The sequence below is a fragment of the Bradyrhizobium ivorense genome, from assembly GCF_900696085.1.
GTDB classification, from domain to species: domain Bacteria; phylum Pseudomonadota; class Alphaproteobacteria; order Rhizobiales; family Xanthobacteraceae; genus Bradyrhizobium; species Bradyrhizobium ivorense.
Map to the genome: position 1 here is coordinate 55,211 of NZ_CAADFC020000024.1, position 52,116 is coordinate 107,326.

General features: G+C 65.5%; 44 protein-coding genes and 1 pseudogene (1 of these 45 running past the window's edge). 26 read left to right on the forward strand and 19 right to left on the reverse strand.

Going from position 1 to position 52,116, the window contains the following annotated elements; translation table 11 throughout:
- A protein-coding gene (gene rnr, locus CI41S_RS29990) for a ribonuclease R (protein ID WP_139862809.1) crosses the window boundary here: on the reverse strand, window positions 1-1,896 show its 5' portion. Its footprint begins 435 nt before the window's first position; 1,896 of the gene's 2,331 nt are visible here — the first part of the coding sequence; the start codon lies at window positions 1,894-1,896; its stop codon lies off the left edge, out of view.
- The gene (topA, locus tag CI41S_RS29995; protein ID WP_139862810.1) at window positions 1,897-4,665 is read right to left on the reverse strand and encodes a type I DNA topoisomerase; all 2,769 of its coding nucleotides are present in this window, start codon (window positions 4,663-4,665) and stop codon (window positions 1,897-1,899) included.
- Window positions 4,666-5,009: 344 nt separating this feature from the next.
- On the opposite strand from topA, the gene CI41S_RS45065 reads away from it, so the two are divergent.
- On the forward strand, window positions 5,010-5,132 hold the full coding sequence (locus tag CI41S_RS45065; RefSeq protein ID WP_283813143.1) for a hypothetical protein: 123 nt from the start codon (window positions 5,010-5,012) through the stop codon (window positions 5,130-5,132).
- Window positions 5,133-5,403: 271 nt separating this feature from the next.
- On the opposite strand, the gene CI41S_RS30005 is transcribed toward CI41S_RS45065, so the two are convergent.
- Entirely contained in the window at window positions 5,404-5,880 is a 477-nt protein-coding gene (locus CI41S_RS30005) for a winged helix-turn-helix transcriptional regulator (RefSeq protein WP_139862812.1), read from the reverse strand.
- A 188-nt stretch (window positions 5,881-6,068) separates the two neighbouring features.
- On the opposite strand from CI41S_RS30005, the gene CI41S_RS30010 reads away from it, so the two are divergent.
- The gene (locus CI41S_RS30010; RefSeq protein ID WP_139862813.1) at window positions 6,069-6,842 is read left to right on the forward strand and encodes an SDR family NAD(P)-dependent oxidoreductase; all 774 of its coding nucleotides are present in this window, start codon (window positions 6,069-6,071) and stop codon (window positions 6,840-6,842) included.
- A gap of 220 nt (window positions 6,843-7,062) precedes the next feature.
- Window positions 7,063-7,221 carry a hypothetical protein gene (locus tag CI41S_RS43770; protein ID WP_172626968.1) on the forward strand — a complete coding sequence of 53 codons (159 nt, stop codon included), beginning with the start codon at window positions 7,063-7,065 and terminating at the stop codon, window positions 7,219-7,221.
- Between the two features lie 59 nt (window positions 7,222-7,280).
- Here the strand turns inward: CI41S_RS43770 and CI41S_RS30015 are convergent, their stop codons facing one another.
- Window positions 7,281-7,889, reverse strand: coding sequence for an FMN-dependent NADH-azoreductase (locus CI41S_RS30015; RefSeq protein ID WP_139484217.1), 609 nt, complete (start codon window positions 7,887-7,889; stop codon window positions 7,281-7,283).
- Between the two features lie 100 nt (window positions 7,890-7,989).
- On the opposite strand from CI41S_RS30015, the gene CI41S_RS30020 reads away from it, so the two are divergent.
- A complete protein-coding gene (locus CI41S_RS30020; protein WP_139862814.1) occupies window positions 7,990-8,391 on the forward strand; it encodes a winged helix-turn-helix transcriptional regulator in 402 nt (133 codons plus the stop codon).
- Window positions 8,392-8,751: 360 nt separating this feature from the next.
- On the opposite strand, the gene dprA is transcribed toward CI41S_RS30020, so the two are convergent.
- The gene (dprA, locus tag CI41S_RS30025; protein WP_139862815.1) at window positions 8,752-9,867 is read right to left on the reverse strand and encodes a DNA-processing protein DprA; all 1,116 of its coding nucleotides are present in this window, start codon (window positions 9,865-9,867) and stop codon (window positions 8,752-8,754) included.
- Window positions 9,868-9,968: 101 nt separating this feature from the next.
- Between dprA and CI41S_RS30030 the strand changes: the two genes are divergently transcribed.
- Window positions 9,969-11,210: an amidase gene (locus CI41S_RS30030; RefSeq protein WP_139862816.1), complete on the forward strand. Its 1,242-nt coding sequence runs from the start codon at window positions 9,969-9,971 to the stop codon at window positions 11,208-11,210.
- Window positions 11,211-11,217: 7 nt separating this feature from the next.
- On the opposite strand, the gene plsY is transcribed toward CI41S_RS30030, so the two are convergent.
- From plsY to CI41S_RS30045, 3 genes are all read right to left on the reverse strand, one after another.
- The gene (gene plsY, locus CI41S_RS30035; RefSeq protein ID WP_139862817.1) at window positions 11,218-11,814 is read right to left on the reverse strand and encodes a glycerol-3-phosphate 1-O-acyltransferase PlsY; all 597 of its coding nucleotides are present in this window, start codon (window positions 11,812-11,814) and stop codon (window positions 11,218-11,220) included.
- A gap of 247 nt (window positions 11,815-12,061) precedes the next feature.
- Window positions 12,062-13,363 (reverse strand): dihydroorotase, encoded by a 1,302-nt coding sequence (locus CI41S_RS30040; protein WP_139862818.1) that lies wholly within the window; start codon window positions 13,361-13,363, stop codon window positions 12,062-12,064.
- A gap of 5 nt (window positions 13,364-13,368) precedes the next feature.
- On the reverse strand, window positions 13,369-14,322 hold the full coding sequence (locus CI41S_RS30045) for an aspartate carbamoyltransferase catalytic subunit (RefSeq protein ID WP_139484223.1): 954 nt from the start codon (window positions 14,320-14,322) through the stop codon (window positions 13,369-13,371).
- A gap of 153 nt (window positions 14,323-14,475) precedes the next feature.
- On the opposite strand from CI41S_RS30045, the gene CI41S_RS30050 reads away from it, so the two are divergent.
- The 5 genes from CI41S_RS30050 (at window position 14,476) to CI41S_RS30070 (ending at window position 18,773) form a co-directional block, all read left to right on the forward strand.
- Entirely contained in the window at window positions 14,476-15,222 is a 747-nt protein-coding gene (locus CI41S_RS30050; RefSeq protein ID WP_244626733.1) for a M15 family metallopeptidase, read from the forward strand.
- 130 nt (window positions 15,223-15,352) lie between these two features.
- Window positions 15,353-15,766: a hypothetical protein gene (locus CI41S_RS30055; RefSeq protein ID WP_139862820.1), complete on the forward strand. Its 414-nt coding sequence runs from the start codon at window positions 15,353-15,355 to the stop codon at window positions 15,764-15,766.
- A 3-nt stretch (window positions 15,767-15,769) separates the two neighbouring features.
- Window positions 15,770-16,222: a hypothetical protein gene (locus CI41S_RS30060; protein WP_139862821.1), complete on the forward strand. Its 453-nt coding sequence runs from the start codon at window positions 15,770-15,772 to the stop codon at window positions 16,220-16,222.
- Window positions 16,223-16,348: 126 nt separating this feature from the next.
- Window positions 16,349-17,992, forward strand: coding sequence for an acyl-CoA dehydrogenase family protein (locus CI41S_RS30065; protein WP_139862840.1), 1,644 nt, complete (start codon window positions 16,349-16,351; stop codon window positions 17,990-17,992).
- Window positions 17,993-18,002: 10 nt separating this feature from the next.
- Entirely contained in the window at window positions 18,003-18,773 is a 771-nt protein-coding gene (locus CI41S_RS30070; protein ID WP_139862841.1) for a CPBP family intramembrane glutamic endopeptidase, read from the forward strand.
- A gap of 4 nt (window positions 18,774-18,777) precedes the next feature.
- On the opposite strand, the gene CI41S_RS30075 is transcribed toward CI41S_RS30070, so the two are convergent.
- Together CI41S_RS30075 and CI41S_RS30080 are read right to left on the reverse strand one after the other, a co-directional pair.
- Window positions 18,778-19,539 (reverse strand): hypothetical protein, encoded by a 762-nt coding sequence (locus tag CI41S_RS30075; protein WP_139862822.1) that lies wholly within the window; start codon window positions 19,537-19,539, stop codon window positions 18,778-18,780.
- 252 nt (window positions 19,540-19,791) lie between these two features.
- A complete protein-coding gene (locus CI41S_RS30080; RefSeq protein WP_139862823.1) occupies window positions 19,792-23,040 on the reverse strand; it encodes a cadherin-like domain-containing protein in 3,249 nt (1,082 codons plus the stop codon).
- 109 nt (window positions 23,041-23,149) lie between these two features.
- Here CI41S_RS30080 and CI41S_RS30085 point away from each other — a divergent pair, with 109 nt between their 5' ends.
- Window positions 23,150-24,097, forward strand: a complete 948-nt coding sequence (locus tag CI41S_RS30085; RefSeq protein WP_210242722.1) for a LysR substrate-binding domain-containing protein — start codon at window positions 23,150-23,152, stop codon at window positions 24,095-24,097.
- Between the two features lie 263 nt (window positions 24,098-24,360).
- Here CI41S_RS30085 and CI41S_RS30090 read toward each other — a convergent pair whose 3' ends face one another.
- The 4 genes from CI41S_RS30090 to CI41S_RS30105 form a co-directional block, all read right to left on the reverse strand.
- A complete protein-coding gene (locus CI41S_RS30090) occupies window positions 24,361-25,287 on the reverse strand; it encodes an AEC family transporter (protein ID WP_139862824.1) in 927 nt (308 codons plus the stop codon).
- Between the two features lie 2 nt (window positions 25,288-25,289).
- Entirely contained in the window at window positions 25,290-25,772 is a 483-nt protein-coding gene (gene ruvX, locus CI41S_RS30095) for a Holliday junction resolvase RuvX (RefSeq protein ID WP_139862825.1), read from the reverse strand.
- Between the two features lie 193 nt (window positions 25,773-25,965).
- Complete coding sequence (locus CI41S_RS30100) at window positions 25,966-26,901, reverse strand: cyclase family protein (protein ID WP_139862826.1); 936 nt, start codon at window positions 26,899-26,901, stop codon at window positions 25,966-25,968.
- 176 nt (window positions 26,902-27,077) lie between these two features.
- Window positions 27,078-27,968, reverse strand: coding sequence for a LysR family transcriptional regulator (locus tag CI41S_RS30105; RefSeq protein WP_139862827.1), 891 nt, complete (start codon window positions 27,966-27,968; stop codon window positions 27,078-27,080).
- Window positions 27,969-28,063: 95 nt separating this feature from the next.
- Between CI41S_RS30105 and CI41S_RS30110 the strand changes: the two are divergent.
- From CI41S_RS30110 to CI41S_RS30150, 9 genes and pseudogenes are all read left to right on the forward strand, one after another.
- Window positions 28,064-29,077 (forward strand): annotated as a pseudogene (locus CI41S_RS30110) (NAD(P)H-dependent flavin oxidoreductase); the annotation flags it as partial.
- 128 nt (window positions 29,078-29,205) lie between these two features.
- Window positions 29,206-30,282, forward strand: coding sequence for an NAD(P)H-dependent flavin oxidoreductase (locus CI41S_RS30115; protein WP_139862829.1), 1,077 nt, complete (start codon window positions 29,206-29,208; stop codon window positions 30,280-30,282).
- A gap of 84 nt (window positions 30,283-30,366) precedes the next feature.
- Window positions 30,367-30,654 (forward strand): Asp-tRNA(Asn)/Glu-tRNA(Gln) amidotransferase subunit GatC, encoded by a 288-nt coding sequence (gatC, locus tag CI41S_RS30120; protein WP_139484236.1) that lies wholly within the window; start codon window positions 30,367-30,369, stop codon window positions 30,652-30,654.
- A 24-nt stretch (window positions 30,655-30,678) separates the two neighbouring features.
- Window positions 30,679-30,906 (forward strand): hypothetical protein, encoded by a 228-nt coding sequence (locus CI41S_RS30125; protein ID WP_139862830.1) that lies wholly within the window; start codon window positions 30,679-30,681, stop codon window positions 30,904-30,906.
- Window positions 30,903-32,375, forward strand: coding sequence for an Asp-tRNA(Asn)/Glu-tRNA(Gln) amidotransferase subunit GatA (gene gatA / locus CI41S_RS30130; RefSeq protein WP_139862831.1), 1,473 nt, complete (start codon window positions 30,903-30,905; stop codon window positions 32,373-32,375). The genes CI41S_RS30125 and gatA overlap by 4 nt, the downstream gene beginning before the upstream one ends.
- A 3-nt stretch (window positions 32,376-32,378) precedes the next feature.
- A complete protein-coding gene (locus CI41S_RS30135) occupies window positions 32,379-32,660 on the forward strand; it encodes a hypothetical protein (protein ID WP_139862832.1) in 282 nt (93 codons plus the stop codon).
- Between the two features lie 144 nt (window positions 32,661-32,804).
- On the forward strand, window positions 32,805-34,151 hold the full coding sequence (locus tag CI41S_RS30140) for a patatin-like phospholipase family protein (protein ID WP_139862843.1): 1,347 nt from the start codon (window positions 32,805-32,807) through the stop codon (window positions 34,149-34,151).
- A 76-nt stretch (window positions 34,152-34,227) separates the two neighbouring features.
- Window positions 34,228-35,712 (forward strand): Asp-tRNA(Asn)/Glu-tRNA(Gln) amidotransferase subunit GatB, encoded by a 1,485-nt coding sequence (gene gatB, locus CI41S_RS30145; RefSeq protein WP_139862833.1) that lies wholly within the window; start codon window positions 34,228-34,230, stop codon window positions 35,710-35,712.
- Between the two features lie 1,544 nt (window positions 35,713-37,256).
- Complete coding sequence (locus CI41S_RS30150; RefSeq protein ID WP_139484241.1) at window positions 37,257-37,523, forward strand: hypothetical protein; 267 nt, start codon at window positions 37,257-37,259, stop codon at window positions 37,521-37,523.
- 40 nt (window positions 37,524-37,563) lie between these two features.
- Here CI41S_RS30150 and CI41S_RS30155 read toward each other — a convergent pair whose 3' ends face one another.
- The 3 genes from CI41S_RS30155 to CI41S_RS30165 form a co-directional block, all read right to left on the reverse strand.
- The gene (locus tag CI41S_RS30155) at window positions 37,564-37,881 is read right to left on the reverse strand and encodes a putative quinol monooxygenase (protein ID WP_139862844.1); all 318 of its coding nucleotides are present in this window, start codon (window positions 37,879-37,881) and stop codon (window positions 37,564-37,566) included.
- A 63-nt stretch (window positions 37,882-37,944) separates the two neighbouring features.
- Window positions 37,945-39,225, reverse strand: coding sequence for an MFS transporter (locus CI41S_RS30160; RefSeq protein ID WP_139862834.1), 1,281 nt, complete (start codon window positions 39,223-39,225; stop codon window positions 37,945-37,947).
- Window positions 39,222-39,674 carry a PaaI family thioesterase gene (locus CI41S_RS30165; protein ID WP_139484244.1) on the reverse strand — a complete coding sequence of 151 codons (453 nt, stop codon included), beginning with the start codon at window positions 39,672-39,674 and terminating at the stop codon, window positions 39,222-39,224. The genes CI41S_RS30160 and CI41S_RS30165 overlap by 4 nt, the downstream gene beginning before the upstream one ends.
- 152 nt (window positions 39,675-39,826) lie before the next feature.
- Between CI41S_RS30165 and gcvA the strand changes: the two genes are divergently transcribed.
- The 3 genes from gcvA to CI41S_RS30180 all read left to right on the forward strand — a co-directional run bounded on the left by gcvA (window position 39,827) and on the right by CI41S_RS30180 (window position 41,499).
- A complete protein-coding gene (gcvA, locus tag CI41S_RS30170; protein WP_139862835.1) occupies window positions 39,827-40,729 on the forward strand; it encodes a transcriptional regulator GcvA in 903 nt (300 codons plus the stop codon).
- Between the two features lie 168 nt (window positions 40,730-40,897).
- Window positions 40,898-41,110 carry a hypothetical protein gene (locus CI41S_RS30175; protein ID WP_139862836.1) on the forward strand — a complete coding sequence of 71 codons (213 nt, stop codon included), beginning with the start codon at window positions 40,898-40,900 and terminating at the stop codon, window positions 41,108-41,110.
- 125 nt (window positions 41,111-41,235) lie between these two features.
- Entirely contained in the window at window positions 41,236-41,499 is a 264-nt protein-coding gene (locus tag CI41S_RS30180) for a hypothetical protein (RefSeq protein WP_139484247.1), read from the forward strand.
- A gap of 123 nt (window positions 41,500-41,622) precedes the next feature.
- Here CI41S_RS30180 and CI41S_RS30185 read toward each other — a convergent pair whose 3' ends face one another.
- A complete protein-coding gene (locus CI41S_RS30185) occupies window positions 41,623-41,997 on the reverse strand; it encodes a hypothetical protein (RefSeq protein ID WP_139862837.1) in 375 nt (124 codons plus the stop codon).
- Between the two features lie 400 nt (window positions 41,998-42,397).
- On the opposite strand from CI41S_RS30185, the gene CI41S_RS30190 reads away from it, so the two are divergent.
- Both CI41S_RS30190 and CI41S_RS30195 read left to right on the forward strand, forming a co-directional pair.
- Window positions 42,398-42,949 carry a hypothetical protein gene (locus CI41S_RS30190; RefSeq protein WP_139484257.1) on the forward strand — a complete coding sequence of 184 codons (552 nt, stop codon included), beginning with the start codon at window positions 42,398-42,400 and terminating at the stop codon, window positions 42,947-42,949.
- 234 nt (window positions 42,950-43,183) lie between these two features.
- A complete protein-coding gene (locus tag CI41S_RS30195; protein WP_244626734.1) occupies window positions 43,184-43,696 on the forward strand; it encodes a DUF3617 domain-containing protein in 513 nt (170 codons plus the stop codon).
- Between the two features lie 42 nt (window positions 43,697-43,738).
- Here CI41S_RS30195 and CI41S_RS30200 read toward each other — a convergent pair whose 3' ends face one another.
- Window positions 43,739-44,176 carry a hypothetical protein gene (locus tag CI41S_RS30200; protein ID WP_229179342.1) on the reverse strand — a complete coding sequence of 146 codons (438 nt, stop codon included), beginning with the start codon at window positions 44,174-44,176 and terminating at the stop codon, window positions 43,739-43,741.
- A gap of 323 nt (window positions 44,177-44,499) precedes the next feature.
- Between CI41S_RS30200 and CI41S_RS30205 the strand changes: the two genes are divergently transcribed.
- Window positions 44,500-52,116: DUF5801 repeats-in-toxin domain-containing protein (locus CI41S_RS30205; protein ID WP_244626735.1), on the forward strand; the 7,617-nt coding region annotated here is incomplete at its 3' end.

Below are 52,116 nucleotides of genomic sequence, written 5' to 3' on the forward strand. Positions count from 1 at the left end.
GATCAGCCGGTCCGCAGTCTCGCGCTCGGCCTTCATGGCGCGGCGCTCGGTGACCGAAATCTGTGCCGCGATCTCGGCGAGCGTCTCCACCGTTTCGTCGGTCGGCAGCGCACCGTCGCCGAGGCCGAGCGCGCGGATCAGCGCGCGGTGCACGATCAGATCGGCGTAGCGGCGGATCGGCGAGGTGAAGTGGGCGTAGCGGCGCAGGTTCAAGCCGAAATGGCCGTAATTCTCGGCGGAGTATTCAGCCTGCGCCTGCGAGCGCAGCACCACCTCGTTGACTAGCGGCTCGTAATCCTCGCCGGAAACCTGCGCCAGCACGCGGTTGAACTGCGAGGGCCGCAGCGCGCCCTGCTTGGTGAAGGGCAGGTCGAGCGTCTTGAGAAATTCCTGGAGGTTGTAGATCTTCTCCTGGGTCGGCTCGTCATGCACGCGATAGATCAGCGGGAGGTTCTTCTTCTCCAGCATTTCCGCCGCCGCGACGTTGGCGAGGATCATGAACTCCTCGATCAGCCGGTGCGCATCGAGCCGCTGCGGCACGATCACGCGGTCGACGGTGCCGTCAGGCTTCAGCAGGATCTTGCGCTCGGGCAGATCGAGATCGAGCGGGTCGCGCTCATTGCGCGCGAGCTTGACCAGCTCATAGGCCGACCACAGCGGTTTTAGGATCGGATCGAGCAGGGGGCCGGTGGTGTCGTCGGGGCGGCCGTCGATCGCGGCCTGCGCCTGCGCATAATTGAGCTTTGCCGCCGAGCGCATCAGCACGCGATGAAATGTGTGCGAACGCTTGCGGCCGTCGGCGCCGATCACCATGCGCACCGCGAGCGCGCCGCGCGGCTCGCCTGGCACCAGCGAGCAGAGATTGTTGGAGATGCGCTCCGGTAGCATCGGCACCACCCGATCGGGGAAATACACCGAGTTGCCGCGCTGCAGTGCGTCGCGGTCGAGCGCCGAGCCTGATCGTACATAGTAGGCGACGTCGGCGATCGCGACATGGACGATGTAGCCGCCCTTGTTGTTCGGATCAGGATCGACCTCCGCATGCACGGCGTCGTCGTGATCCTTGGCATCCGGCGGATCGATGGTGACGAGCGGCACGTCGCGCCAGTCCTCGCGGCCCTGCAGCGCCGCGGGTTTTGCCTCTTCGGACTCGCGGATCGCGGCAGGCGAAAACACCTGCGGAATGTCGTGGGCGTTGATCGCGATCAGGCTGATCGCCTTTTCGCTCGCGATCGAGCCGAGCCGTTCCTTGACCCGGCCGGAGTTGAGGCCGTAGCCGCGGGTGCGCACGAGATCGACGCTGATCAGGTCGCCGTCCTCGGCGCCGCCGGTGTCGGCCTTGGCGATGTTGAGCTCGCGGCCGGCTTGCTTCTTGTCGACCGGGATCAGCCGCCCGCCGCCGTCGGGATTTTTGCGGAAGATGCCGAGGATGCGGCTCCGCGCATGGTCGATGATCTTGATGACGCGGCCGCGATACGGCGTGCCGTCGCGCTCGTCGGTCACCTCGACCCGCAGCAGGGCGCGGTCGCCGACGCCGGCGGTGGTGCCGGGTTTTGGCCGCCGCGGCGTGTCGATACGGATCTTCGGGGCGGTGCCGTTCTCTTCGGCATCCCACTCGGCGGGGGTGGCGATCAATTCGCCGTCGCTGTCGCGGCCGGTGATGTCGGCGAGCACGGTCGGCGGCAGCGCCGCCGGCTCGTGCATCTTGCGTCCGCGCTTTGCAATCGTGCCGTCATCGGCGAGCTCGCGCAGCATGCGCTTCAGCTCGACGCGGTCGGCGTTCTTCAGGCCGAAGGCACGAGCGATCTCGCGGGTGCCGACCTTGCCTGGATTGGCGCGAATGAAGGCGACGATGGCGTCCCGGGCCGGAAAGCCATGGTCGGGTTTTTGTTTCACTTATCCTCTTGCCTTGCCGGCGCTCTTCTTCGCCGGCGATTTCGATCCCGCCGCCGGCTTTGCGGCCGAGGTCTTGGCGCCTGACGAGACCGGAGCGCGCGCCTTGCTGGCGGCCTCCGATTTTGGTTTCGCTGCGGCCTTCTTCGCCGCGGATTTCTTGGCGGGCTTGGCCTCAGCGTCATCCTTCTCGTCGGACTTCGCTTCGGATTTGGCCTTGGCCGGCTTCGCCGCCTTGGCTTTCTTGCCCTTGGCCTTGCCGCCGCCCTTGGCCGCGCGCTCGTCGATCAGCGCGATCGCTTCCGCCAGCGTGACCTCGTCGGGCGTGCGGTCGCTCGGGATCGTCGCGTTGACGCCGCCCGCGGTGACGTAGGCGCCGTAGCGGCCGTTCTTCAGCGCGACCGCGCCGAGCGAGGGATGATCGCCGAGCGGCTTGCCGGGATCGGCGCCGAAGCGGCGGCCGCTCGGGCCTTTTGCAATTTTCTCGGCAATCAGCGTGACGGCGCGGTTCAGCCCGATATTGAAGACCTCGTCGCCGGCCTCGAGGCTGGCATAGGTCTTCTCATGCTTCACGAACGGCCCGAAGCGGCCGAGGCCCGCGGTGATCGGCTGTCCGGTCTCCGGATGCTTGCCGATTTCGCGCGGCAGCGACAACAGCTTGAGCGCCAGCTCGAGGTCGACATCCGCGGGCGAGGTGCCCTTCGGAATGCCGGCGCGCTTCGGCTTCTCGCCTTCCTCATAATCCTTCTGCTCGCCGAGCTGGATATAGGGGCCGAACCGGCCGGCCTTCACGGTGACATCGAACCCGGTGTCGGGATCGGTGCCGAGCACGCGGTCGGCGCTCTCCGCGCTGTCGGCGGCGAGCGGGCGGGTGTAGCGGCATTCCGGATAGTTCGAGCAGCCGACGAAGGCGCCGAACTTGCCGGCCTTCAGGTTCAGCTTGCCGGTGCCGCAGGTCGGGCACTGCCTGACATCGCCGCCATCGGCGCGCGGCGGGTAGATGTGCGGGCCCAGCATCTCGTCGAGCGCATCGAGCACCTCGGCGACGCGCAGATCCTTGATGTCGTTGACCGCGCCGATGAAGTCGCGCCAAAAGTCCTGCAACACCTGCTGCCAGGCGATCTCGTTGTTGGAGATGCGGTCGAGCTGCTCCTCGAGATCGGCGGTGAAGTCGTATTCGACGTAGCGCTGGAAGAAGTTTTCCAGGAACGCGACCACGACGCGGCCCTTGTCCTCGCCGTGCAGGCGCTTCTTCTCGAGCTTGACGTAGCCGCGGTCCTTCAACACCTGCAGGATCGAGGCGTAGGTCGAGGGCCGGCCGATGCCGAGTTCTTCCATCCGCTTCACCAGCGACGCTTCGGAGAAGCGCGGCGGCGGCTCGGTGAAATGCTGGGTGACGGCAAGGCTCTGGCGCTTCACCGCTTCGCCGGTGTTCATCGCGGGCAGGCGGCGCGAATCCTCGTCCTCCTCGTCGTCGTGACCTTCCTGATAGAGCGCGAGGAAGCCGTCGAACTTGATCACCTGGCCGGAAGCGCGCAGCTCCAGCACACGGGAGCCGGCCTTGCCCTCGATGTCGACCGTGGTGCGTTCGAGCTCCGCGGATTCCATCTGGCTCGCGATGGTGCGCTTCCAGATCAGCTCATAAAGCTTGGCCTGGTCGGGATCGAGCCTGCGGCCGATCGAGGCCGGGCGGCGCGACAGGTCGGTCGGGCGGATCGCCTCGTGGGCCTCCTGCGCGTTCTTGGCCTTGGCCTGGTACTGGCGCGGGGCATCCGGCACATAGGCGTTGCCGTAATCCTCGCCGATCACCTTGCGCGCCTGGGTGATCGCTTCGGGCGCGATCTGCACGCCATCGGTTCGCATATAGGTGATGAGGCCGGTGGTCTCGCCGCCAATGTCGATGCCCTCATAGAGCCGCTGCGCGATGCGCATGGTGTGCGCCGGGGCGAAGCCGAGCTTGCGGCTGGCTTCCTGCTGCAGGGTCGAGGTGGTGAAGGGGGCCTGCGGATTGCGCCGCGCCGGTTTTGCCTCGACGCTCGCGACGCGGAAGGTCGCGGCCTCGATCGCCTTCTTGAAGTCCTCGGCTTCCGCGCCGGAGCCAATGTCGAGGCGGGCGATCTTCTTGCCGTCGGCGCCGACGAGGCGCGCCTCAAAGGTTTCGCCGCGGGTCGTGACCAGCGTCGCGACCAGCGACCAGTATTCCTTCGGCACGAACTTCTCGATCTCGAGCTCGCGGTCGCAGACCAGCCGCAGCGCGACCGACTGCACGCGGCCGGCCGAGCGGGCGCCGGGCAGCTTGCGCCACAGCACCGGGGAGAGCGTGAAGCCGACCAGATAGTCCAGCGCGCGGCGCGCCATATAGGCGTCGACCAGCGCGCCATCGATCTGGCGCGGCGCCTTCATCGCCTCGGACACGGCCTGCTTGGTGATGGCGTTGAACACCACGCGCTCGACCTTCTGGTCCTTCAGCGCGCGCTTCTCCTTCATCACCTCCAGCACGTGCCAGGAGATCGCCTCGCCCTCGCGATCAGGGTCGGTTGCGAGAATCAGGCGGTCAGCACCCTTCAGCGCCTTGGCGATGTCGTTCAGACGGCTGGCGGCCTTGGCGTCAACCTCCCAGATCATCTGGAAATTGGCGTCCGGATCGACCGATCCGTTCTTGGCCGGGAGGTCGCGGACATGGCCGAACGACGCCAGGACCTCGTAGGAGGACCCCAGATATTTGTTGATCGTCTTGGCCTTGGCCGGCGACTCCACAATGACGATATTCATGTCATTCCAATAGCTTACGGGAAAACTTGAAGACGGATTCCGCTAGACTCGCGACCCGCCATGTCGGGGCGAACATGGGTGCTGGGGCCGTCGGTGTCAAATCGCCAGATATTGAGGGGGTGGTTCCAGATGGGGAAATCCTATCCCCAGGGTTGAAAAATGCGTCCTAGAGTTGCGCCCGCAAAAGGCGTACCTCTCTTTATATAGGGCGGGAATCGGAAAGCGGACGTTTGACCAGGACAGGGGGCGGCCGGAAGCACAAGGCGTCCGGCCGGCGGCGATCGGCGGGCGAGGAGACAGGAGAGGGCAGCCCGGATGACGCCCTGGTCCTGATCCGGGCAGCCGTGACCGAACTGGCCAAGCTCGCCCAGCGCCACAATTTCGCGGTGCTCGACCACCTGTTAGCCATGGCCCGGCTGGAAGCCGACGAGCAACTGCGCGCCCGCAGCCGGCGGAAGCTGTCGTGAGGGCAATGGCGCCACATAGTTAGTCCCGTCATCCCCGCGCAAAGGTTTCGCCTTTGCCCATGTCGCGAGAATGCGAAGCTGCGTCACCACCCGCAACTGTCATCGCCCGGCTCGACCGGGCGATCCAGTACGCCGCGGCCTCTCGGCCTAACAATGATTGCCTCTGGAATACTGGATCACCCGCATGCGCGGGTGATGACACCGAGTTAGCTGTTCGACACTTGAATCCGCGTCTATTGGCTCTCGCTGCGCGAGCCCCGGAATGACGGAGCTACGCCGGCACCCGCCGCGCGCGCTTCGCTGCGGCCCGCGGCTTCAGCGTGGTGTCGGCTGCGCTCAGGAGCCGGCCGTCCTGGGAATACAGCGCGAGCTTCTGCACCGGCTTGCCGTTCTCGCGGTCGACCAGAAACGTGTCGATCTCGTTCGGATGCTCGTCGAACTCCTCGCTCCATTGCCGCAGCGCGACCAGGATCGGAAAGATGCCGCGGCCCTTCGGCGACAGCACATATTCCTGATAGGCGCTGCCGTCGGAGGCCGGGATCATCTTCAGTATGCCGCGCTCGACCAGCGTGCGCAGCCGCGTCGCGAGGATGTTCTTGGCGAGCCCGAGGCTGGTCTGGAATTCGCCGAAGCGGCGGCAGCCGAGGCTGGCGTCGCGGATGATCAAAAGCGACCACCAGTCGCCGAACACATCGAGCGCGCGCGCGATCGGGCAGCTGTCGCCGGCAAGACTGGTTCTCTTCACCACGCGGTCTCCCAAGGATTCCTTGTTTGAGCATGATCTCCGCGCAAACGCTTCGCGTTTGTCGCGAGGGAAAACCGCTTCGCACTTTTCCGGATCATGCTGCAATCACGGTCTTGTGTGGTTGCAATATTAAACTGGATACCCTAGTTAGGCAATCAGGTTTAATAATGCAACCAGACTGGAGGCGGACAATGAGACTTGCAAACAAAGTGGCGTTGATCACCGGCGGCAACAGCGGCATCGGGCTTGCGACGGCAAGGCTGTTCGTGGCCGAGGGCGCCAAGGTCGTGATTACCGGGCGCAACAAGGAGCGGCTGGCGGCGGCGGCCAAGGAACTCGGGCCGAACGCGCTGGCGGTGGAGGCCGACGCCACCGACGTCGCGGCGCTGGAAGCGGCCGTGAAGCAGGGCGCGGAGAAATTCGGCAAGTACGACGTGCTGTTCGCCAATGCCGGCATTCCCGGCCAGACGCCGGTCGGCGGCACCACGCTCGCGGCATTCGAGAGCGTGATCCGCACCAATCTCACCGGCGTGTTCTTCACCGTCCAGGCGGTCGCGCCCTATCTCAACGACGGCGCCTCCGTGATCCTCAACGGCTCGGTGATCTCGGTGCTCGGCAATCCTGGCTACTCGGCCTATGCCGCGAGCAAGGCCGGCGTGCGCGCGATGGCGCGGGTGATGGCCTCAGAGCTGTCGCCGCGCAACATCCGCGTCAACGTGGTGGCGCCGGGCGCAGTGCGCACCCCGATCTGGGGCGCCGCAACGGCAACGCCGGAGGCCGAGAAAATATTCGAGGCGCGGATCGGCAAGACCACGCCGCTCGGTCGCATCGGGGAGCCCGATCATATCTCGAAGACGGTGCTGTTCCTGGCGTCCGACGATGCTGCGCATGTGCAGGGGCAGGAGCTGTTCATCGACGGCGGCGCTACCGCTTCGCCCGCCGGCGCGCCGATCTATCGCGGCTAAAGCTCGACTCGTTTTCTGCACGCGAACCAGAGTCCGCTTCGCTGGAAAACGCTGCAAATTGTTTCTCATTGTAAAGAACGGCCGGTGTGAACGGGATCACACCGGCCGATGTCGTTCGTGACGTATCATCGTGTCACGAGACATTGAACCTTTGTCGCAGTCAAAGGACTTCTGAAAAGGGCGAGGAATTTTTCACCACGGAATCATTTGGAGTGCAGTCATGCCGAAAGCAGCACGCATCCCGTCATCGATTACCGTATCCTCCGCATCCGAAAATTCGGATACGTCGCAATTCGTCACCGTCGCATTGTTCTCCGGCATCGGTTTATTGATTTCGCTCCTGGTCGTCATTCTCGGCATTCAGGGCGTCTGGCTCTGAGCTGATTGACCTGAACGCACGCCTGCCGCCGCCTGCGCCGCGGCAGGCGCTTCATCGCATCAGGCTGCGTTCAGGCTGCCGGCGGCCTGTAGCGCGCCTGCGACCGCCTTTTCGCGATGCTCGGGGCCGACCTGGATGCCGTCGGCAGGGATGAATTCAAGGTTCGTGACGCCGATGAAGCCAAACACCCCGCGCAGATAGGTTTCGAGATGCTCGAGCGCGGCCATCGGCGTGCCGGCGCCGTAATAGCCGCCGCGCGAGATCGCGATGATGACGCGCTTGCTGCCGGCCAGTCCCTCGACTCCGGCGGGACCGTATTTGAAGGTCTTGCCCGCCACCAGGATGCGATCGATCCAGACCTTGAGCTGGCTCGGAATCGTGAAATTGTACATCGGCGCGCCGATCACGACGGTGTCGGCGGCCAAGAACTCCTCCAGCACAAGCTGACCGGCGGCGACGTCATCGCGGACCGACGGGTCGGGCGCCGCGCCCTGGCCGGCAGCGAGGTGCAGGCCGGTGAGGTGGCCGAGCGGGGTCTGGGTCAGGTCGCGGTAGGTCACGACCAGGCCGGGATTGGCTTGGCGCAGCCGCTCCACGGCGGCGGCCGAGACCTGGCGGCTGACCGAGTGCGGGCCGAGAACGGAGGAGTCGATGTGCAGAAGTTTCATGGCAGGGGATCCCCTTGGGTATAGGTTTGTAACTGGCGCTATATGAGTGACCACCCTAAATCCCCGCAAGAACGCACATTTTTGAAACCCGAGCACAGCCATGAGACCCGAGCACATCCGTGTGCCTGACCCGCCGCCCCATCCGAGCCCCGATCATTCCGACTGTCGCGCGGTCGCCTCGGTGCTGGCGCGGGTCGGCGACAAATGGAGCGTGTTCGTGATCATGAACCTGATCGACGGTCCGCGCCGCTTCAACGAGTTGAAGCGCATCATCAACGGCATCTCGCAGCGGATGCTGACGCTGACGTTGCGCGGGCTGGAGCGCGACGGCCTCGTGACGCGCACGATCTATCCGACCATCCCGCCGCGGGTCGACTACGAGCTGACCGATCTCGGCCGCGGTCTCGCCGAGCCGGTGAAGGCGCTCGGCCAATGGGCGTTCGCGCATCTGCCCGAGATCGAAGGCGCGCGGAGCAAGTTCGACGCGCGGAATGAGGAGTGAGCTTCGACTCGTCCGCCTCGCGATAGCAGGTCCGTAGCAGATCCGTCACCCTGAGGTGGCCGCTTCTTCAGCGGCCCTCGAAGGGTCGACGGCCCGGCTGGTGGCCGATTCATCCTTCGAGGCTCGCAAGGGCTCGCACCTCCAGCGACAAAGGCGAAGCCTTTGCGCGGGGATGACGGGAAACGGCGGCCTTTGCGGTAATCCGTCACCCTGAGGAGCGCGCACTTGCGCGCGTCTCGAAGGGTTGACGGCCACCGGCCGGGCCGATTCATCCTTCGAGACGCGGCCAAGAGGCCGCTCCTCCAGCGACAAAGGCGAAGCCTTTGCGCGGGGATGACGGGAAATGAATTGCGCAACCCGCTAAATCATCGACACCAGGCCGCCGCCGTGGCGCTCGAGCTTGCCGGCGAGTTCGAGTTCGAGCAGCACGGCGCGGACGACCGCGGGCGATGCATCGGACATCCGGATCAGGTCGTCGAGACTGATCGGGCTCGGGCCCAAGAGGCTGACGATGCGCTCGCGCTCGGGCGCATCGGTGGCGAAATCCAGTGGTTCGTCGTCCTCACGTGCCGACAACATGATCGGCCGCTCCATGATCGGCGCCACCGCGGTGATGATATCGGCGGCCTCGGTCACCAGCGTCGCGCCCTGCTTGATCAAATCGTTGGTGCCGGCGGCGCGCGGGTCGATCGGCGAGCCCGGCACCGCAAACACCTCGCGGCCCTGTTCGGCGGCCATCCGTGCCGTGATCAGCGAACCCGAGCGATGCGCGGCCTCGACGATGACGACGCCGAGCGCGGCGCCCGAGATCAGCCGGTTGCGGCGGGGAAAATCCCGCGCCCGCGGCACATGGCCGAGCGGCATCTCGGAGATCGCAGCGCCTTGCGCGAGCAGCGCGGCCAGCAGATCCTCGTGCTCCGGCGGATAGATCTTGTCGTGGCCGCCGGCCAGCACGGCGACCGTGCCGCTCGCGACCGTGGCGCGATGCGCGGCCTGATCGATGCCGCGGGCGAGGCCGGAGATCACGACAAAGCCGGCGTCGCCGAGGTCGCGCGCAAGGGTGCCAGCAAATTTCAGCCCGGCGCCGGAAGCGTTGCGCGAGCCGACGATCGCGATCATCGGCCGCGTCAGGGCGTCAAGCGCGCCGCGCACGCCGAGCAGCGGCGGGGCATCGTCGATGGTGGCAAGCCGCGGTGGGTAATGGGCCTCATCCGGCGCGACCAGGCTGACACCGGCTTTCCGGCACGCCGCGAGCTCCGCGGATGCGTCCTCCGCGCTGCAGATCCGGCCCGGCCCGGATGCGCCACCGCGGCGCGCCAGCTCGGGCAGCCGCTCCAGCGCGCTCGCCGCATTGCCGAAATGGCGGAGCAGCGATGCAAAGGTGCGCGGACCGACATTGTCGGAGCGGATCAGCCGCAGGCGGTTGAGCCGTTCCGTGTCGGTGAGTTTTGCCGTGCTGGGCGTCCGGTCGTGCATGCGCGCGCAGCTTCGCCCAACCGCAGATTGCAATCAACCGTGACATTGGCTTGCCCCTGCGCAACGCGCTACAAGCGGCCGACAGGAACAGGAATGCCGCCATGATCTCACTGACCGAGCTTCGAGAGCGCATCGAACAGGGGGCGGTTTCGCCCGACGCAGCCATCGCGCAGTCGCTCGCGGCGATCCGCGCGCAGGACAAGGCGATCGGCGCCTTCGTCCATCACGACGAGGGCGCCCGCGCGCAAACTGCGGGGCCGCTGCGCGGTATCGCGGTCGGCATCAAGGACAACATCGACACCGCCGATTTCCCGACCGAGATGGGCTCGCAGATCTACCGCGGCCATCGGCCGCGCGGCGATGCGCCGGTGGTGATGGCGCTGAAGCGGGCGGGGGCGACCATCGTCGGCAAGACCACGACCACCGCGTTCGCGGCCAACGATCCGACCGCGACGCTCAATCCGCACAATCAGGCGCACACGCCGGGCGGATCGTCGTCGGGCTCGGCGGCGGCGGTCGGCGGTGGCATGATCCCGCTGGCGCTGGGCACGCAGACCGGCGGCTCGGTGATCCGGCCGGCCTCGTTCTGCGGCACGGCTGCAATCAAGCCGAGCTACCGGCTGCTGCCGACCGTCGGCGTGAAATGCTTTTCCTGGTCGCTGGATACGGTCGGGCTGTTCGCGGCGAGCGTGCGCGACGTCGCCGCCGGGCTCGCGGCGATGACCAACCGGCCGGAACTGCTGGTGCCGTCGTCGGTCGCGGCGCCGCGCATCGGCGTGGTGACACAGGCGTTTGCCGGCGCGCCGGAGGCGGCGGGTGCCGAGGCGCTGCAAAGGGCGGCGCGCGCGGCTGCGCAAGCCGGCGCAACGGTGCGCGAGTTGGCGATGCCCGAGATCGTCGCCGAGGCCTGGCGCATCCATCCCGTGATCCAGGACTTTGAGGCGCATCAGTCGTTCGCCTGGGAGTACGGGCAGAATTACGACGCGATGCCGCCGCTGCTGCGCGGGCGGCTCGACGAGACCAAGGGCGCCACGCCGAAAGACTATGACGCGGCGGTCGACGTCGCGGCGCGGGCACGGGCGGCGCTGGCTGCGGTGTTCGACGAGGTCGACGCGCTGGTCACGCTGTCGGCGCCGGGTGCCGCGCCGAAAGGTTTATCGTCGACCGGCGATCCCCGCTACAACCGGCTGTGGACGCTGATGGGCGTGCCCTGCGTCAACGTGCCGACGCTGGTCGCGGACGGCGGGCTGCCGGTCGGCGTGACGGTGGTCGCACCGTTCGGCGCCGATGCGCGGGCGCTGGCGGCGGCGGCGTTCGTGGAGGCGGCGCTGAAGCGCGTCTAGTACGCCGTCACTTCTTCTCGCCGATCTTGCCTTCGGTGCCGGCCTGCAGGCGCTTGATGTTCTCGCGGTGCATGTAGAACAGCAGGATCGTCAGCACGGCGAACAGTGAGGCCAGCGCGTTATGGCCGAACCACCACAGGAACAGCGGCGTCACGAACGCCGCGATCAGCGCCGACAGCGAGGAGTAGCGGGTGGTGTAGGCGGTGCCGAGCCAGATCACCGCGAAGATCAGCGCCGCCGGCCAGAACAGGCCGAGCAGCACGCCGATATAGGTCGCAACCCCCTTGCCGCCGCGAAACTTCAGCCAGACCGGGAACAGGTGGCCGAGGAAGGCGCCGAGCGCGGCCACCATCGCCGCGTTGGGCCCGTCGATCGATCCGGCGATGACGACGGCAATCGTGCCCTTGAGCATATCGCCGAGCAGCGTCGCCGCGGCGAGGCCCTTGCGTCCGGTGCGCAGCACGTTGGTGGCGCCGATATTACCGGAGCCGATCGAGCGCAGATCCTGCGTGCCGGCGAGCCTGGTCAGGACCATGCCGAACGGGATCGAGCCGAAGAGGTAGCCGATCAGGAAGGCGACGGGCAGCAACGCGTCAGCAGACATCGCGGTAGGTCCCTTGGCAGCACGCCGCGGCCGCAGCGGACGGGCCGATCAACCGAATATTAACCATAAATCCCCATCATGGCCTACATATCGAGGGAGCTTACCATGGCTTCTGCACGCAAGCGGCTGGAGCAGATTCTGTTTGGTCTTTACATCGTGGCCGGCGCCGTCGGCATGATGATGGAAGCGATTGCGCAGGTGGTGGGGCGCTAAAGCGCCGCGCCACGCTTTAAAGTTCCATTGCACCTCAGACGTGCTCGTACACGGTGCGTCCGCCGACAATCGTCCGCACCACGCGCCCGGAGAACCGGGCATCGTCGAACGGCGTGTTCTTGCACAGCGATTTCAGCTCGTCGCGGTCCAGCACCCAGGGGGTGTCGGCATCGATCACGATCACGTCGGCCGGGGCGCCGGCGCGCAGCGTGCCGCCGGGCAGGCCGAGCAGCTCCGCCGGCCGCGTCGACATCGCGCGGATCAGCGTCTTGAACTCCATCTCGCCATTGTGGATCAGCCGCAGCGCCGCCGGCAGCATGGTCTGCAGCCCGACCGCGCCGCTGGCGGCTTCCGCGAACGGCAGCCGCTTGACCTCGACGTCCTGCGGATTGTGGTCGCTCATCACGACGTCGACCAGCCCGGAGGCCAGTGCTGCCACCAGCGCCTTGCGGTCGTCCTCGGTGCGCAGCGGCGGCGCCAGCTTCAGGAAGGTGCGGTAGGGGCCGATGTCGTTCTCGTTCAGCGTGACATGGTTGATCGACACCGAGGCCGAGACGTCGAGGCCGCTGTCGCGGGCGCGCTTGAGGATTTCCAGCGACTCCATCGAGCTCAGCGACGCCGCGTGGTAACGGCCCCCGGTCAGCGCCGCGAGCCGCATGTCGCGCTCGAGCATGATCGATTCGGCGGCGGTTGGAATTCCCATCAGCCCGAGCCTTGTGCCGAACTCGCCCTCGTTCATCACGCCTTCGCCGACCAGATGCGGGTCCTCGGTGTGATGCACGATCAGCGCGTCGAAATCGCGGGCGTAGGTCAGGGCGCGCCGCATCACCTGCGCATTGGTGACGCTCTTGTCGCCGTCGGTGAAGGCGACGGCGCCTGCGGCCTTCAAGAGGCCGATCTCGGTCATCTCCTGGCCTTGCAGGCCTTTGGTCAGCGCCGCCATCGGATGGATGTTGACGATCGCGGTGTCGCGGGCGCGGCGCAGCACGAAGTCGACCGTCGCCGAGTTGTCGATGACCGGCGAGGTGTCGGGCTGGCAGATGATGGTGGTGATGCCGCCGGCGGCCGCGGCCTGGCTCGCCGAGGCAAAGGTCTCGCGGTGGCTGGCGCCTGGCTCGCCGACGAAGGCGCGCATGTCGATCAGGCCGGGCGCCACGATCTTGCCGGCGCAGTTGACGATGTCGGTGCCTTCGGGAACGCCGGCGGCGCCGATGCCGCGCCTGGCGTCGCGGATCACGCCGTCGGCGATGAGAACATCACCAGGGCCGTCGAAATCCCGCGCCGGATCGATGACGCGGGCGTTGGCGAGCAGGATGGGGCGGCGATCGGTCAGCATCGGTCTCACGCGTTCGGCAGGTTGCGGGCGAGTGCTTCGAGCACCGCCATGCGCACCGCCACTCCCATTTCCACTTGTTCACGGATCAGCGACTGCGCGCCGTCGGCCACGAAGGTGTCGATCTCGACGCCGCGGTTCATCGGGCCCGGATGCATCACCAGTGCGTCGGGTTTTGCATAAGCGAGCTTCTTCTGGTCGAGGCCGAAATAATGAAAGTATTCGCCCGAGGACGGCACGAAGGAACCGTTCATGCGCTCGCGCTGCAGGCGCAGCATCATGACGATGTCGGCGCCGTTCAGCCCCTCGCGCATGTCGCGCGCGACCTCGACGCCCATCCGCTCGATGCCGGGTGGCAAGAGGGTGGAGGGCCCGACCACGCGGACGCGGGCGCCCATCGTGTTGAGCAAGAGGATGTTGGAGCGCGCGACGCGCGAATGCAGCACGTCGCCGCAGATCGCGATCACCAGCCCCTCGATCCGGCCCTTGTTGCGGCGGATGGTCAGGGCGTCGAGCAGGGCCTGGGTCGGGTGCTCGTGGCTGCCGTCGCCGGCATTGATCACGGAACCGTCAACCTTGCGCGCCAAGAGCTCGACCGCGCCGGAGGCGTGGTGGCGCACCACCAGGATGTCCGGATGCATCGCGTTCAGGGTCACCGCAGTGTCCATCAACGTCTCACCCTTGCGGGTCGACATCGAGGACACCGACATGTTCATGACGTCGGCGCCCAGCCGTTTTCCGGCGATCTCGAACGAGGACTGGGTCCGCGTCGAGGCCTCGAAGAACAGATTGACCTGGGTGCGGCCGCGCAGGGAGGCGCGTTTCTTGTCGACCTGGCGGTTGAGCTCGACATATTCCTCGGAGAGGTCGAGCAGGCCCGTGATGTCGTCGGCGGAAAGGCCCTCGATGCCCAGCAAATGCCGGTGGCCAAGGACAAAAGTCGATTTTAATGATGGGGTCATTAAAGCCAGAGCTATAGGCGCGGATCGCCGGTGGGGCAAGTGCGAAGAGGGGGTGGCGGAGTTTTCCCCCGGTCAGTGTCTGGCGCCGTCATGGCCGGGCTTCTCCCGGCGGCTTTTCCAGTAAGGTTCGCGGGACAACACAGGGCAGGTGTCGTGAAAACGGTTGCAGGTGCATTTCTGCTGGCAGTCCTGATTGCGCCCGTGCAGGCGCAGACCTTGCCCGGCGGCTTCGTGTTCCTCCGCGACATCGACCCCACCATCATCCAGGACATCCGCTACGCCAGTTCGAACAATTTCACGGGCCGGCCGCTCGCGGGCTATGGCGGTGCGGAATGCGTGGTGAAGCGGGAGGTCGGGCTGCGGCTGAAGGCCGTGCAGCAGGAACTCGCGCAGAAGAATCTGTCGCTGAAGATGTACGATTGCTACCGGCCGGCGCGGGCGGTAGCCGACATGGTGGCGTGGTCGCGGAACGGCAAGGAAACCGCGGCCGAGCGGCGCTACAACCCGGCGTTCGCCAAGGCGGATTTGTTCCGCCTCGGCTACATCGCCACCCATTCGCTGCATTCGACCGGGGCCGCGGTCGACCTGACGCTGGTCGACCTCACCGCCGACAATTCCGGCAAGTTCGATCCAGCGAAGGACTATGCCGACTGCACCGCGCCGGCGGCCGCGCGCGCCCCGGAGGGCAGCGTCGACATGGGCACCGGCTACGACTGCTCCGACGTGAAGGGCCATACCGCCACCGATAGGATCACGCCGGCGCAGCGGCGCTGGCGCACCATGCTGGTCGCGGCGATGGCCCGGCAGGGTTTTGTCAATTACGCCAAGGAATGGTGGCATTTTTCGCTGCCAGGGGCGGGCGGGCCGGCCTACGATTTTCCGATCACCCGAGCGCGCTAGCCCGCGAATTCCCTCAAATGCAAAGCATCTTCGCAATGTTGCGGTTGCCATCGCCGATATAGCCGCCCGCGCGTTCAACACTCCTTAATTGCCGCCCGCAATATCTGCGAGCATTGCGGGAGTACCTATGATGCGTTTGGCAGCCGTTGCAATCGTCGTCGTCGGCATCGTCGGGATCGTGGCCTACGACCATTACGACAAGAAAACCAATTTCCTGCGCGTCGATGCCCGCATCGCCGCGATCAACGAGCAGTGCTATCTGGAAAAGGTCGAGCGCGGCGTCATGACCAAGACCACGTCGACATCAGACATGGTGCGCTGCGAGGTCGCCGAGATGCTGAAGCGCGAGCATCCGAAGTGGCAGGGTTACGACGTGAAGCACAAGATCGAGGTGCGCGTCGTCTACGTCTCGCCGGTCGATAACGCCACGCACACGTCCAGCCTGCAGATGTCGGCGTTTCCCAACGGCAAGGCGCTGCGCCCGGGCGAGGTCTTTCCGGTGCTTGCGTCCAAATCCAAGCCGGACAAGACGCGGATGATTTGAGCCATGCGCCTCGGCTTCTACGGCATCATCTGCATCGCGCTGGCGGGCTATTACGTCTACAGCGAGTTCGACAAGCGGGTGAATTTCCAGCCGGTCCATGCGCGCGTCCGCAGCGTCCAGGAACAGTGCTACATGGACAAGACCGAGGGGCAGCGCAGCTCGAGCTCGGATCTGATGCCGTGCGAGCTTGCCGTGCTGCTGACCCGTTCGCATCCGAAGTGGCAGGGCTACGACATCAAGCACAAGATCGAGATCGGCTTTGCCTACATCTCCCCGGCGGACGGCGCCGTGCATGAATCGAAGCTGCAGCTGGCGGCCTATCCCGACGACCGGCCGCTGCATGCCGGCGACCTTTTTCCGCTGCAGGCCTCGCGGAGCGCGGCGAGCAAGACCCGCACCAACGACTGGCTGGACATCAAGCTGGGCAGCCATGCGCCCAGGCAGGGAAGTATCTAGCTGTCAGCGCATTTTTCGCTGCCCGGGCCCGGCGGGCAGGCTTATGATCCCCCAAATCCATTGCGCTGCTGCCGGAGTGAAAACCCGGTCATCAGCGATATGATGGCGCAGTTCCCTGAGGAGACCATGACGCAGGCCCGGTTTGCCACCCACGAGGTCCTGAACCAGTCGCCGCCGTTCGAGGACGTCGATCTGTTCACCGCGGATGCACCGCTGGTTGCGGCGGTCGCGGCCAATGGCGGCGCGGGAGCCGCAGCCGAACTGTCCGAGTTCGGCAAGCACTGGGGGTCCGCCGCGATGGCGGAGCGCGGCCGGATCGCCAACGAGAACACGCCAAAGCTGCGGCTGTTCGATGCCCGCGGCAATCGCCGCGACGAGGTCGAGTTTCATCCGGCCTATCACGAGCTGATGGCGCATTCCGCGCATGCCGGCGTGCACAACTCGACCTGGACCGCCGACGGCAAGCCGGCCGGCGGCGCCGCCGAGGTGGTGCGCGCGGCAAAGTTCTACATCGCCGCCCAGGTCGAGACCGGCCATCTCTGCCCGATCACGATGACGCGCGCCTCGGTCGCAGCACTGGCCTCGCAGCCGGAGATTCTGGCGAAGACGATGCCGGTGATCGCCACGCGATCCTACGACCCGAGCTTTGCACCGTGGTGGACCAAGCGCGGCATGACGCTCGGCATGGGCATGACCGAGAAGCAGGGCGGCACCGACGTGCGCACCAACATGACGCGGGCTGAACGCGACGGCGATGCCTACCGGATCACCGGGCACAAATGGTTCATGTCGGCGCCGATGTGCGACGCCTTCCTGGTACTGGCGCAGACCGACGGCGGCTTGAGCTGCTTCTTTATGCCGCGCTTTGCGCCCGATGGCTCGGTCAACGCGATCCACTTCCAGTGCCTGAAGGACAAGCTCGGCAACCGCTCCAACGCCTCGTCGGAGGTGGAATTCCACGGCGCTCATGCCGAGTTGATCGGCGAGGAGGGCAAGGGCATCCGCACCATCATCCAGATGGTGCAGCTGACGCGGCAGGATTGCGCGATCGCCTCCGCCGGGCTGATGCGCTCGGGGCTGGCCCATGCGCTGCATCACGCCCGCCATCGCAGCGTGTTCCAAAAACATCTCGCCGACCAGCCGCTGATGCAGGGCGTGCTCGCCGACATGGCGCTGCATGTCGAGGCGTCGATTGCGCTGGTGATGCGGCTGTGCGGCGCCTTCGATCGCGCGCCGACCGAGGCGGGCGAAGCGGCCTATATGCGGCTGCTGACGCCCGCGATCAAATACTGGATCTGCAAGAGCGCGCCGCCCTTCCTCTACGAGGCGATGGAGTGCCTCGGCGGCAACGGCTATGTCGAGGAGGGCATTCTGGCGCGGCATTACCGGGAATCGCCGGTCAACGCGATCTGGGAAGGTTCCGGCAATGTGATGTGCCTCGACGTGCTGCGCGCGCTCGGCCGCGAGGCTGACGCAGCGCTGGCGGTGTTGCGCACCCTCGCCGAGGAGACCAAGGGCCTGCCGGGCGCCGCGGAGACGGTCGCGCTGATCGGAAAGTCGTTCCGCCGTCCCGACAGCGAGCGGGTGGCGCGGCTTGCGGTGGAAAAACTGGCGCTGCTGGCGGCAGCCGCCGCGCTCAACCGGGTCTCGCCCGGCAGCGCCGAGCTGTTCGCGGCGACCCGGCTTGCCGCCGGCCATGCCGGCATGTACGGCGCGGTGGAAATATCGGACAATGACCAGCGCGTCCTGCTCGAGCGGGCGCTGCCATGAAGGCCTGTTGATGGACGCACTCAATCCAACCATGCCGCCGGCGGCCGTCGAGCCGCCGCCGCTCCCGCCGCGAGTCTGGAAGTTCTGGGGCACCGCGCTCTGGGGCCTGTTCATTTTCGGCGCGATGTTCGTCGGCCAGGTCGCCGTCATCGTCTACTGCGTGCTGCTGCAGGGCGGGCCGCTGTCGGTCGAGGGCATCACCCACGTGGTCGCCGACGGCCTGACCATCTCGCTGTCGGTGCTGGCCGGCCTGCCGATGGTGTTGCTGGCGCTGTGGGTCGCGATCCGCACGACCCGAATCCCGTTCGCCGATTATCTCGGGCTGCGCTGGACGTCCTCGAAGAACATCATCATCGGCATCGTTGCGATGGCGGTGCTGATCGGCGGCTGGGACATGGTGTCGCGCGCCGCTGGCCGCGAGGTATTGCCCGGCTTCATGGGGGACGTCTTGAAGTCGGCGCAGGCCGACGGCGCCCTGTGGCTGCTCGTCATCGCGTTCGCCGGCGCCGCGCCGGTGTGGGAAGAGCTATTCGCACGCGGCTGGCTGTATCGCGGCTGGTCGGAATCCCGGCTCGGCCCTTACGGCGCGATCCTGCTGTCGGCGCTGGTCTGGACGCTGATGCACCTGCAATACGACTGGTTCTTCCTCTGCGAGGTGCTGTCGATCGGCTTGCTGTTCGGCTATCTGCGCTATCGCACCGGCTCGACCTGGCTGACCATCGTGCTGCACGGCCTCAACAATCTCGCGGCAACGATCCAGACCTGGTGGCTGACGGGGTGATGGTTCAAGATGGCAGAGGGGGACTGCCGGTTTGGTGGGTGCGCATCTCGTCCGCCCACTCCGTCAAACATTGCTCAGCATAGCGCAGGCCTTTGGTGGTCCGCTCGAGGCAGTCCCGACCAACATCGCTGTCAGGACCACGGGAAATGGCCTCGGCGATGTATAGTCCAGCCATGGACACTCCCCTCGTTACCTCCTTCAGGGCCAGGATGCCGTCGCGCTGCCGAGCTTGGGCTTCTGCGGTTGTGGGCCGCGCTTCCTCTGCAAGGGTCAGTTGGGACAACGCTCGCAGGCCCAGCCAGCTGAAAATGCCGCATAGCTGTCTCACTTGTTCAGGCGCAGTGCGCGGGTCGAAGCCCTTGACCGTGCCCGTGAGCTTGGCTTTTCGGGCGACAAGCTCGGCAAGTGCTGCCGTCACGGCGCGCGCGCCCGCCTCGGTGAAAGCATAGGGGCTTGCGACGTGCGCCATGGGCAGATCGTCGAGCGCGATCCGTTGTGCCCAGCCTGCACGTTCCATTTGCGACCACAACGCATCGTTGGCGCTGCCCACCGTCGTGATCATCACGCTTCCGGGACGCGCCGCCGCGCTTTCATTGACGGACAGATCGCCGGAAGAAAGGGTCGCGAGCCAGAGGCAAAGCTGACGGGCGTCGAAGTCAGACGAATTGGAACCGGGGTTCACACGTGCAGCCCGCCGCTTGCTTGAAAAGGCACGTATGATGTTGGCGAAATAGGTTTGAAGCGATGATTTGGAATTGCTGTTCACGCGCGCAGCCGCCGGTTGCATGGAGAGGCACATATAGCTTTAGCGAGACAGGCTTGAAGCGACCGTAAAGGCCAAAGGTCGACTTGTGTGTATTTACCGAGAACGTCGGCTCGTGGCCCAAGGTCGACATGCTTCCACGCTCGCCCCAGCATCGCCGTGAGACCAGAGCGAACGTGATAATCTTTCGATCGCACGTGACGAGCTGCGCGAGCGGCGGCGCGTTGCCGCCCGCCGCGCATCCAAGCCAGACCCTCAGATCAGCAAGAAGCTGTTTGCGCTGAGCTGGCTCAGGCTGAAATTGTCCACGACGATGTTGTTGGCCGCATTGTGCGGATCGCTGATCACGACGTTGCCGTGCCCGTCATTGACGGCGTAGTGCGCAAGGATGTCGGCGACGCTGCCGAACGTGGATGCCTGCAACACAATGGTGTCCGGCTTGCCGAAATCCCTGATTTCGTTGTGACCAAAATTGTCCTGGAATACGAACTGGTCTGGACCGTTGGCGCCGGCCAGCCGATCGTTGGGACCGCCCAGTAAGACATCGGCGCCGTTTCCGCCTGCCAGGATCTGGTGACCGAGTGTTCCGTCGAGGATGTCCTGGCCATTGCCGGCCGACATCGTCTGGCCTGGCGCGCCTGCCAAATAAGTCTGGCCGTGCGCAAAGGTGGTGACCGTCAAGCTCGCTGTTGCGGCGCCGCCCTGAGCGTCGGTCACCGTGTATGTGAACTTGTCCTGAGCAAAGCCTTGTGCCGGGGTACGAGCGTTTGCGTCCGATTGATAAGTGTAATGTCCGTCGGAGGACAAAGTCAGCGACCCATACTTGCCATGCAGTTGTTGGCCGACAGTGCCACCGTTCAATGCCGCCACCGCGACGGCGTCGCCATCCGGATCGGAATCGTTGGCGAGCACGTTTCCGGAGATCAAGCCTCCCTTTCCGACACCGGCAATTTCGGCATTCGCAATCGGAGCGCGGTTGATCGTGATATCGAGTGCGGCGCTGTCGGTGCTGTTGCCGTCGCTGGCCGTATAGTTGAAGCTGTCGTGCAGGTGGATGCCGGTCGGTGCCGAGGCGAGGGCCGCGCTGTTGTCGGCCGCGTAGCCGTAGTGGCCGTCGGAAAACAGTGACAGATGGCCGTAGGTGCCCGCCGTCGCGACGCCGACATTGCCGGCGAGTCCATTGACGGCGCTCACGACAAGGGCGTCGCCCTCTGGATCGGTATCGTTGCCGAGAACGCCGGGCGCAGCGATCGTCGTGCCGGCAGCTTGCGCATGGCCAACATCGTTCACCGCCACCGGTGCGTCGTTGTAGGTTCCGTTGAGGGTGATCGCGATGTCGCGCTGGGCGAGGCCGCCATTGGCGTCGGCAATCGTGACCTGAAAGTGCTGGACGCGGGTTTCGCCGGGGGCGAGGAACGCAACGGCTGCGTTGTCGACGGTGAATTGCCAGTCGACCGAACCGCCGGTGCCGTCGCCGGTGGTATCGGTGTGCAACGAGGCCGTGAATGTTCCGACCGCGCCCGGCGTCAGCGGGGTGACCGCGACGGTGTGAGTGTCGGCGATATCCGAATCCGAGAAGCCGAATGATCCGGCGGTCGCGAGCAGGCCGGTAACACCGCCTTGTAACTCGGTGACCTGTCCGGGGGCGGTCCAATGTGCAGCGAGCGAGAAGCCGAGCGTCGCCGCCGCGACGCCTTGCAGCGCTGCGGCCACCTCCGGTGTGATGCCGAGATCGGCGGCGGCGTGCTCGGCGGCGCCGAGCGAGCGGGGATCGAGGCCCGTCAGCGTGCCGAACAGCGTGAGCGCGCTGAGATAGGAGCCGTACTTGGAGGCATGCAGATTGTCGTCCCACCACAGGTCGACCTTGCCATCGGCGCCGGCATCGGGCGCGTAGGGATTGCGGATCGCGGTGCCGTTCTGAACCGCGGCCAGGAAGGCCGCGCCGACCGGAGCCACGCCTGCGAAGATCGGATTGGCCGCGGCAAGGCCCTCATAGGCGGCGCGCAGATCCGCGGTCATCGCCTCGAGCGAGACGTAATACTCGGGCGCCGTCGTCGTCGTGTTGGTGACGGCCCCGGTCTGGTCGTTGGTGTTGGCGACGATTGCGCCCGTCACCATGTTCGGCCGCGCCCAGGTCTCGTACAAATAGACGTCGGTTGCGGCATTGGCGTGCGGGTTGGCCGGAACGGTGCCGTCGGCCGCGCCTGTCGTCGCGTACTGCGCAAGCTTCACGGTGTAGGTGTTGAAGGACGCAAGGTTCGGATCGGCGGCGCCTGCCGTCGCGAAGCTGTTTGCGCCGGTGACGGTGAAGTCGTTTCCCGGCAGCGTCGCCGTTCCCGACACGCTGAATTTGACGGTCAGGGGTGCAGCGTTCGAGCCGGTCCGCGTAAACTGGTAGACCAGATTGCCGGAGCCATCCTCGAAAACCGCTGAAGCGGCCAGGCTGAGCGAGATGTTCGGCAGCGAGGTATCGGTGCCGGGCGCGAAGTCGTCGTTCAGGATGGTGGCGGAGATTGCGCCCTGCGTACCGACATTGTAGGCGGCGTTGGCGCTGAGCGTCAGGCGGATCGATTCATCGGCCTCTACAGTGGTGTCCGGCTTCGGATCGAGCGTAAGGGTCGCGCTGCTGGCGCCCGCCGGAATCACGACCGAGCCGGAGTTGCTCGTGAAGCTCATGCTGCCGGTGGTCTGCTGGCCGTTGGCCTGGAAGCTGGTCGTAAACAGGTTGACGAAGTTCTCGAAGTCGCCGGTCGAGGTGTTGACCGAGGGCGCCGTGCTGCCGTCACGGGCCGCGCCGAATTGAATGGTGAGCGGTGTATCGGTCGGTCCGGTGCGCGTGAAGGTGTAGACCAGCTTCTGTGCGCCGTCCTCCAGCACCGCGCTCGGAGAGGCGACAAGCGTGACCGTCGGCAGCGCGGGATTGACGACCGGGCCGCTCGGATCGTCGTTCAGGATGGTTCCGGTGACGACGCCCGCGCTTGTCCGATAAGACGGGTCGGCGGTGAGCTGGAGGCCGATCGTCTCGTCGGTTTCGATCTTGGTGTCGGCTGTCGGATGGATGACCAGCGTCGCGGTCGAGGACCCTGCGGCGAAGGTGATGGAGCCGGACCCCGAGGGCAGGGCCTGGGTGCTGTTGTCCTGCAGCACCACGACGTCCCACGGCTGGCTCGCGACGTTGCCGCGCAGGTCCCAACCGGCGGGATTGCTGTTGAGGTACTGGCCCTGCAGCGTCGCGGCATTGCGGGCCGAGATGGCGACGTCGAGCTGCAGGCCTGACTGCTCGGCGAACGCCTCGAAGATGCCGGGAACGCCACCCCAGGGATGCGGCTCGTAGGGATTGGACCCGGTCGTGTTCGCGAATGTGGTGCCGGGCACCGGCGCAGTCAGATCCCGTACGTTGTCGGTATTGTAGCTCATCACCGGATCGACGCGGCCGAACGTGAAGCTGTTGCCCACGAAGAGAATTGAGCCGCCGGAATCGAGCTGGATCGAGCTGTCAGTCATGATGTTCCTTCCCTAACGCCACGAATTGAAAATCGGGCGGAATCTTTCTCGTTGGACCGGGCCAACAAAAACGACGCCTGTCGTGATGTCAAATATATGAAATTGCGGTATGCCATATCCTATGGATATGGAGCTTCGACATTTGCGCTACTTCCTGGCGGTGGCCGAGGCCGGGCATCTGACCCGCGCCGCCACCCGGCTCAACATCCAGCAGCCGCCGCTCAGTCAGCAGATCAAGGCGCTGGAGAACCATCTCGGCATGGTGCTGTTTCGCCGCCATGCCAAGGGCATGGCGCTGACCGAGAGCGGCGAGCTCTTCCTCGAAGAGGCCCGGCGCATCCTCGACGGCGTTGCCGTCATGGAGCAGCGCATGGCACGGGTTGCCAAGGGCGTGCGCGGCCGTCTCGCGATTGCCTTCACGACCTCGGCTGCCGCCCACTTGTTGACGCCGCGCGTGCTGCGGCTATTCCGCGGCCGCTATCCCGAGATCGAGCTCTCGCTGTCCGAGAACAACGCCGGCGAGATCACCGAACGAATTGCCTCGGGCGAGCTGCATTGCGGTTTTCTGCGCGTGCCGGTCGCACGGCCGCCCGGCCTGGTGTTCCGGACCTTGCTGAGAGAGCCGGTGCTGGTGGCGGCCCCGCTCGACCACCGCTTGGCGCAGAAGCCGCGCGCCGGCAAGAATGCCGCCGTCGCGCTCAAGGATTTCCACGGCGAAAATCTGATCCTGGTGCGACGCGCCGGAGCGCCCGGGCTCTATGCCAACCTGCTGGCGCTGTGCGCGGAACGGGGCATCTACCCGAACGTCGTGGCCGAAGTCGAACGCATGATGACAAATCTCAATCTGGTGGCCGCGGGTGCAGGGATCTCCGTCGTACCGGCTTCGATGCAGCAGGTGCACGCGAAGACGGTGGCCTATCGCCCGCTCGCCAACGGCGTTCGCCTGCATGCGCCGCTGACGCTGGTGTATCGCGCCGCCGATCACACCGCCGCGACGGCCTTTTTCGTGGAGCTGGTGACGACAACCACCGCCGGCAGCGGCAGCGCGCGTTCGTGAGGAACATTCTACCGCTTGCGGGCAGGGCTATCGCAGATGACTATCCGCCGCGCCCGATAGCTCGTCATGCCGGGCATTGGGCGAGGTGCGTCCGCACGGTTTCGGAATAATAAAAGAGTACCCCTGACTTGCCCGACGTGTCAAGTCGCCTGTCGAACGCCGGCAGCCGCCGGCTACTTTGCATGGGGTTGTTTTTCGGGATTATGCCGGGAGGGGTGCCGCGCGGCTGTCGCAAGGCTGAATCGGGCTGACTTCATCGCGCGTCAGGGGCCAACCGCGGCAATCGCGATCGGCATCGTGATCGCGGCCAAAATCGTCTGCAGCGTGATGATCTGGGCGAGCAGCGGCGCGTCGCCGCCCATCTGGCGCGCCAGCACATAGGCCGAGGGAGAGGTCGGCACCGCGGCGCAGGCCGCGACGATGGCGAGGTTCGAGCCGGTGACGCCGAACCACACCGCGAGCCCGACCGTGAGCACGGGCATCGCGACCAGCTTGAGGGCCAGCGCCACGCTGGCGGCGAGGCTGGGGCGGAAGATGCCTTTCAACTGCAATCCGGCACCGGTCACGAGCAGGCCGATCGCCAGCGACGAGCCGCCGAGCGCATCCGCGACGTCATGCCAGAGTTTTGGCAACGGGATGTGCATCACGTTGATGGCGAGCCCGATGACGCAGGCCCAGATCAGCGGGTTCTTCACGACCGTCATCACGATCGCGCCCGCCGACCGCTTCTCGGATGAGGCATACTTCGCCAGCACGGCGACACTGAACACGTTGACCAGCGGGATGATCGCGACCATCGCGACGGAGGCCAGCGCAAGCCCGACCTTGCCGTAGAGATTGCCCGACACCGACAGCGCGACATAGGTCTGCCAGCGCGTCGCGCCCTGGAAGATCGAGGTGAAGGCCGGGCCGTCGACCCCGGCGCCGGCGAGCGGGGCCCGCAAGGCAAGGCACAGCAGCGACATCACCAGCGCCGCGAGCAGCAGCGCGCCGCCGACGCCGGCGATCGGCACCGCCGTCAGATCCGCCTTCACCAGGGTCTGCACCAGCAGCACCGGGAACAGCACGTAATAGGTGAGCTGCTCCAGCCCGTGCCATTGCGTATCGAGCCGCATCAGCGTCTGCCGCAGCACGACACCGAGTACGATCAGCAGAAACACCGGCAGCAGCGCCCCGATCACCACCGCCATCGTCAGCGGTCCCCGCGCAGCTTCGCCAGCCGGTCCAGCGCGCCCTGCAGGATGAAGATCGCGGCGTGCTCGTCGATCACCTCGGCGCGCTTGGCGCGGCTGACGTCCATCCCGATCAGCTCGCGCTCGACCGCCGCGGTCGAGAGCCGCTCGTCCCACAGGGCGATCGCGAGCGGAGTGAGGCCGGCGAGGTTGCGAGCGAAGGCCCGGGTCGATTGCGCCCGCGGGCCCTCGCTGCCGTCCATGTTGATCGGCAGCCCCAGCACGAAGCCGACCACGTTGCGCTCGGCGGCAATGGCGAGCAGCCGCGCCGCGTCGGCCTTGAACTGCTTGCGCTGGATGGTCTCGACGCCGGTCGCGAGCCGCCGGTCCGGATCGGAGACGGCGACGCCGATGGTCTTGGTGCCGAGATCGAGGCCGACCAGCGCGCCGCGCTCGGGCCAGTGCGGCGCGGCTTCGATCAGGGGGAGAATGGGGGCGGGCATGACTCAGCGCTTAGCATGCGCCATGGCGAGCGCGCAAAGCTCTTGCTTCACCTCTCCCCGGCGGGGAGAGGTCGATTTGCGTAGCAAATCGGGTGAGGGGGCTCGGCACTATCGAGGGACCGTAACCCCTCACCCGCGCCTTCGGCGCGACCTCTCCCGACGGGAGAGGTGGCACCGTCATTCGCGGCGAGATCTACCGGATCGCGATCGGGTTGATCATGCTCTGCACGCCGCCACGCCAGCGCGGCTGGCCGAGCACGAACAGGAACTCGTAGCCCTTGTCCTTGGCGAGCTCGGCGGTGTCCATGTTCTCGAGGATGTAGGTGCCGTTCATCGCGAGCAGGATCTGGTGGACCTCGAACACGGTCTTGCCCTCGAACGGCAGCACCTCCAGCGCCCAGGTATCGGCGCCGATGGCGACGACGCCCTTGCTCGTCAGGTACTTTGCGCCTTCGACGCCGAGCCCGGGCTCGCCGGCCGAATAGCGCTTGTCGTCCTTGCCGATCAGGCTGAGCCAGCCGGTGTGGAAGATCACGACGTCGCCTTGGCGGATCTCGACGCCCTGTTTCTTGGCGACCTCGTCGATCTCCTTGACGTTGAACGCGGTGCCTTCCTTGACGATGTCGGTGTTGTAATAGGCCGCCATGTCGAGCAGCACGCCGCGGGTTACCATCGGCGGCACCTTCTCGATGCCGAGCTTCTTCAGGCCGGTGGGATCGGCGAAATCGGCGAGCTTGTTGCCGTTGTAGTAGACGTGCGCGACCCCGAGATGGCCGAGGCCGTCGAGCTGGCTGCCGATGCCGACCCAGGTGTCGATGATATCGTCATTGTAGGTGGCCTTGTTCGGACCGAGTCCATCGATGCCGGCCTGTCCGGGCTGCACGATCGTGATCTTGAAGCTGCGCGGCGGGTAGGCCGGGGTCTTGGTGTCGACGGGAATGCCGAGCGCGTAAGTCTTGCCGGTCTTCACCAGCGACGCCGCCTTCACCACGAGGTCGGGCGTCATGTAGTTGGCGGCACCGATCTCGTCGTCCGGTCCCCATTTCGATTTGGTCCAATCCTGAGCGCCGGCAGCTCCTGGCGTCCCCAACAAGGCAATCGAGCAGCACAAGACGAATGCTTTCCGCATCGCAGTTCCTCCCAGAGTTTGACGTTTTGGTTATGGGCTAGCGTCTCATACTAACGTAGTAGAATGACACGCTTCAAAAGATTTCCGGGAAGGCTGCGCTTAAATCCGTGGCAAGCCCGCATTCGCAATTGCGATATTGCGGGATTCACTTGTTGCAGGGGCAGGCCGGGCCGCGATCACGCGGCAGCGGAGGCTTCCTGCTGGTCGAGGCAGGCCAAGAATCCCTGCAGCGCGCTGTACTGATGCGCGGTGCGGCGCTGAATGAACAGCGTCTCGACATGCGCGTGCGGCGCCTTCAGCTTGTGGATGTTGACGTCGCGATGAACGTGATCGCGTTCGACCACCGCACGCGGCAGCATGGTCACGCCCATGTCGGCGGCGACGCAGCCGATCATGCCGTCGAGCGTGCCGAACTCGAAGCGCACTGCCGAGGGCCAACCGAACTCGGTGAACACCTGCTCGAGGCGCTGCCGGTAGGTACAGCCGGTGCGGAACACCAGCGCGGTCGGGCCGGACTCCGGTGTGCCGGCGCGCAACGCAGCGAGCGAGGTCCAGCGCTGTGCGGTGACGAGCACCAGTTCCTCGGTGAATGCGACCGTCGCGGCGAGCTCGGCATGCTCGATCGGGCCGGCGACAAACGCGCCGTCGAGCGAACCGTCGAGTACGGCGGCGACCAGATCGGCGGTCGTCGCGGTGCGCAGCGTCAGCCGCACGGCGGGATAGCGGCGGTGGAATTCGGCCAGCAGCGTTGGCAGCCGCACCGCCGCCGTCGTCTCCATCGAGCCGATCGACAGCGGACCCTTCGGCTCGCCATCGTCGCGCGCAGCGAGCACGGCCTCGCGCGACAGCGCCGCCATCCGCTGCGCGTAAGGCAGCAGGCGGCGGCCGGCGCCGGTCAAGGTCATGCCGCGGCTGTGGCGCTCGAACAGCGCGGTGCCGATCTCCGCCTCCAGCGCCTTGATGCGCTGGGTGACGTTGGACTGCACGGTGTTGAGCTCTTCGGCGGCGCGGGTGATGCCGCCGAGCCGGGCGACGGTGGAAAAGGTGAGGAGGTCGGTCATTTCCATCTGAATGCACCGTTTCATTTCAGAGATGGTAGCGTTCTCTAGTATTCATTTTCCGAGAATGTTAGGCCCGCTTACGCTTCGAGTCCAGAACAGGGAGCAAACGCATGCCGATCAATACCGAATTGACGGCGCGGCTGGGCATCCAGCATCCGATCCTGCTGGCGCCGATGGACACGATCTCGGGCAGCCGGCTGGTCCGGGCCGTCAGCGAGGCCGGCGGCTTCGGGATTCTGGGTGGCGGCTACGGCGACAGGACACGGCTCGAGACCGAGACCGCGAAGCTGAAGGGTTTTGCAAAACCGTTCGGCATCGGCTTCATCACCTGGAGCCTGGCCAAGCAGCCCGAATTGCTCGACATCGCGCTTCAAGCGCGGCCGCACGCCGTGATGCTGTCATTCGGCGATCCCGCGCCGTTCGCGCCCAGGATCAAGGCGGCGGGTGCGCTGCTGATCTGCCAGGTGCAGAGCGAGGAACTGGCAAAACAGGCGCTCGATTGCGGCGCCGACATTTTGATCGCGCAGGGCACGGAAGCAGGCGGTCACGGTGCATCGCGCACCACGATCGACATCGTGCCCGCGATCATCGATCTCGCGGCCGGCCGGGTGCCGGTCGTCGCCGCCGGCGGCCTCGCGGATGGACGCGGCCTTGCGGCGATGCTGATGCTCGGCGCATCCGGCGTGCTGATGGGAACGCGGTTCTATGCCAGCGTCGAGGCCGACGCCGCCGAGCAAGCGAAGCAGCTGATCCGCGCGGCGCGGAGCGGGGAGACGGTGCGCGGCGTGGTGTTCGACTGGTCGCGCAAGCTGATGTGGCCGGCGCCGTTCACCGCACGCTCGCTCGTCAACGATCATTTGCGGCGCTGGAGCGGCCGCGAGATCGAGCTGATGCAGCGCGCGGACGAAATCGCGGTGGAATATGCTGCCGCGAAAGCCGCCGGAAACTTTGACGTCGCGGCGGTGTTCGCCGGCGAGTCCGCAGGCCTGATCCATGATATTGCTCCGGCGGCCGAGATCGTCGGCCGCATCGTCGCCGAGGCGGAGCAGAGCCTGCTCGGACGGCGTAACTTCTTCCCTTCTCCCCTTGTGGGAGAAGGTGGCTCGCATCGATAGATGCGAGCCGGATGAGGGGTCTTTCTCCGCGGAGACAGCCCCTCACCCGGTTTCGATGCTTCCGCATCGAAACCACCCTCTCCCACAAGGGGAGAGGGTAGTTCTGAGCAAGCCTGGAGAGACACACCATGTGGCCTGACCGTCGTTTGATCGATCGCTTCAACATCGAATTTCCGATCGTGCTGGCGCCGATGGCGGGCGCGATCGATGCCGAGATGGCGATTGCCGTGGCTGAGGGCGGCGGCCTCGCGTCGCTGCCATGCGCGATGCTGTCGGCGGAGAAGGCGCGCGAGCAGGTCAACATCGTTCGGCAGCGGGTGACCGCGCCGGTCAACCTGAACTTCTTCTGTCACAAGGCGGTCGACGCCGACCCGGCGCGCGAGGCGACATGGCGGCAGCGGCTGGCGCCTTACTATCGTGAACACGGCCTCGACCCGAACGCGCCGGTCAATGCCGCCAACCGCGCGCCGTTCGATGAGGCGTTCTGCGGTGTGGTTGAGGAGCTGAAGCCCGAAGTGGTCAGCTTCCATTTCGGCCTGCCGGAGCCAAAACTGCTGCAGCGGGTGAAGGCCACCGGCGCCATCGTGCTGTCGTCGGCGACCACCGTGAAGGAGGCGATCTGGCTGGAGGAGAACGGCGCTGATGTCATCATCGCGCAGGGGGCGGAGGCCGGCGGTCATCGCGGCATGTTCCTGACCGAAAACATCGCCGAGCAACCCGGCACCTTCGCGCTGGTGCCGCAGGTGGTCGATGCGGTGAAGGTGCCGGTGATCGCGGCCGGCGGCATCGCCGACGGGCGCGGGATTGCCGCGGCGTTCGCGCTCGGCGCCGCCGGCGTGCAGATCGGCACCGCCTATCTGCGCTGTCCGGAATCCAAGGTGAGCGCGGCCGCCCGCGTCGCGCTGGCGCAGGCCAGCGACGAATCCACCGTCATCACCAATGTGATGACTGGGCGCCCGGCGCGCGGCGTCGCCAACCGCGTGATGCGCGAGGTCGGCCCGATTTCGCCGGATGCCCCGGCGTTCCCGCATGCCGCAACCGGCCTCGGCCCGCTGAAGGCAGCTGCCGAAAAACAGGGCAGGGTCGATTTCACCAACCTCTGGGCCGGGCAAGCGGTGCGGATGGGCAAGGAAATGCCCGCCGCCGAGCTGACCCGGGCGCTGGCGGGTGCCGCCTTGGCGCGGATGAGCCAGCTGGCGGGCTGAAACGGCGGTTTCGACCGCGGTTGCGGCGCAAAACCGGCCTCTGCTATACGGCAGGCTGACCTTTCAGCCCCGAGGCCATATATAATGTCCGTAGACGCCACGACCGTCCGCCGCATCGCGCATCTGGCGCGGATTGCGGTCAGCGACGCCGAAGTTCCCCATCTCCAGGGGGAACTGAACGCGATCCTGGCCTTTGTCGAGCAGCTGTCGGAAGTGAACGTCGAGGGCGTCGAGCCGATGACCTCGGTGACGCCGATGGAGATGAAGAAGCGCGCCGACCTGGTCAATGACGGCGAGATCGTCGACGCCATCGTCCGGAATGCGCCCGACACCACCGATCACTTCTTCCTGGTGCCGAAGGTGGTCGAGTAACCCTTATCTGGGAACGTCAGTCCGATGTGTCTGCTCTGCGACGACGAGAAGGCCTACAAGGCCTATATGGACTTCCTCGATGCGATGGAGCGCAAGGGCAAGGTTGCCGATCCCAATGAGGCGATCGATGCCGTGCTCGACCAGCTCGAAGCACTCGACGCAGCACGCGCCAAAGAAAACAAGGCACGGCTGGACGATCCTGCCAACGACAAGACCCTGTCTCCCTTCTTCTGCAGCCCGATCAATAAATGACTGATTTGACATCGCTGACGATCGCCGAGGCCCGCGCGGGCCTCGCGAGCAAGTCCTTCACCGCGCGCGAGCTGACCGACGCGCATCTCGCCGCCATCGAAGCCGCGCGCGTGCTCAATGCCTATGTGCTGGAGACGCCGGAGCGCGCCCGCGAGATGGCGAAAGCCGTCGATGAGAAGATCGCCAAGGGCGAGGGCGGGCCGCTGGCCGGCATCCCGCTCGGCATCAAGGATCTGTTCGCGACCCGCGATATCAGGACCACGGCGTGCTCGAAAATCCTCAGCAATTTCATTCCGCCTTACGAGTCGACCATCACCTCGCAGCTGTGGCGCGACGGCGCGGTGCTGCTCGGCAAGCTCAACAACGACGAATTCGCGATGGGCTCGTCGAACGAGACCTCGTGCTTCGGCCCCGTCACCAACCCGTGGCGCCGCGAGGGCTCGAACACCACGCTGGTGCCCGGCGGCTCGTCCGGCGGCTCGGCGTCGGCGGTGGCCGCTTCGCTCTGCATGGGCGCGACCGCGACCGACACCGGCGGCTCGATCCGCCAGCCGGCGGCGTTCACCGCGACCGTCGGCATCAAGCCGACCTATGGCCGCTGCTCGCGCTGGGGCATCGTGGCGTTCGCGTCCTCGCTCGACCAGGCCGGCCCGATCGCGCGCAGCGTGCGCGATGCCGCGATCCTGATGTGCTCGATGGCGGGGCACGATCCGAAGGACACCACCTCGGTCGATATCGCCGTGCCGGATTACGAGGCCGCGGTCGGCAAGTCCGTGAGGGGCATGAAGATCGGCATTCCCAAGGAGTATCGCCTCGACGGCATGCCGGCCGAGATCGAAAAGCTCTGGAGCGAGGGCGCCGCGTGGCTGAAAGCGGCGGGCGCCGAGCTGGTCGAGGTGTCGCTGCCGCACACCAAATACGCGCTGCCGGCCTACTACATCGTCGCACCCGCGGAAGCCTCGTCGAACCTCGCGCGCTATGACGGCGTGCGCTACGGGCTGCGCGAGGGCGCCAAGAACATCATCGAGATGTACGAGAACACCCGCGCCGAAGGCTTTGGCGCCGAGGTGCGCCGCCGCGTGCTGATCGGCACCTATGTGCTGTCGGCCGGCTATTACGATGCCTATTATCTGCGCGCGCAGAAGGTGCGCACGCTGATCAAGAAGGATTTTGAGGACTGTTTTGCCAAGGGCGTGAACGCCATCCTGACCCCGGCGACGCCGTCGGCGGCGTTCGGCATCGGCGAGAAGGGCGCCGATCCGGTCGAGATGTATCTCAACGACATCTTCACGGTGACGGTGAACATGGCGGGGCTGCCCGGTATTGCCGTTCCCGCCGGCAAGGACGCACAGGGCCTGCCGCTCGGCCTGCAGCTGATCGGCCGCGCCTTCGACGAGGAGACGCTGTTCTCGCTGGGCGAGGTGATCGAGCAGGCCGCCGGCCGCTTCACGCCGCAAAAATGGTGGTGAGCGATGGCGGATTTCCGCGCCAGTCTCGCTGAGGCCGCGCCGGATCCGACGCTGGCGCCGCCGCTCGCCGCGCTGTGGTGGGCGGCGAAGGGCGATTGGGACCGGGCGCACCGCATCGTGCAGGACGAGGACGATGCCAATTCGGCCTGGGTGCACGCCTATCTGCACCGCGTCGAGGGCGATCTCGGCAATGCCGGCTACTGGTATCGCCGCGCCGGCCAGCCGGTCGCAAAGGATGCGCTCGAGGCCGAATGGGAGCGGATCGTCGCCGTGCTGCTGGCCTGAAACCACCGCGACAATTAACCCTGTTTGGTCCGCCATGCCGCCGCCCAGATTGGCCATGATAGGCTTGTGGAACCGGGGGCGGGGGCCAGCGGCAAGAGAGTAGTCGTGCGTGGGTCGGGTAAAGGGGGATGGCTGGCGGCCGTGATGGCGGCGGGCCTGGCGGGCTGCGCGTCCGTTTACAATCTTCCGGGCAACGTGCCGCTCGGCGCGGCGTTCGCCGACAGCAACGGCGTCACCGACCTTCCGAGCTATGAAGACGATCTGCTGCTGGCGTTGTCGTTTTCCGGCGGCGGCACCCGCGCGGCGGCGTTTTCCTTCGGCGTGCTGGAGGAGCTCGATCACGCGCGCTCCGGGCTGGCCGGTACCAAGACGCTGCTCGACCGCGTCGACTTCGTCTCGGGCGTCTCAGGCGGATCGATCACCGCGGCCTATTTCGGATTGAAGCGGCGCGCGGCGCTCGAGGATTTCCGCCAACGCTTCCTGCTGCGCAACGCCGAAGAGGACCTGAAGACCAGGATCTCGCTCGGTAACATCGGGCGTGCGCTGGGCGGCGGCGTCAACGACAGCCAGTTCACCGACTGGCTCGACCGCAACCTGTTCAACGGCGCACGGTTCGAAGCGTTGCCCGACGATCACCGGCCGCGGGTCTGGATCAACGCGTCCGACATCTACAACCGCACGCCGTTCGTGTTCGGCAAGACCGCCTTCGACGCAATGTGCAGCGATATCCGCTCCTACCGGGTCGCCGAAGCGGTAGCGGCATCGGCGGCGGTGCCGCTGGCGTTCGCGCCGATCGTGCTGGAAACCTTCCCCGGCGGCTGCGCTGCGCCGCTGCCGCCCTGGCTCGAGCGGGTGCGCAAGGATCCGAATGCGCAGCCGCTGCTGCGCTCCTACGCCGAAGCTCAGGCGCGCTACCGCGACGGTTCGATGCGCTACGTCAAGCTGCTCGACGGCGGCCTGGTCGACAATTACGGCCTGTCGGGGCTGAGCATCGGGCTACTCGCGGCGCAACGGCCCTATGAGCCGCTCAGCGAGCGGCAGGCCGCAAAGCTGCGCCGCATCCTGTTTCTCGTCGTCGACGCCGGCCGCGGCATCTCCGGCGATTTCGTGCAGACGCTGGAGGGACCGAACGGCGTCGAGCTGGTGTCGGCCGCGGCCGATACCGCCATCGATGCCAGCGTGCGCTCGAGCTACGCGGCGTTCACCGCGCTTGCCGACGACTGGTCGGGCAAGCTGAAGCGCTGGCGCTGCTCGCTGTCGGCGGCGGATCGCTCGCGGCTCGGCGTCGGCGCCAACTGGAAGTGCGGCGACGTCGCGATCTATGTCGAGCGGCTCGGCTTCGACCGGCTCGGGCCGGAGCGCGCCGGCATCCTCAACGCGATCCCGACCCGGCTGTCGCTACCGCCGGAGCAGGTCGACCAGCTGATCGCGGGCGGCGCGGACGCGCTGCGCACCAGCAAGGCCTATCAGCAGTTCCGGCGCGGGCTGTAAGGCGGCTTGACTGCCGCGATCGGTTGCGCGAAGCCCAATTAACCCCAGATATTGTCCTATCCGGAAAACCAGACCCATGACTGCATCTGCCGCTCCTCACAAGCTGATCAAAGGCGCTACCGGCGACTGGGAGGTCGTGATCGGCATGGAGGTCCATGCCCAGGTCACCTCGAACGCAAAGCTGTTCTCTGGCGCCTCCACCGCGTTCGGCGGCGACCCCAACAGCCATGTCTCGCTGGTCGATGCCGCGATGCCGGGCATGCTGCCCGTGATCAACGAGGAGTGCGTCCGCCAGGCGGTGCGCACCGGTCTCGGGCTCAACGCCAAGATCAATTTGCGCTCGGTGTTCGACCGCAAGAACTATTTCTATCCGGACTCGCCGCAGGGCTACCAGATCAGCCAGTACAAGTCGCCGATCGTGGGCGAGGGCGAGGTGGTGCTCGAGCTCGACGGCGGCCGCACCGCCACCGTCGGCATCGAGCGGCTGCATCTGGAGCAGGATGCCGGCAAGTTGCTGCACGATCAGTCACCGACGATGACCTATGTCGACCTCAACCGTTGCGGCGTCGCGCTGATGGAGATCGTCTCCAAGCCCGACATTCGCGACGCCGAGCAGGCCAAGGCCTACGTCACCAAGCTGCGCTCGATCCTGCGCTACCTCGGCACCTGCGACGGCGACATGGAGAAGGGCAGCCTGCGCGCCGACGTCAACGTCTCGGTGCGCAAGCCCGGCGGTCCGCTCGGCACCCGCTGCGAGATCAAGAACATGAACTCGGTCAACTTCATCGGCCAGGCGATCGAGTACGAGGCGCGGCGCCAGATCGAGATCATCGAGGAGGGCGGCGCGATCGAGCAGGAGACCCGGCTGTTCGATCCGAACAAGGGTGAGACGCGTTCGATGCGCACCAAGGAAGAGGCGCACGACTACCGTTACTTCCCGGATCCCGACCTGCTGCCGCTCGAGTTCAGCCAGGCATTCGTCGACGAGCTCAAGGCGCAGCTGCCGGAACTGCCGGACCAGAAGAAGTCCCGGTTTATTACGGGCCTCGGTCTATCCGCCTACGATGCGAGCGTGCTGGTCGCCGAGCGCGAGAGCGCCGAGTTCTACGAGACGGTGCTCGCCGGCCTCGCCGACAAGGCGCGCGACGGCAAGCTCGCCGCCAACTGGGTGATCAACGAGCTGTTCGGCCGGCTGAACAAGGAAGGCGTTGCGATTGCGGCGTCGCCGGTGTCGGCCGCGCAGCTTGCCGCGATCGTCGACCTGATCGGCGAGGGAACGATTTCCGGCAAGATCGCCAAGGACTTGTTCGAGATCGTCTGGCAGGAAGGCGGCGATCCGCGCGTGCTCGTCGAGAGCCGCGGCATGAAGCAGGTCACCGACCTCGGCGCGATCGACAAGGTGGTCGACGACATCATCGCGGCCAATCCCGACAAGGTGGCGCAGGCCAAGGCGAAGCCGCAGATGGTCGGCTGGTTCGTCGGTCAGGTGATGAAGTCGTCCGGCGGCAAGGCGAATCCGCAGGCGGTCAACGACCTCCTGAAGTCCAAGCTCGGTATCTGAACGAACGAGACAACGACGTTGTCCTTCGTTCTCCTTGGCGCATGATCCATCCGGATCATGCGCTCACGCCGTCTCCTCAGTGTCGTCGCGCGCGCGTGAATGGCGCGTGATCCTGCCTCACCCCTCCCTTGATCGTCGCAACGTCGCGGTCGGCGCCGAATCGCCTGGAGCCGTGACTCGACCGGGAATCGGGTTCTGATGACCTCCGACGAGGCAAAAGCGAGCTTACCCACGAAATTTTTTTTCATTGCCAAAAGTTGCGACTCGGAGGCCCCGCCGCCCCGTCTCGCGTCGTTGCGTCCGACTCATTGCAGCGACACCGTCGCTTCAATTGCTCGAATGCAAATTCAGGAAACACCTTTAATTCAAGCGTTTCGTGCAACGTTGACAAATGCAGATGTCGGCGGCGCTTGCATTTCTTGCATCGTTGCGCCAACGCGCGGTCGATTTTTTCGGCGACGCGCGCTGCACGCAGACGCACCGCTGCGTCAACACTTCCTTAAGCGGGACACTGTTTTTTTTGCCCTGTTGGTGTATTCGGGAAGTAGTGCATATCGATTCCCGAGTGCACGCAGCGAAGTAAGAGCCATCTCACACACTGGAGGGCAACATGGCTAAGAAGGCAAAGAAGGCGAAGAAGGCGAAGAGCGCAGTGAAGAAGACTGCGAAGAAGACCCGCAAGGTCGCCAAGAAGAAGAAGTAAGCCTCTCGCCTCGAGAGGTTCGCCGGCGGCTTGACGCCGGCACGTCGCGAGGGCCAGCGGACGGACTGCTGAGAGGCACATCCCCGCAAGGCCCTGGTCGACGAAAGAGGGTGTCGGCGAGACATCAGGTCAAACGGCTGGATCGAATTTCGGAGAGGGCCCCTTTCCCAAACCGATCCGGCAGAAGAAACCAGAGATTTCTTCGTTCGGTGCGGAGCCCATTTGGTTCCGCAGTTTCACCGGCGGCAATGCCGAGCTGAAATCTGGTCCTGACGTGTTCGCCGACCCCCTCGATCCGGCGGCCCGCGCAGTCCGCGCCCCCGCCAGCCATTTCCCTAAAACTCATTCTGGAACGTCACTTGGCCCGTCGGCCTTGTGCGCGGTGCTGCGTTCAAGCCCGATTGGCTTGCGGCCGGTCACCGCGACCGGACCTTCTATCCCTCCTTGCGATCCTTCCGCCCATTGCGTGACTGCTGCACGCCATCGGCCGCGACCGGCCGAGCTGAGCGGCCAATCTCCGCCATGGTTATCGTAGTCCGAAACGCAAGGGTAAACCGGCGTTCACGAATGCAGAGAAATGCCTGCGGCACAGCGACTTCTTCGATTCCCTGAACTGCCGCGCGCGCCGCCCATTTACATCCCGTTCATCGCGATACTTAAACCGCTCTTCAAATTTGCTGGGCCATGATCATCCCAACAAGCCGGCCAACGGCGAGCGCATGATCCCAAGGATCAGCGCGGCGCATAATCCAAAGGATTAGCGCGGGGAGACAGAAGGCGTTTTGACAGTGGACGGGGGCCGCGCTCGGGGGAGGGCGGCAACAAGAAAAGGGGAGCTACCATGTTTCAGGGTTTCATCGATCAGGACGCGGCCATCCCGGTTGCCGCGACCGCGATCCAGGACGTGCTGTTCGAGCGCGGCATGTACTGGGCGAGCGGCCGCTCCGGCGTGGTCAACCTCGTCGCGGCGCACAAATGGTTCAATCTGGCGGCGCTCAAGGGCCGCACCGACGCGATCGCGCACCGCCGTGAAGTCGCCGAGCAGATGTCCGATGTCGAAATCGCCGCAGCCCAGCGCGAAGCCCGCGCCTGGATGACCACCAACTGAAACGCCTGCCGGTGGCCCGCACCGCCACCTGGAAACCGTCTCAGTCCTTTCGCTGTGCGCGGTCGGCGCGCAGCGCCTGCCAGACGGTGATGTCGCGATCGTCCGCAAGCAGTTTTGGCAATGCCGCGTGCCACGCCCGCCGATAGGGCCGGTGCAACTGCACATTCAGGACGTCGTCGTGATCTTCCCAGGTCTCGTAGAGCATGAAACGGCAATCCGACGCCGGATCGCGATGCAGAATTGCTTCGTGGAACATGGGCTCGGATCGCATGGCGTCGAGCACGCCTTCCAGCAGTCCGAGAAAGCGGGCGCGCTGATCCGGGATCACGTTGAACTTGATCAGGTAGGTGACGGCCATTGCGATGGTTCCGATCTCCATGGGCTGTTCGATCACAATGGGCAGTGCGGGGAACGAGGTCGATTACCCCAGGGGTAGGGTTGATGTCGTTGGGCTCGACGCGATCGGCGAGGTGGTTCGGGTTGTCGCCAGCGCGATGAGCGCCGCGACGACGTTGGCGGCCGCGCTGATCGCCACCGGAATGATGTAGCTGTGGCTGACGTCGAACACGAAGCCGGCGACGCTGGGGCCGAGCAGCGTGCCGAAGGCGACGCTGGTGTAGAGGATGCCGATGATGCCGCCGACATAGCGGCCGCCGAAATGATCGGTGACCACGGCGGGCAGGATCGCGACCCAGCCGCCATAGAACACGCCGAACAGCAGCGCGAAGGCCGCGAGCGACCAGAAGTCGCCGGCGACCGCCCAGATCGCCAGCGAGACCGCCATCCCCGCATACATTGCGATCAGGAACGCATCGCGGCCGAGCCGGTCGGCGATGCCGCCGAGGAAGAAGCGGCCGGCGGTAGAGCCGACACCGATCGTGCCGAGCAGCAACACGGCGAGGGCGGGCGTCACCTGATGGTCGACGGCGAACGGCACGAGGTGCACGAACGGGACGAACACGCCGAACGCGCTGATCAGGCAGGCGGCATAGAGCCCGGCGAAGCGCGGCGTGCGCACCGCATCGCGGATCAATACGCCGGTGCGGACCGGCGTGCTCGCCGCTGCGCCGAGCGGATCGCCGTCCGGTCCGGTGCCGTGACGGCGCGGATCGTCTGCGATCAGCAGCGCTGCGCTGATGCCGGTGACGACAGCCACAATGCCCAGCACGAGATAGGCGTCGCGCCAGCCCAACGTTGCGATCAACCAGGTCGCGAGCGGCGGCATCACCAGCGTCCCGACACCGATGCCGCTGACCGCGAGGCCCGACGCAAAGCCGCGCCGCCGCACGAACCAGCGCTGCACCGCGCCGAGCGTCGGCACATAGGCGCAGCCGACACCGGCGCCGATCCCGATGCTGTAGGCGGCATAGACCTGCACGATCGTCTGCGCGCGGCCTGCCAGCAGCAGGCCGAGACCGACCAGCGCCATGCCGAGGGCCGTAAGGCGGCGCGCGCCCCAGCGGTCGGCAAGCGGACCCGAGATCACGCCGAGGCCGAAATACAGGAAGCCTGCAAAGGAGAACACCAGCGACACCGAGCCGCGCGAAGCGCCGAACTCGCGTTGCATGGAGTCCACGAAGGAGGAGAATGTATAGGCGCTGCCGAAGCCGATAAACGTCACGACGAAAGCGGCGCCGACCACGAACCAGCCGTGGAACAGTTTTGCCTTTGTATGATCGGCGATCACAGCGGTGTTCCTCATGATTGCTCCGTTGATGTTTGGCGGCCGCCGGTGCTGGCCGCGGGATAGAGCAGCATCTGCGTGCAGCGAAACAGCGCGATGGTCCTCCCGCTCGCCTCGCTGCGGATCTCGGCATCCCACACCTGCGTGGTGCGCCCGGCATGAACCAGGCGCGCCTCGCAGCTCACGCGTCCATCGCGCGCGGTGCCGATGAAGTTGGTCTTCAGCTCGCTGGTGGCGAAGCCGCGTGCACCTTCCGGCAAGGAGGCGAGGCAGCCGAAGCCGCACGCGCTATCGGCCAGTGCGACGATCGCAGCACCGTGCAGAAGTCCGTGCGGTGAGAAGTGTTTTGGCGCGACCTCGAATCCGCCGCGGACCAGGCCCTTGCCGGCCTCGGTCCATCGGAACTCGAGCACACCGGGCAAGCTGTCCGCCTGCGACGTATTAATGTGATCGACCGGGTTGTTCATGTCCTTTGGCATCACCTAGAAAATCTAATGTGTAGAGGGGCCCGCTGCTTGCTATGGGGCAGTTTTTTGGATGTTATGTCTTGATAGAACAGCGTAATATGCCGTCCAGCAAACGAGAATTACTTCGTCTCTGAGATTAGAAATTCTAAATCATGGAGCAGAGGCTTCCACCGCTGAATGCGCTCAAGGCATTCGAGTCCGCCGCCCGCCATCTCTCGGTGAAACTGGCGGCCGAGGAGCTTTGCGTGACGCCCGGCGCGGTCAGCCAGATGCTGAAGACGCTCGAAGCGCATCTCGGCACAAAACTGTTCGAGCGCGTGCCGCGCGGCATCTATCTCACCGACGCCGGCCGCGACTACCTGCCGTCGATCCGCAACGCGTTTCGCCAGATCGCGGAAGCCTCGCGCCGTGTCGCTGCGTCGAACGACATCGGCACGCTGACCGTCAGTGTCACGCCGTTCTTTGCATCGGCCTGGCTGGTGCCGCGCATGGCGTCGTTTCAGCGCGCGCATCCCGAGATCGATCTGCAGATCGTCACCAGCAATGTGCTGGTCGATTTCTCGCGCAACGGCGTCGACGTCGCCGTGCGTCACGGCCTTGGCCGCTATCCGGGACTGCGCAGCGACCGCGTGGTCACGGTCGAGATGGTGGCGATCGCAGCGCCGCCGCTGGCCGAGCGGCTGGGGCGGCCGACATCCGCCGCCGACCTCGCACGCTGGCCGCTGGTGCATGATGCCGAGCGCAAGGGATGGAGCCTGTGGTTTCAGGCCAACGGCATCACCGAGGTGCGCGCGCCGCGCGGACCCTCGTTCGACGATTCAGGTCTGCTGCTGAAGGCCGTGCTGGCGGGGCAGGGCGCCGGCCTGCTGCCGGCTGCGATGGTCGCGAGCGAGATCGCAACGGGCGAACTGATCCAACTGCTGGACACTGCGCAGATCGAGGAGTTTGCGTACTATCTTGTCTGTCCCGACAACAGGCAGGCGCTCCCGAAAATCGTGGCGTTCAGGGAATGGATCCTGGGACCGGCCGCCCACGCCGTCCCTGCCGGAGCTTAGCTGCGGCGCGAAGGCGGGCACGCAGGTGACGCGTTGATCATGGTCGCCGCGATCGTCCACGCGCTGCACGATGTGATGCAAATTGCCGCCATGATCCCCGCATTGTGACTGCGCATGAGTGGTGGCGTTGAAGCGCGCGCATCACATAGAGGGCGAAGGAGCCCGATGATGCGTGTTGCTTTGGCGTTGGGTGTGGTGGCGATGCTGTGGAGTGCGGCTGCCGACGCCGCAACGGTTCATCACCGGCGCGTGCGCCACCACGCCATTGTCCGTCCAAGCGAACCGGTCGCAGCCCCAGCGTGGTACGGATTTCCCGGCTACAAGCCGATCCCGCCGGAGGAGAACCGAAATCTCGATCCATCCAATTTCGGTAGCGGTTGAGCTACTCGACGGTGCCCGATTCGCAACAGGTGCCCGGCGCCGAAGCGCCGGGGCCGGCGACACCTTGCTAAGCACGAACCGATTTGGCACTCTCAGGGCGGACACGTCATCCGACCGAGGGCGTTATGCAAAAGTCATTTTCTGCGATCATTGCCACGGCCGCTGCAGTCGTCGTTCTTTCATCGACTGCGGCGCAAAGCGGGGATTATCCGTTCGGTGATCCGCCGTACCGGCTCGATTACGGATGGAACGAGCCGCAAATCGAATCGGGCTGCTGGAAATGGAATTGGCAGCTGTATCAGTGGAACGACTACTGTCCGACCTACATCCGTCCCAAGGCCTATATGTACCCGCGAGCCGCTCGCGCGGTGCTTCGCACCAAGGGGTGAGGGTACTTTCGGGATGGTGAGGCCGCGTCATGCCAATCGGGCTGACGCGGAGCGCGTTAATTCGCGATAGCCTCGGGTAAAACCATCATCGCATTCCGGAAAACCGCTTCGCGCTGTTCCGGATCATGAATGCGCGATGGTGCACGCCACCCGGCTGTGCTTGCCGAAATTGAGCAAGGCGTTGTCCCTGAAGCCGTCCAGCCAGATGCCGCGACCGGCGTAGCGATAGCCGACGCCCATCGGCACGTGTCGTACATGCACGCCGCCGTGATGACCGGTGCGGAGCGACGCTGTCACCACTTCGCCCGCGACCGATACGGCAATCGGGCAGAGCGGATACTGCCGACCGTTCTCGCAGGAGAAGACGATCTCGCAGCTGCCGACCGGTGCCTTCGTGATCAGGCCGAGGTCCGCGGCCGCCGCCGGCCGGGCATTGCCTGACAGCGTCACACCCAAGGCCAGAATGCCCGCGACCGTGTAGCAAAACCGAGTACGCATCAGGGCCCCCTCGTCAGCCATAAGCAAAGAAATTCAGCAAAAATGTCTTGTGCTAAATGAGCAAAAAAACCTGCCAAGGTCAAACCGGTCCCGTGCGACCTCCGATCACGCCGGATGCCGTCATTCGACGGCTCCCGGTTCGCGATCCGATCGTGCAGGGCAACTGGAATTGCCGCGACATGGGCCCGTAAAGCACCGGTCTGGCGTCGGGGCGCAAGTGTTGCAACTTTGCTGCACTGGATCGGAATTACGCGAGAGGCCGCTTTGCGGGGGTCGCCGTGCCTTTACTGGCCACAATTGGCCTGCAACTGGTGGGGCATTACCGAGTCGCTTGGTTGGAATGCTTCAACGACCTGATCGGACCGCAGCAAATGCGGCCTGAAGAACATTGGGAGTGGCAATGATCTTCCGTGACCGCATTGCAAGTTCGCTGCTCGCCTTGGCGATCGTCTCGGCGCCCGCGCTGGCGGCCCATGCGCAGACGCCATCGCCGCAACCGGTCAACGCGGCGGCTCAGCCCGGTCACGAGGCTCCGTCGTTCTCCGGCCCCAGCTTTCGCAAAGGTCTGTGGCGCTTTGTGCGAACGCTCGATGTGGTCAGGGACGCCAACAAGAACTTCAAGTATCGGGTCGTCAACGCGGAGACGACACGCTGCGTCGATCCGACCCACGCCATGAAGGCAACCTTTTCCACTGCGCCCGTCGGTACATGCGTCTCGGACAAGCCCGAGAAGGTCGGCAACAAATACACGTTCGGACGTCGCTGCGACTACATGGGCGCGGTCAGCACCGTCATCACCGTGCGCAGCGACGAGGCCTACACAGAGCTGAACGAGGTCAGCGTCGGCGAACATCCCAGGACCGACCTCGTGGTCGCAACGCGGATTGGCGATTGCGAGGACAGCGCGGCGCGCAATTCCGACATCTCGGCCGCGGCGCAGCTGCGCAACTAGCTCACAATCTGTCCGCTATCGGCCTGACCGCGTGAGCCCCCGTCGCCGGTCCGCGTCTTTCCCCCACAGCCCTGCGAGGCGAGCGTTTACCGGAACTTAACGCGAGTGCCTTGGAATGATTCGACGCCGCGCCGGGCGCGCGCCGCAAGCCGAAACGATGCAGCCCAAGTGGCGCAGCCGACAGGAAATCGACAAATGAGCTCAGGTGGGGACTTCGGGCCGTCGAAGATCGCCATGCGCACGCTCTGCGCGGCAGTCGCCTTGTCCGCCTCCGTGCTCGCTTCGCACGCTTCGGCGGCCGAGCAGGAGTTTGGCGGACCAACGTTTCGAAAAGGCATGTGGCGGTTCGTGCGAACGCTCGAGGTGCTCACCGCCACAAACGGCCGGCACAAATTGTTTGAGCGGGAGATGACGCGTTGTGTCGATCCAACTCAGGCGATGAAAAGCACGTTTTCGTCCGCTTCAATCGGGAATTGTCATTCCTCGAAGCCGGAGAAGGTCAGCAACAAATACGTCTTCTCCAACCGGTGCGACTATATGGGACCGGTCAGCACGGTGATCACGGTGCTCAGCGAGGAAGCCTATACCGAGGTCAACGAGGTCAAGGGTGTGGCGCCGCGGACCGACCGGGTGGTTGCCCGGCGGATCAGCGATTGCCACGAGGACCGGGCCTCGCTTGGCCAGCCCGCCGGACCGCACGAGGACATCCCGCAGGAGCGGGAGCACGATGAGAGTGAGCCGCTCTAAAGCGAGCGATCAACGCGCGCCTTCCTCCTAAAGCTTGTCCCATCAGATCTTTTGCTGGGCTCCCGGGCCGCTGACCGTGACGGTGATCTTCTGGATCTCAGTGCGTCCGCCCGGATACTTGACTTCGATCGTCAGCGAATCGGCGCCGAGGAATTCCGGCGGCGCCTTGTACAAGGCAACGTAAGCAGGCACCTCGAGCGCCAGGCACGCCTTGTAGTTGGTGGCCTTCGCCTTTCCGGACCGCACCACCACCTTGCCCGCGGCCGGCGGGCTGACCAGCCGGATGGTCGGCAGGGGTCCTGACGTGCAGTCAGGTAACACGTTGAGATAGATGCCGATTTGGGTGTCCCGGTTGGGCTGGGCCCGAACCGAGCGCTCGACCGTCGTTTCCGACGGGACCGCCTTCGGGTCTTGCGCGGACGCGGTGCCGACCGAGCAGCAAAGCAAGGCCAAGGCGCACATCTGAATGATCACCCGCATCGGCCACTCCAACTTGCCCTGGCAATAAGAACTTAAGTCTTCAGCCCACCGCCATCCGTGTTCGCCCGGGCTTGAATGCCTAAGCCTTTGTTCTTGAAGCCCCGGCTTGGTTAATTTTTACCACACTCGTACCGAAAGTATTGATTAACCAAATACATTTCTTGACCGGCGCGAGGGTTAACAATAGCCTAAAGCTAAATTTTTCAGCAAGTTTTTCGCGAATTCTTTGATCGGAGTCGATAATGCAGGGTCAGTTCCAGATCGCGCAAGCAGCCACTGGCGCGGGAAATTCCAGCAATTCAGGTCCGGTACGAATTTACAAATTGACGAAGCCGCTCACCGATCAGGCCGTTGTCGTCAATCTCGGATACGACCAGAAGGTGAAGGTCGATTTTACGTCGATCGCCAACGAAAAGATCACGCTGGTTCATGTCGGCGAAAAGCTGATCATTCTGTTCGACAACCAGTCGACCGTCACGGTCGAGCCGTTCTTCGACTCCCGCGCAGATTCGCAAGGCCAGTCGCAAGGCGGTAGCCCACGGGCCAACATCACCGTCGAGATGGCGCCCGGTCGCGACATCTCGGTGCAGGAATTCGCGAGTCTGTTTCCGATCGGCACCGACACCTCCGTGTTGCCAGCGGCCGACGCTGGCGGCACCTCGAACGCCAACGCGCAGGCGAGCGGTGCGAACTTCAGTCCGTTCGTGGTGGATCCGCTCGGCCCCGTGCCCACCAATCAACTGGCTCCCCAGGAAGAGCTTCCGAACTTCGCGATCACGCTGCCAACTGGCTTCGTGCTCGAGCAAACGGCTCCGCTTCCCACCATTTCCGCCGGCGTCGTGCCGCAAATGGTCGTGGACGAGAGCTTCCTGACCGCTGCAACCAACGGCGGCGTTGCGGGTTCGGGACTGGGCCCCGCAGGGGCGACGGTGTCGTCGGTGCTGGTGCCGTTCGCGATCAACGCGCCCGGCGGCCAGCAGTCGCTGACCTTTGCGCTGTCCGTCAGCGCACCGAACGCCGATTCCGGCTTGATCGATTCGGCCACCGGTCAGCACGTCCTGCTCTCGGTCAACGCCGGCGGTGTCGTTGAAGGTCGTACCGCCGTCGGCGGCGATCTGGTGTTCACGGTCTCGGTCGATGCTTCGGGCCGCGTGACGCTGACCGATCTGCGCGCCGTGCACGAAGGCACCCCGGGTGATTTCAACGAAGGAATTTCGCTGCCGTCCGGCCTGATCACGCTGACGGGCACGGTCACCGATAGCAGCAACCAGACGGCAAGTGCGAGCACCGATGTCGGGTCGCATCTGACGTTCCTGGACGATGGTCCGAGCGTGACGGTCACGGCGACGGCGGCGGCGGATGCGCTGGTGGTCGATGAGACCAACCTGGCGATCAACGCGTCGGCGAATTTTGCCGACAATTTCACGGTGGTCAGCAACTTCGGCGCCGACGGTGCGGGCACGACCACGTCGGCCTTTGTGCTCGGCATCAAGAGCGCAGGCGTGGACTCCGGGCTGATCGACGTTGCGACCGGCCAGCACGTCTTCCTGTTCATGGACGGCGCTGATGTGGTTGGCCGGGTCGGCTCCGGCGGCGCTGCCGATCCTGCCGGCACGATCGACTTCCGGGTGAGCGTGAGCGCGGCCTGCGTGGTGACGCTGGACCAGGTGCGCGCGCTGCAGCACCCCGACGCGACCAATCCGGACGATGTGGTGACGCTGTCGTCGGCCGACTTGATCACGCTGACGCGGACCGACACGATCACCGACCACGACCTGGATTCGGCCTCGAGTTCGGCCAGCATCAACATTGCGACGGCGCTGTCGTTCCATGACGACGGTCCGAGCATTACGGTAACGGCGACGGCGCCGGCGGATGGGCTGGTGGTCGACGAGACCAACCTGGCGATCAACGCGTCGGCGAACTTCGCCGATAATTTCACGGTGACCAGCAACTTCGGCGCCGACGGTGCGGGCACGATCAATTCGGCCTTTGCGCTGGGCATCAAGAACGCAGGGGTGGATTCCGGGCTGATCGACGTTGCGACCGGCCAGCACGTGTTCCTGTTCATGGACGGTGCCGATGTGGTGGGCCGGGTCGGCGCCGGCGGCGCTGCCGATCCTGCCGGCACGATCGACTTCCGCGTGAGCGTGAGCGCGGCCGGCGTGGTGACGCTGGACCAGGTGCGCGCGCTGCAACACCCGGACGCGACCAATCCGGACGACGTGGTGACGCTGTCGTCGGCTGACCTGATCACGCTGACGCGGACCGACACCATCACGGACCACGATCTGGATTCGGCCTCGAGTTCGGCCAGCATCAACATTGCGACGGCCCTGTCGTTCCATGACGACGGACCGGTCAACAACTCGGTGACGCTCGCACCGCAGACGGTGTTCGAGGACGGGCTGACGCTTGCCAACTCGAACGGCCATTCGGTGGGCAACCCGGAGGCGGGCCATACCGCAGTCACGGCGACCTACACGGCGGCCCAGATTCTATCGTTGGTGACGATCGGCGCGGACCAGCCGGGCACGGTGAAGCTCTCCGGCGCCGGGATCGACGGCACGGCGACCGGCATCTTCTCGCAGGGCGGGTCGGTGACCTGGCACGTGGTGAGTGCGACCGAGATCGACGGCGTGGTCGGTGCGCGCGTGGTGTTCACGCTGGTCGATGACGGTCTTGGCAACTTCACCTTCACGCTGAAGGACCAGGTCGATCATCTGCCGGTCAACGCGGCGAGCGACGACAACGACCAGAGCGTGACGATCGACATCGCCAAGGCGTTCGTCGTGACGGACGCGGACAACGACCCCGTGCAGCTGGACAACGGCGCCGTGGTTGCGATCGAGAACGACGTTCCGGTCAACAACACGAACAAGCTGGAAACCCGGGAGGTATTCGAGGACGGCCTCACGCTTGCGAACTCCAACAACCAGTCGGTGGGCAACCCTGAGGCCGGTCACACCGCTGTGACCACGACCTATACGGCTGCCCAGATTCTGTCGCTGGTCAATATCGGCGCGGACGAGCCCGGCACGGTGAAGCTGGCCGGTGCGGCTGGTATCGAGGGCACGGCGACGGGCATCTTCTCGAAGGGTGCCTCGGTGACCTGGCACGTGGTGAGCGCGACCGAGATCGACGGCGTGGCCGGCGGGCGCGTGGTGTTCACCCTGGTCGATGACGGCGCGGGCAACTTCACCTTCTCGCTGAAGGATCAGGTCGATCACCTGCCGGTCAACGCGGCGAGCAGCGACAATGATGCCACCGTGACCATCGACATCGCCAAGGCATTCGTGGTGACGGACTTCGACGGTGACTTCGTGCAGCTCGACAATGGCGCCGTGGTTGCGATCGAGAACGATGTTCCGGTCAACAACGCGACGACTCTGCAGCAGCAGACAGTGTTTGAGGACGGGCTCACGCTTGCGAACTCGAACGGCCAGTCGGTGGGCAACCCGGAGGCGGGTCATACCGCCGTGACGGCGACCTATACGACGGCGCAGATCCTGTCGCTGGTGAACATCGGCGCGGACGAGCCGGGCACGGTGGCGCTTGCGGGTGCGGCGCAAGCGATCGAGGGCACGGCGACGGGCATCTTCTCGCAGGGCACGTCGGTGACCTGGCATGTGGTGAGCGCGACCGAGATCGACGGCGTGGTCGGTGCACGCGTGGTGTTCACCCTGGTCGATGACGGCGCCGGCAACTTCACCTTCTCGCTGAAGGACCAGGTCGATCACCTGCCGGTCAATGCTGCCAGCGACGACAACGACCAGAGCGTGACCATCGACATCGCCAAGGCGTTCGTTGTGACCGACGCGGACGGCGACTTCGTGCAACTCGACAATGGTGCCGTGGTCGCGATCGAGAACGACGTCCCGGTCAACAACACGACGACGCTGACGCAGCAGGTGGTGTACGAGGACGGACTGACGCTGGCGAACTCGAACAACCAGTCGGTGGGTAACCCCGAAGCTGGCCATACCGCTGTTACGGCGACCTACACGACGGCGCAGATCCTGTCGCTGGTGAACATCGGCGCGGACGAGCCGGGCACGGTGAAGCTCGGTCTTGCACCGGGCGTCGACGGCACGGCGACGGGCATCTTCTCGCAGGGCACGTCGGTGACCTGGCATGTGGTGAGCGCGACCGAGATCGACGGCGTCGCCGGCGGCCGTATTGTGTTCACGCTGGTTGATGACGGCGCGGGTAACTTCACCTTCTCGCTGAAGGACCAGGTCGATCACCTGCCGGTCAATGCGGCGAGCGACGACAATGACCAGAGCGTGACGCTGGATATCGCCAAGGCGTTCGTGGTGACGGACGCGGACGGCGACTTCGTGCAGCTCGACAACGGCGCGGTGGTTGCGATCGAGAACGACGTTCCGGTCAACAACACGACGACGCTGCAGCAGCAGGTCGTTTACGAGGACGGGCTGACGCTGGCGAACTCGAACAACCAGTCGGTTGGCAATCCGGAGGCGGGTCATACCGCCGTGACGGCGACCTATACGACGGCGCAGATCCTGTCGCTGGTCAACATCGGCGCAGACGAACCCGGCACGGTGAAGCTCTCCGGTGCGGCGATCGACGGCACGGCGACCGGCATTTTCTCGCAGGGCGCCTCGGTGACCTGGCATGTGGTGAGCGCGACCGAGATCGACGGCGTAGTCGGCGCGCGCGTGGTGTTCACGCTGCTCGATGACGGTCTGGGCAACTTCACGTTCTCGCTGAAGGACCAGGTCGACCATCTGCCGGTGAACGCGGCCAGCGACGACAATGACCAGAGCGTGACCATCGACATCGCCAAGGCGTTCGTGGTGACCGATGCTGACGGCGACTTCGTGCAGCTCGACAACGGCGCGGTGGTTGCGATCGAGAACGACGTCCCGGAGAACAACAGGGCGACGCTCGGGCAACAGGTGGTGTATGAGGACGGGCTGACGCTCGCGAACTCGAACGGCCAGTCGGTGGGTAACCCGGAGGCGGGCCACACCGCTGTCACGGCGACCTATACCGCAGCGCAGATCCTGTCGCTGGTGAACATCGGCGCGGACGAGCCCGGCACGGTGAAGCTCGGTCTTGCGCCGGGCGTCGAAGGCACGGCGACGGGCATTTTCTCGCAGGGCGCGTCGGTGACCTGGCATGTGGTGAGCGCGACCGAGATCGACGGCGTGGTCGGCGCGCGCGTGGTGTTCACGCTGGTCGATGACGGTCTGGGCAACTTCACCTTCTCGCTGAAGGACCAGGTCGACCATCTGCCGGTCAACGCGGCCAGCGACGACAACGACCAGAGCGTGACCATCGACATCGCCAAGGCGTTTGTGGTGACGGACGCGGACGGCGACTTCGTGCAGCTCGACAACGGCGCGGTGGTTGCGATCGAGAACGATGTTCCGATCAACAACACGACGGCGCTGACACAGCAGGTCGTCTACGAGGACGGGCTGACGCTGGCGAACTCGAACAACCAGTCGGTGGGTAACCCCGAAGCTGGCCACACCGCTGTCACCGCGACCTACACGACGGCGCAGATCCTGTCGCTGGTCAACATCGGCGCGGACGAGCCCGGCACAGTGAAGCTCTCCGGCGCCGGGATCGACGGCACGGCGACGGGCATCTTCTCGAAGGGCGCGTCGGTGACCTGGCACGTCGTGAGCGGGACCGAGATCGACGGCGTGGTCGGTGCGCGCGTGGTGTTCACGCTGGTCGACGACGGCGCGGGCAACTTCACCTTCTCGCTGAAGGACCAGGTTGACCATCTGCCGGTCAACGCTGCCAGCGACGACAATGACCAGAGCGTGACGCTCGATATCGCCAAGGCGTTCGTGGTGACGGATGCCGACGGCGACTTCGTGCAGCTCGACAACGGCGCGGTGGTTGCGATCGAGAACGATGTTCCGGTCAACAACACGACGGCGCTGACGCAGCAGGTCGTCTACGAGGACGGGTTGACGCTGGCGAACTCGAACAACCAGTCGGTGGGCAACCCGGAGGCGGGTCATACCGCCGTCACGGCGACCTATACGACGGCGCAGATCCTGTCGCTGGTCAACATCGGCGCGGACGAGCCCGGCACAGTGAAGCTCTCCGGCGCCGGGATCGACGGCACGGCGACGGGCATCTTCTCGAAGGGCGCGTCGGTGACCTGGCACGTGGTGAGTGCAACCGAGATCGACGGCGTGGTCGGGGCACGCGTGGTGTTCACCCTGGTGGACGACGGCGCCGGCAACTTCACGTTCTCGCTGAAGGACCAGGTCGATCATCTGCCGGTCAGCGCTGCCAGCGACGACAACGACCAGAGCGTGACGCTCGACATCGCCAAGGCGTTCGTGGTGACGGACGCGGACGGCGACTTCGTGCAACTCGACAACGGCGCCGTGGTCGCGATCGAGAACGACGTCCCGGTCAACAACACGACGACGCTGACGCAGCAGGTGGTGTACGAGGACGGGCTGACGCTGGCGAACTCGAACAACCAGTCGGTGGGGAACCCCGAAGCTGGCCATACGGCTGTCACCGCGACCTATACGACGGCGCAGATCCTGTCGCTGGTGAACATCGGCGCGGACGAGCCGGGCACGGTGAAGCTTGGTCTTGCGGCCGGCGTCGACGGCACGGCCACGGGCATCTTCTCGAAGGGTGCGTCGGTGACCTGGCACGTGGTGAGTGCGACCGAGATCGACGGCGTGGTCGGCGCCCGCGTGGTGTTCACGCTGGTCGACGACGGCGCGGGCAACTTCACGTTCTCGCTGAAGGACCAGGTCGACCATCTGCCGGTCAACGCGGCCAGCGACGACAACGACCAGAGCGTGACGCTCGACATTGCCAAGGCGTTCGTGGTGACCGATGCGGACGGCGACTTCGTGCAGCTCGACAACGGCGCCGTGGTTGCGATCGAGAACGATGTTCCGGCCAACAACACGACGGCGCTGACGCAACAGGTGGTGTACGAGGACGGGCTGACGCTCGCGAACTCGAACAACCAGTCGGTTGGTAACCCGGAGGCGGGCCATACCACTGTCACGGCGACCTACACGGCGGCGCAGATCCTGTCGCTGGTGAACATCGGCGCGGACGAGCCGGGCACGGTGAAGCTGGGTCTCGCGGCGGGCGTTGACGGCACGGCGACCGGCATCTTCTCCAAGGGTGCCTCGGTGACCTGGCACGTTGTGAGCGCGACTGAGATCGACGGCGTGGTCGGCGCGCGCGTGGTGTTCACCCTGGTCGACGACGGTCTGGGCAACTTCACCTTCTCGCTCAAGGATCAGGTCGACCATCTGCCGGTCAACGCTGCCAGCGACGACAACGACCAGAGCGTGACCATCGACATCGCCAAGGCGTTCGTGGTGACGGATGCCGACGGCGACTTCGTGCAGCTCGACAACGGTGCCACAGTTGCGATCGAGAACGATGTTCCGGTCAACAACACGACGGCGCTGACGCAGCAGGTCGTCTACGAGGACGGGTTGACGCTGGCGAACTCGAACAACCAGTCGGTGGGCAACCCGGAGGCGGGTCATACCGCCGTCACGGCGACCTATACGACGGCGCAGATCCTGTCGCTGGTCAACATCGGCGCGGACGAGCCCGGCACAGTGAAGCTCTCCGGCGCCGGGATCGACGGCACGGCGACGGGCATCTTCTCGAAGGGCGCGTCGGTGACCTGGCACGTGGTGAGTGCAACCGAGATCGACGGCGTGGTCGGGGCACGCGTGGTGTTCACCCTGGTGGACGACGGCGCCGGCAACTTCACGTTCTCGCTGAAGGACCAGGTCGATCATCTGCCGGTCAGCGCTGCCAGCGACGACAACGACCAGAGCGTGACGCTCGACATCGCCAAGGCGTTCGTGGTGACGGACGCGGACGGCGACTTCGTGCAACTCGACAACGGCGCCGTGGTCGCGATCGAGAACGACGTCCCGGTCAACAACACGACG

Bases quoted from the DNA above. Each gene is read 5' to 3' on its own strand.
- ruvX (WP_139862825.1), bottom strand. From the start codon at position 25,772: ATGCCCGCCCCCATTCTCCCCCTGATCGAAGCCGCGCCGCACTGGCCC.
- CI41S_RS30085 (WP_210242722.1), top strand. From the start codon at position 23,150: ATGCCATATCCTATGGATATGGAGCTTCGACATTTGCGCTACTTCCTG.
- CI41S_RS30165 (WP_139484244.1), bottom strand. From the start codon at position 39,674: ATGAACAACCCGGTCGATCACATTAATACGTCGCAGGCGGACAGCTTG.
- CI41S_RS30040 (WP_139862818.1), bottom strand. From the start codon at position 13,363: ATGCTGACCGATCGCCGCCCCATCCTGCTCGCCAACGCCCGCGTCATC.
- gcvA (WP_139862835.1), top strand. From the start codon at position 39,827: ATGGAGCAGAGGCTTCCACCGCTGAATGCGCTCAAGGCATTCGAGTCC.
- CI41S_RS30015 (WP_139484217.1), bottom strand. From the start codon at position 7,889: ATGAAACTTCTGCACATCGACTCCTCCGTTCTCGGCCCGCACTCGGTC.
- CI41S_RS30160 (WP_139862834.1), bottom strand. From the start codon at position 39,225: ATGAGGAACACCGCTGTGATCGCCGATCATACAAAGGCAAAACTGTTC.
- CI41S_RS30140 (WP_139862843.1), top strand. From the start codon at position 32,805: ATGGCGGCGGGCCTGGCGGGCTGCGCGTCCGTTTACAATCTTCCGGGC.
- CI41S_RS30080 (WP_139862823.1), bottom strand. From the start codon at position 23,040: ATGACTGACAGCTCGATCCAGCTCGATTCCGGCGGCTCAATTCTCTTC.
- dprA (WP_139862815.1), bottom strand. From the start codon at position 9,867: ATGCACGACCGGACGCCCAGCACGGCAAAACTCACCGACACGGAACGG.
- CI41S_RS30010 (WP_139862813.1), top strand. From the start codon at position 6,069: ATGAGACTTGCAAACAAAGTGGCGTTGATCACCGGCGGCAACAGCGGC.
- CI41S_RS30125 (WP_139862830.1), top strand. From the start codon at position 30,679: ATGTGTCTGCTCTGCGACGACGAGAAGGCCTACAAGGCCTATATGGAC.
- gatA (WP_139862831.1), top strand. From the start codon at position 30,903: ATGACTGATTTGACATCGCTGACGATCGCCGAGGCCCGCGCGGGCCTC.
- CI41S_RS30045 (WP_139484223.1), bottom strand. From the start codon at position 14,322: ATGACCCCATCATTAAAATCGACTTTTGTCCTTGGCCACCGGCATTTG.
- gatC (WP_139484236.1), top strand. From the start codon at position 30,367: ATGTCCGTAGACGCCACGACCGTCCGCCGCATCGCGCATCTGGCGCGG.
- CI41S_RS30190 (WP_139484257.1), top strand. From the start codon at position 42,398: ATGATCTTCCGTGACCGCATTGCAAGTTCGCTGCTCGCCTTGGCGATC.
- CI41S_RS30030 (WP_139862816.1), top strand. From the start codon at position 9,969: ATGATCTCACTGACCGAGCTTCGAGAGCGCATCGAACAGGGGGCGGTT.
- CI41S_RS30060 (WP_139862821.1), top strand. From the start codon at position 15,770: ATGCGCCTCGGCTTCTACGGCATCATCTGCATCGCGCTGGCGGGCTAT.
- CI41S_RS30100 (WP_139862826.1), bottom strand. From the start codon at position 26,901: ATGCGGAAAGCATTCGTCTTGTGCTGCTCGATTGCCTTGTTGGGGACG.
- plsY (WP_139862817.1), bottom strand. From the start codon at position 11,814: ATGTCTGCTGACGCGTTGCTGCCCGTCGCCTTCCTGATCGGCTACCTC.
- CI41S_RS30105 (WP_139862827.1), bottom strand. From the start codon at position 27,968: ATGGAAATGACCGACCTCCTCACCTTTTCCACCGTCGCCCGGCTCGGC.
- CI41S_RS30175 (WP_139862836.1), top strand. From the start codon at position 40,898: ATGCGTGTTGCTTTGGCGTTGGGTGTGGTGGCGATGCTGTGGAGTGCG.
- CI41S_RS30065 (WP_139862840.1), top strand. From the start codon at position 16,349: ATGACGCAGGCCCGGTTTGCCACCCACGAGGTCCTGAACCAGTCGCCG.
- CI41S_RS43770 (WP_172626968.1), top strand. From the start codon at position 7,063: ATGCCGAAAGCAGCACGCATCCCGTCATCGATTACCGTATCCTCCGCA.
- CI41S_RS30055 (WP_139862820.1), top strand. From the start codon at position 15,353: ATGCGTTTGGCAGCCGTTGCAATCGTCGTCGTCGGCATCGTCGGGATC.
- CI41S_RS30115 (WP_139862829.1), top strand. From the start codon at position 29,206: ATGTGGCCTGACCGTCGTTTGATCGATCGCTTCAACATCGAATTTCCG.
- CI41S_RS30090 (WP_139862824.1), bottom strand. From the start codon at position 25,287: ATGGCGGTGGTGATCGGGGCGCTGCTGCCGGTGTTTCTGCTGATCGTA.
- topA (WP_139862810.1), bottom strand. From the start codon at position 4,665: ATGAATATCGTCATTGTGGAGTCGCCGGCCAAGGCCAAGACGATCAAC.
- CI41S_RS30150 (WP_139484241.1), top strand. From the start codon at position 37,257: ATGTTTCAGGGTTTCATCGATCAGGACGCGGCCATCCCGGTTGCCGCG.
- CI41S_RS30185 (WP_139862837.1), bottom strand. From the start codon at position 41,997: ATGCGTACTCGGTTTTGCTACACGGTCGCGGGCATTCTGGCCTTGGGT.
- CI41S_RS30195 (WP_244626734.1), top strand. From the start codon at position 43,184: ATGCGCACGCTCTGCGCGGCAGTCGCCTTGTCCGCCTCCGTGCTCGCT.
- gatB (WP_139862833.1), top strand. From the start codon at position 34,228: ATGACTGCATCTGCCGCTCCTCACAAGCTGATCAAAGGCGCTACCGGC.
- CI41S_RS30020 (WP_139862814.1), top strand. From the start codon at position 7,990: ATGAGACCCGAGCACATCCGTGTGCCTGACCCGCCGCCCCATCCGAGC.
- CI41S_RS30180 (WP_139484247.1), top strand. From the start codon at position 41,236: ATGCAAAAGTCATTTTCTGCGATCATTGCCACGGCCGCTGCAGTCGTC.
- CI41S_RS30070 (WP_139862841.1), top strand. From the start codon at position 18,003: ATGGACGCACTCAATCCAACCATGCCGCCGGCGGCCGTCGAGCCGCCG.
- CI41S_RS30200 (WP_229179342.1), bottom strand. From the start codon at position 44,176: ATGCGGGTGATCATTCAGATGTGCGCCTTGGCCTTGCTTTGCTGCTCG.
- CI41S_RS30135 (WP_139862832.1), top strand. From the start codon at position 32,379: ATGGCGGATTTCCGCGCCAGTCTCGCTGAGGCCGCGCCGGATCCGACG.
- CI41S_RS30155 (WP_139862844.1), bottom strand. From the start codon at position 37,881: ATGGCCGTCACCTACCTGATCAAGTTCAACGTGATCCCGGATCAGCGC.